Source organism: Streptomyces sp. NPDC045967 (genome assembly GCF_056430495.1).
Genome location: NZ_JBWKLE010000011.1, coordinates 1 through 57,671 on the forward strand (window position 1 = coordinate 1; position 57,671 = coordinate 57,671).

Below are 57,671 nucleotides of genomic sequence, written 5' to 3' on the forward strand. Positions count from 1 at the left end.
TCAACGTTCACCAACACGAACAACCCCCCCTAACCCCCCCCCCCCCAACGCGGGAGCCCCCCCCCCCCCTCTTTCCCCCCCCCCCTCCGGCGTACGCGGTGGTGCGGGGTCAGTCGCTGACCTTCTTGGCCGAACCGAAGGCGACGAATGCGCCGATCGCGAGGAAGAGGAAGGACATGGCGTCCATGTTCTCCTTCCAGAGGTCGTTCAGGCCGCCGATGCCCACCTCGCTGATGACGTCGCCCACGCCGGCCTTGCCGAAGTCGGCCAGGACGAGCGCGATGAAGAAGAGCTGGCCGAGGTAGACGGCGCCGAGCGAGAGGACGGCGGCGACCACCGGCAGGACGGGGTTGCGTCCGCCGACCTTGCCGGCGGCGAGGCCGACGAGGAGGCCGACACCGGCCGCGGCGTAGCCGATCTCGCGGTCGATCGCGTTCATGATGCCGCCGTAGGCGCCGGCCGCGACCAGGGCCGCGACGACGGCGGCGACGATGCCGAGGCCGAGGTTGCCGCTACGGGCCGGGGCCGGGGCGGCCGGGGGCACGGGGTAGGAGGCGGGCGCCGGAGGCTGGACGTTCTGGCTCATTGGGAAATCCCCCCCAGGGATTCGGGCATGCGAACGCCCGGAGGGCGTAAGTGCGAGATAAGTGACGCCGCAGGCTAGCAGGCCGCACGGACATCCGTGAGGGGGAATTTCCGGGTCACAGGCGGTGGGCGGCGCCGACCGGGCTGGCGCCTCGGGTGTCCAGGAGCAGCTGGGCCTTCACCGCGAGGCCCTGCAGGTCGTAGGTGCGGTGGTGCTGGAGCAGGATCGTCAGGTCCGCGTTGGCGGCGGCCTCGTACAGGGACTCGGCCCGGGGGACCGGCTGGTCCCTGACCCGCCAGCCCTGGATGAACGGGTCGTGATAGCTGACCAGCGCCCCCAGGTCGAGCAGGCGGCTGGCGATCTCGCGCGCCGGGGAGCCCTCCTGGTCGGCGAGGTCGGGCTTGTAGGTGACGCCGAGGAGCAGGACGCGGGCGCCGCGGGCGGACTTCCCGTGTTCGTTGAGCAGGGTGGCGGACCGCTGGATGACGTACTGCGGCATCCGGTTGTTGATCTCCTGCGCCAGGCCGACCATGCGCAGGGGGTGACCGGGGGTGCGGGTGGTGTGGGGGAGGTAGTTGGGGTCGAGGGGGACGCCGTGGCCGCCGACCCCGGGGCCGGGGCGGAAGGCCTGGAATCCGTAGGGCTTTGTCTCGGCGCAGCGGATGACGTCCCAGAGGTCCACGCCGAGGTCGTGGCAGAGCACCGCCATCTCGTTCATGAGGGCGATGTTGACGTGCCGGTAGTTGGTCTCCAGGAGCTGCACCGTCTCGGCTTCGCGCAGGCCGCGGGCCCGGACCACCTTCTCGGTGAGGCGGGCGTAGAAGGCGTGCGCGGACTCCGTGCAGGCGGGGGTGAGGCCGCCGATCACCTTGGGGGTGTTGGAGATGCCGTGCGTGCGGTTGCCCGGGTCGTGGCGGCTGGGGGAGTAGGCCAGGTGGAAGTCCCGGCCGGCCCGCAGGCCGGAGCCCTCCTCGAGGACGGGGCGCAGGTAGTCCTCGGTGACGCCCGGGTGGACGGCGGATTCGAGGATCACGGTGGTGTGGGGGCGCAGCCGGGCGGCGAGCGCGCGCCCCGCCTCCCCGATGGCGGACAGGTCCAGTGCGCGGTCGGCGCCGAGCTGGGTGGGGGCGCAGATGACGGCGGTGCGGACCCGCCCGAGTTCGGCGGGGTTGGTGGTGACCCGGAAGCCGGCCGCCGACATGCGGCGGATCTCGGCGGCGGTGAGGGTGGAGTCCGTGACCGGACCGCTGTCGTAGCCGACCGTCTCGATCCCGGCGGCCACGGCCGCCTGGGCGAGGGGGAGGCCGAGATGGCCGAGTCCGATGACGGCGAGGTCTGCGGGCATGGGGGTGCCGTCCCTTCCCTGACATGAGGGGGATGCGCGCGCAAGCCCTGTGGACGTACAGGGACCCCAGGGAGCTGGCGCAATGTCAGACTAGGCGTATATATGACAGATATGTCGCATTCTGAGGTGGTGGTCGCCGTTGTGTTGTCCACAGGCGGTGGCCGATGTGGGTGCGGGCGGTCAGAATCATGAAACGGGGAATGTGAGCGGGATCACCCGCGCGACGCGGGGAACAACCGCACCAACGGGAGGCAGCCGTGAGGACAGCGACACTGGGACCGGCGCAGCGCGCCGAGGCCCTCGCCCGGATGGCCGAGCGGGAGCTGGACGTACTGGTGGTGGGCGCGGGCGTGGTCGGCGCCGGCACCGCCCTCGACGCGGTGACCAGAGGGCTGTCCACCGGCCTGGTGGAGGCGCGTGACTGGGCGTCGGGCACCTCCAGCCGGTCGAGCAAGCTCATCCACGGCGGCCTGCGCTATCTGGAGATGCTCGACTTCGCCCTGGTGCGGGAGGCGCTGAAGGAGCGCGGCCTGCTGCTGGAGCGGCTCGCGCCGCACCTGGTGAAGCCGGTGCCGTTCCTCTACCCCTTGCGGCACAAGGGCTGGGAGCGGTGGTACGCGGGCTCCGGCGTCGCGCTGTACGACGCGATGTCCGTCTCCAGCGGACACGGGCGGGGGTTGCCGGTCCACCGGCACCTCTCGCGCAAGCGCGCGCTGCGGGTGGCCCCGGCGCTGCGCAAGGACGCGCTGGTGGGCGCGCTGCAGTACTACGACGCCCAGATGGACGACGCGCGGTACGTGGCGACGCTGGTGCGGACGGCCTCGGCGTACGGGGCGCACTGCGCCAACCGGGCGAGGGTGGTCGGCTTCCTCCGCGAGGGCGAACGGGTGGTCGGCGCACGCGTCCAGGACGTGGAGGCGGGCGGGGAGTACGAGATCCGCGCCAAGCAGGTGGTGAACGCGACCGGGGTCTGGACGGACGACACCCAGGCGCTGATCGGGGAGCGCGGGCAGTTCCACGTACGGGCGTCGAAGGGCATCCACCTGGTGGTGCCGAAGGACCGGATCCATTCGAGCACCGGGTTGATCCTGCGGACCGAGAAGTCGGTGCTGTTCGTCATCCCCTGGGGCCGGCACTGGATCGTGGGCACCACCGACACCGACTGGGACCTGGACAAGACCCACCCGGCGGCGTCGAGCGCGGACATCGACTACCTGCTGGAGCACGTGAACTCGGTTCTGGCGGTGCCCCTGACGCGGGACGACGTGCAGGGGGTGTACGCGGGCCTGCGGCCGCTGCTGGCCGGGGAGTCGGACGCGACGAGCAAGCTGTCGCGCGAGCACACGGTGGCGCATCCGGTGCCCGGGCTGGTGGTGGTGGCGGGCGGCAAGTACACGACGTACCGGGTCATGGCCAAGGACGCGGTCGACGAGGCGGTGCACGCGCTGGACGTGCGGGTGGCGGAGTGCGTGACGGAGGACGTGCCGCTGGTGGGCGCGGAGGGGTACCGGGCGCTGTGGAACGCACGGGCCAGGACGGCGGCCCGGACGGGGCTTCACGTGGCGCGCGTGGAGCACCTGTTGAACCGGTTCGGCTCGCTCATGGAGGAACTGCTGGACCTGATCGCCGCCGATCCGGGGCTGGGTGAGCCGGTGACCGGGGCGGACGACTACCTGCGGGCGGAGATCGTGTATGCCGCCTCGCACGAAGGGGCGCGCCACCTGGACGACGTGCTGACGCGGCGGACGCGCATCTCGATCGAGACCTTCGACCGGGGGACGCGGTCGGCGCGGGAGTGCGCCGAGTTGATGGCGCCGGTGCTGGGGTGGGACAAGCAGCAGATCGAGAAAGAAGTGGAGCACTACGAGAAGCGGGTCCAGGCGGAGCGGGAGTCGCAGCGTCAGCCGGACGACCTGACGGCGGACGCGGCGCGGCTGGGGGCGCCCGACATCGTTCCGTTGTAACTCCGCGATGCGGAAGGGGGAACCGCGGACCCGGGGCTCCCGTCCGTTGCGGAGTGAGGAACAATGAAGGTTCTGCCGGGGCGGGTTACGCGGACCCCGGACGCCAGGTCGCTCGGCCGCCGGGTTGGTCGGTCGCCGGGGCAGGCGGAGCAGCGGCACGATCGCAGAGGGGACGCATGTCGAAGCCGGAGCACGGGGCGCCTGCGGCGAAGCCCGAAGAGGTGGGGGCCGCGGCTCCCGCCGCGTCGGCCGAGGCCGCGCCCGCCGAGGGCGCGGAGCCCGCGGCTGCGAAGCCGGGGTTGGCGAAGCCGGAGCCTGACGGGGCGGAGCCCGGGGCGAAGGCGGAGGCCGAGTCGGCGAAGCCGGGAGCCGGGCCGGAGGGATCGGGAGCCGAGCCGGGGCCGGAGGACGCGAAGCCCGGGCCTGTGGACGCGAAGCCCGGGCCTGTGGACGCGACGCCGGAGTCCGGGGACGCCAAGCCCGGGACCGGGGGCGCGAAGCCGGAGCCGGAGGACGCGAAGCCGAAGCCTGTGGACGCGAAGCCGGAGCCCGCGGCCGGGGTCGAGCCTGCGGGCGCCGCGCCCGCGGTGAAGGCGGAGGTCCCGGTTGCGCCCGCCAAGACCGGGACGGGCAAGCCGGTCAACCCCGTGGAGAAGGCCGATGCCGTGGCCGCCGAGGTCAAGGCGCGCGCCGAGGCCGCCAAGGCGGCGGGCGACGGGCAGGACAGAGGGCGGCTGCTCGCCGGGCGCTACCGGCTCGGCACCGTCCTCGGCAAGGGCGGAATGGGCACCGTCTGGCGGGCCCAGGACGAGACCCTGGGCCGGACGGTCGCCGTCAAGGAGCTCCGCTTCGGCAGCGGTGTCGACGAGGACGAGAAGCGGCGCCTCATCACCCGTACCCTCCGCGAAGCCAAGGCCATTGCCCGGATCCGCAGCGGCGGAGCCGTCACCGTCTACGACGTCGTCGACGAGGACGCCCGGCCCTGGATCGTCATGGAGCTCATCGAGGGCCCCTCGCTCGCCGAGTTCATCCGGGAGAACGGCGCCCTCACCCCGCGCCGTGCCGCCGAGGTCGGTCTCGCGGTGCTCGACGTGCTGCGCGCCGCCCACGGACAGGGCATCCTGCACCGGGACGTCAAGCCGTCCAACGTGCTCATCGCCGCCACCGGCCGTGTCGTCCTCACCGACTTCGGCATCGCACAGGTCGAGGGCGACCCCTCCGTCACCTCCACCGGCATGCTCGTCGGCGCCCCCTCCTACATCTCGCCCGAGCGCGCCCGGGGGCACAAGCCCGGTCCGCCCGCCGACATGTGGTCGCTCGGCGGCCTGCTGTACGCCGCGGTCGAGGGCGTGCCGCCGTACGACAAGGGCTCCGCCCTCGCCACCCTCACCGCCGTCATGACCGAGCCGGTGGACCCGCCCAAGAACGCCGGCCCGCTGACCGAGGTCATCTACGGCCTGCTCGCCAAGGACCCGGCCCAGCGTCTGGACGACGCACGGGCACGGGCCATGCTGACCGCCGTCGTCAACGCCCCCGAGCCCCAGCCGGCCCCGGTGGCGGCTCCGCCCGCCGAGGAGACCCGCCAGATATCCCTGGTGGACGCCCAGGAGGCCGCCGAGAAGGCCACCGAGGCGAAGGCGGCCGAGAAGGCGGCCGAGAAGGCGGCGAAGAAGGAACGCGAGCGCAAGGAGCGCGAGCAGCGCGAACGGGCTCGCGCCGCGCTGAAGTCCGCCCGCAAGGCGGCGGCGGCCGCGGCGGCCACGACGGCCGCCACGGCTGCGGAACCGCCGGCGGACAAGCCCGCGAACGGGTCATCCGCGAAGACGGCCCCGGTGGCCGCCCCGCTCACCGACGTCATGCCGCGCCGCACCATCGCGCTCGCCCTGGCCGCCGTGGTCGTGGTGCTCGCGGTGGTCGGCTCCCTCATCGCCTACGCCGTCTCCGGTGACGACACCGACGGCCGCAAGGACGAGGGCAAGGGCAAGAACAACCCGTCGGCGTCCGCGAGCCAGTCGCCGGGCGGCGCCGGGCAGAGCCCCCAGCCCTCGGCCAAGCCCGAGGAGCCCGGCGCCGGTACGGACGGCGGCAACGCCACGCCCGGCGGCCAGGGCCAGCAGAGCCCGGGCACCGGCCAGAGCCAGGGGCAGGGTCAGGGGCAGGGCGCCCAGCCCGGCGGCGGGGGCAGTGGCGTGCCCGCCGGGTACGCGATGGTGACGGAGCCCGGGTTCCACTTCTCGATGGCGATGCCCGAGGGCTTCCACCAGACATCCGTGGCGGGCGCCAACTCCGGCGGGATATACAGCCGTGACGGCGGCTTCCCCCGGATCCAGGTCGACTACAACGCCAACCCGGGCGACGACGCCCGCTTGGCCTGGACCAGGCTGGCCCCCGCCGTGGCGGGCAGCAGCACGGGGTACCGCCTGATCGGGATCAACTCGACGAGTTACCGCAACTACCCCACCGTCGCCGACTGGGAGTTCGAGAGGGAGCAGGGCGGCATCCGCGTCCGCGTGCTCAACCGCGGCTTCAAGATGGACGCGACGCACGGCTACGCCATCATGATCAGCTGCCCCGCGGACCAGTGGGACGGCCCCGAGTGCACGCAGATGCGCAATACGGCGTTCGAGACCTTCCAGCCGCTCGGCTGACCTCGGGACGCGGGCGGCCCCGTGGACGTATCGTGTCAGCGGGGCCGCGGGGGTGCCCCCAGTACGCGGGGGAGGCGATGTGGAGGACTACGCGGGCCGGATCCTGGCCCACCGCTACCGTCTGCCGCTGCCGCCGACGGACGAGTACGAACTGGTCGAGACCCGTGCCTTCGACACCCGCAGCGGGCAGGAAGTCCTGGTCCGGCAGGTGCCGTTGCCGGAAGTGGTGGACGCCGAGCTGCTCGACGGGCACCGGTCCGTCCCGGCGGCCGGGCAGCGCGCCGCGGGTGACCTGCCGGCCGTGCGGCGCGCCATCGAGGCGGCGCAGGCCGCGGCCGCCGTCCCGGACCACCCCCGGCTGGACCAGGTCTTCGACGTGTTCGCCGAGGGCGGGTCGCTGTGGATCGTGAGCGAACTGGTGCCGGCCAGGCCGCTGGCGGCGCTGATCGCCGACGAGCCGCTGACCCCCTACCGCGCCGCCGAGGTGGCCTCGGACGTACTGACCGCGCTGCGGGTGCTCCACGCGCACGGCTGGACCCACCGCAACATCACCGTGCGGACGGTGCTGGTCTGCGATGACGGGCGGGTCGTGCTCACGGGCCTCGCGGCCGGCGCCGCGGAAGAAGCGCTGTGCGGCTACGACCCCGTCCCCGGCGGTGACGCGTCCGACGGGGGTACGGGGTGGGGCGGGGCGGTGGCTCCGCCCGTCACCGCGCCGGATTCCCCGGGCGCCCCGGCCGGGTCGGCACCGGAGCCGCCCGCGGGCGGGTACGCGCCCCTGGTGGCCCCGGGCTATGACACCGGGCCGCGGTACAGCGACCACATCACCCCCGGGCGCCCGGAGGACCGGCCCGAGCTCAAGGCCGCCGCGCGGGCCGGGGCCATCGCCGCCTACCGGGCGGGCGCGCGGGCGGCCGCCGCCAAAGTCGGCGAGCAGCGCCCATCCGATCCCGTCGTCGTGCCGGAGCCCAGGCCGCAGGGATCGACCCTGCCGCAGGGGTACTCGTACCCGTACGGGGGTCCGGAGGCGGCCGCCGCGCCCTGGCACGGCGCGACCCCCCGCCACCCGGCCCTCGGCCCTCCGGAGCCGGAGCCCCACGAGGAGCAAGGCCAGGAACAGGGCCAGGAACAGGGCCAGGAGCCCGGGTACGAGCACGAGCCGGAGCAGGAGCACGGCTACGGGTACGGGCGGAGGCGAGGCCAGGAGCCGGGCCCGGCCCAGGCGCCGGAGGTGTCCGGACTCCCCGCCCGGCTCGCGCTGCCGCAGGGCTACCACCAGGCCGACGCCCACGGACGCGCCCCCGTCCCGGCCCCGTCGCCGCTCCCGCCGTCCCCGCCCGCCCCGCCCGCCCCGCGGACCGGCACCGGCACCGGGACCGGCACCGGGACCGGCGCCGGCGCAGCGGACGGCTGGTCCGGCCCGCGGACCGGGCTCGACGCCGAGCGGGCGCGCCAGACGCGGATGGCCGTCGTCGGCGCCGTCACCGAGCGGTGGGCCCCCGAGCAGGCCGGCTCCGCCGCCGGGCCCTGGCAGCTGGCGGCGCCCGTCGGCCCGGCCACCGACCTCTGGGCGCTCGGCGCGCTGCTGTACCGGGCCGTCCAGGGGCACGCCCCCTACCCCGAGGAGTCCGTCGCCGAGCTCGTGGAGCTGGTCCGCGCGGAGCCCCCGGCCTTCGCCGAGGAGTGCGGCGCGCTCCGGCCGGTCGTCGAATCGCTGCTGCGCCAGGACCCGACCGAGCGCCCCGACTTCGAGGAGCTGCGCGGCTGGCTGCGCTCACTCGTACGGTCCGCCCCCGAGCCCGACGCGGGCCTGACCATGCTCCCGATGCCCGATCCGGACCCCGCGCGGCTGCCCGTCGTACGCCGTCGCGGCGACCTCCACGGGCGGCACCGCAACCCCGCGGCCCCCCGCCGGCCCCGCGCCCTGGGCCGGAGCCTGCTCCTCGGCATCCTGGTCCTGCTCGCCGGGGCCGTGGCGTACGCGATGCTGTTCATGCCGCGCTCCGCCGACCCGCAGGGCCCCGGCGGCGCCGTGCGGACCCCGTCCGGGCCGAGCCCCTCCCAGCTCCCCACCGCGACGCCCGAGTCCAGGCCCGCCCCGCAGACGACCGCACCGCCCCCGGCGGCGACGCCGGCGGCGCCCGCCCCGGCCGGGTACACCACCCAGCAGGACCCGGAGCACTTCGAGATCGTGGTCCCCGACGGCTGGGAGCGCCGGGGCATCAACGAGGCCGGCCAGGTCCGCTACACCAGCGGCCCCTTCACGCTGACCGTGGTGCCGGGCCGGGACAAGGTGGAGGGCAATCCGGATCCGGCGGCGTACCAGAAGGACAGGGAGCAGGAGCTGACGCCCTACCGCACCTCCACCTGGTCCACGGTGGGCGACGTGAAGACCACCAAGGTGGGCCAGCAACTGCGCGCCACGGGCCGCTACACGTGGATCGACGGCACCGGACGCAACGTCTTCGCCCGCAACTTCGTCGTCGCGCTCGGCGGCAGTTACCACGTGGTCATGGTCACCGGGCCGGAGGACGAGCAGGGCAAGGTGACCGAGGTCTTCGAGAAGGCGACGGCCAGTTACCGGCCGGGCGGTTGAACCGGGCCTGACGGGCGGTCAGTACGGCGATTGCGTCACAGTGCGGGCTTTGGGCGCCCGCGCGGTTCCGACACCGGCCGCGGGCTCCGTAATCTGGCCTGAAGTGCGGAGAGCGGCGGGGTTTCGTGGAACAGCAGACAGGTGGGGGCGCCGTGCTCGCGGGCCGGTACCGGCTCATCGAGCCGATCGGCCGGGGCGGCATGGGCAAGGTGTGGCGCGCGCACGACGAGCTGCTGCACCGGACCGTCGCCGTCAAGGAACTGACGGCCGGTCTGTACGTCGCCCAGGCCGACCGGGACGTCCTGCACGCCCGGACGCAGAAGGAGGCCCGGGCCGCGGCCCGGATCCAGCATCCGGCGGTCGTCACCGTGCACGACGTGCTGGAGCACGACGCCCGGCCGTGGATCGTCATGGAGTACGTCGACGGCCCCTCCCTCGCGGACGCGGCCAAGGCCGCCGGGCGCATCGAGCCCCGCGAGGCGGCCAGGATCGGGCTGCACGTGCTGGGCGCGCTGCGCGCCGCGCACGCGGTCGGGGTCCTGCACCGCGACGTGAAGCCGGGCAACGTCCTGCTGGCCAAGGACGGCCGGGTGCTGCTGACCGACTTCGGGATCGCGGCGATCGAGGGGGACTCCTCCATCACGCGCACCGGCGAGATCGTCGGCTCCATCGACTACCTGGCCCCCGAGCGGGTGACCGGGGGGACCCCGGGCACGGCCTCCGACCTGTGGTCGCTGGGCGCCACCCTGTACACGGCGGTGGAGGCCCGCTCTCCGTTCCGCCGGACCTCGCCCATCTCCAGCCTCCAGGCGGTGGTGAACGACGATCCGCCGGCCCTGAAGCAGGCCGGCGCGCTGGCGCCGGTCATCACGGCACTGCTGCAGAAGGACCCGGCCGAGCGGCCCACCGCCGCGGAGGCGGAGCGGATGCTGCTCGAGGCGATGGAGGGCCGGGAGCCGAAGGCGGCGCAGGCCTACGTGCCCACGCGCGCGGTGACGCCGGAGGAACTCGCTCCGGCGCAGGAGCGGCACGGGGAGCCGGCCCCGCCCCGGGACCCCGCCCGGACGGCCCCGCTGCCGGAGTCCGCGGCGAGCGGGCCGGCGTCCGCGCCGCCCACCGCTTCGACCTCCTCCACCCCGGCACCCGCCTCCGACGGGTCGGCGCGGGGCCGGCTCAAGCGCGCCGCCGCCGTGGCGCTGGTGGCGGCGCTGCTCGGTGGCGGCGGGGTGTTCGGGGTGCTGAAGTACACGGGCGACGACACCTCGGGGGGCGGCTCGGACAAGAACGTCAGCACCCGCGACCAGCCCGTGGAGGCCACCCCGCCGGCGGGCTTCACCAAGGTCACCGACCCGACCGGTTTCACCCTCTTCGTCCCGGAGGGCTGGACGCGCCAGGTGAACGGCGACCAGATCGACTACACCCCGGACAACGGGAACCACTTCATCCGGATCGCCGCCGACTCCACCCCGGACTACGACAACCCGTACGAGCACCTGCTCGACCTGGAGAAGCAGGTGCGCAAGCGTACGGACTACAAGAAGCAGTGGCTCAGCCAGAACACCTTCCGGGACAGCACCCGGTCCGCGCTCTGGGACTTCACCTGGACGGAGAAGGTGAACTTCCCCGGGCCCCGCAGGGCCATCGAGCAGATGTACATCGCTCCCGACGGCACCGAGTACGCGGTCTACATGTCGAGCCCCGTCGCCGACTGGGCCGCCACCCGCCAGCAGTTCGACGTCGTCCTCAGCGGCTGGGAGCCGCCCGCGCGGACCTCCTGAAACGGCTCGTCGAGGGCCGATCCCGTCATCCTGCCAGCGATCGCTGGCGGAAATGGCAAAATCCGGTTACCCACGGGTACCCAAAGCCTGCCGGGCGCAATACGCTCACCGCCATGACGGACTCGCAGGCCCCGGCCCCCCTCCGCACCGCACCGGAACCCACCAACCCGGTCGCCCCGGCCCCGGCGGGTGCCCGCACCGCCGCCGACGTGGTGACCCCCGACCTGGTCGTCCGCCTCACCCGCGGGGTGATCGGCTCCGGCCGCACCGCCAACCACACCCCCTTCACCGGGGACCGGCTGGCGGAGCTCCCCGAGGCCACCCCCGAGGACGTGGCGGAGGCCTTCGCACGGGCCCGCGCCGCCCAGCCCGCCTGGGCCGCCGTCCCCGTCCGCGAGCGGGCCGCCGTCCTGCTGCGCTTCCACGACCTGGTGCTCGCCCGGCAGGCCGAGGTCCTCGACCTCATCCAGCTGGAGACCGGCAAGGCGCGCCTGCACGCCCACGAAGAGGTCCAGGCGGTCGCCATCGCCGCCCGCCACTACGGCCGCAAGGCCCCCGCCTACCTGCGCCCCAAGGGACACACGGGCGCCATGCCCACCCTCACCAAGGTCACCGAGCTGCGCCAGCCGCGCGGGGTCGTCGGCCAGATAGCCCCCTGGAACTATCCGCTCGAGCTCTCCGTCGGTGACGCCCTGCCCGCCTTCGTCGCGGGCAACGCCCTCGTCATGAAGCCCGACACCGAGACCGCGCTGACCGCCCTGTGGGCCCGCGCCCTGCTCATCGAGGCCGGACTGCCCGCCGCGGTGTTCCAGGTCGTCCTCGGTGAGGGCCCCGTCGTCGGCCCCGAGGTCGTCCGGCACGCCGACTACGTGTCCTTCACCGGCTCCACCCGCACCGGCCGCGAGGTCGCCCAGGGCGCGGCCGCCCGGCTCGTCGGCGTCTCCCTCGAACTGGGCGGCAAGAACGCCATGCTCGTCCTGCACGACGCCGACGTCGAGAAAGCCGCCGCGGGCGCCGTCCGCGCCTGCTTCTCCTCCGCCGGGCAGCTGTGCATCTCCATCGAGCGGCTCTACGTGCACGCCTCGATCGCCGACGAGTTCCTCGCCCGCTTCGCCGCCCGTACGAAGGCGATGCGCCTGGGCAGTTCACTCGCCTACGGCGCCGACATGGGCTCCCTGGCCGGCGAGCGCCAGCTGGAGGCCGTACGGCGGCACGTGGACGAGGCCGTCGCCAAGGGCGCCACCCTCGTCGCGGGCGGCACCGCCCGCCCCGACATCGGCCCGCTCTTCTACGAGCCGACCATCCTCGACGGCGTCGAGGCGCCGATGGCCGTGTGCGGGGAGGAGACCTTCGGCCCGGTCGTCTCCGTCTACCGCTTCACCGACGAGGACCAGGTCATCGCCGAGGCCAACGGCACCGCCTACGGCCTGAACTCCAGCGTCTGGACCAAGGACGCCCGCCGGGGCCACGCCGTCGCCGCCCGCCTGCGCACCGGCACCGTCAACATCAACGAGGGGTATGCCCCCGCATACGGCAGCGCCAAGGCGCCCATGGGCGGCATGAAGGACTCCGGCCTCGGCCGCCGCCACGGCTCCGAGGGCATCCTCAAGTACACCGAGGCCCAGACCGTCGCCCACCAGCGGCTGCTCCCGATGGGGCCGTCGCTGGGCATGGACGACGAGAAGTACGCGGCGTTCATGACCCGCAGCCTCCAGATCATGAAGGCACTCCGATTCCGCTGAACGGAACTCCGCTAGGGGGCAGACCTGTGTCTGAGCCGTACGACTACGACGTCATCGTCATCGGATCCGGCTTCGGGGGGTCCGTCTCCGCCCTGCGCCTCACCGAGAAGGGCTACCGGGTGGGCGTCCTGGAGGCCGGGCGCCGCTTCACCCGCGACAGCCTGCCCCGGACCAGCTGGGACCTGCGCAACTACCTGTGGGCGCCGGCCCTCGGGCTGTACGGGATCCAGCGCATCCACCTGCTCGGCAACGTGATGGTGCTCGCCGGCGCCGGCGTGGGCGGCGGCTCCCTCAACTACGCCAACACGCTCTACGTGCCCCCCGCCGCCTTCTTCGAGGACCGGCAGTGGGCGGGGATCACCGACTGGCGGGACGAGCTGGCCCCCTACTACGACCAGGCCAGGCGCATGCTCGGCGTGCGCCTGAACCCGACCGTGACCCCCTCCGACGTCCACCTCAAGGCCGTCGCCGCGAGGATGGGCGTGGCCGACTCCTTCCACATGGCCCCGGTCGGCGTCTTCTTCGGCGACGGCGCCGACGCCGAAGGGCAGGCCAGGGTCCGGCCCGGGGAGGAGGTCGCCGACCCCTACTTCGGCGGCGCCGGCCCGGCCCGCAGGGCCTGCACCGAGTGCGGGGAGTGCATGACCGGCTGCCGGCACGGCGCGAAGAACACCCTGAACGAGAACTACCTGCACCTCGCCGAGCGCGCCGGGGCCGTCATCCACCCCATGACCACGGTCACCGCGCTCAGCGAGCACCCCGAGGGCGGCCACCGGGTCCGCACGGTCCCCACCGACGCCCGCCGCAAGGGCGTCGCGAAGGTGCTGCGCGCCCGGTACGTGGTCGTCGCGGCGGGCACGTACGGCACCCAGACCCTGCTGCACACGATGAAGGACCGCGGCGAGCTCCCCGGGATCTCGGACCGGCTCGGCGAACTGACCCGGACCAACTCCGAGGGCCTCGTCGGCGCGCAGACCGACGACCGCCGCTACCGCAAACGGCACGGCGCCGGGTCCGGCCCGGCGCGGCGGGCCGACTTCACCCGGGGCGTGGCCATCACCTCCTCGGTGCACCCCGACGCCGACACCCACATCGAGCCGGTCCGCTACGGCAAGGGCTCCAACGCCATGGGGTTCCTGACCATCCTGCAGGTCCCCTACAGCAGGCACCGGGTGCGCGCCTGGTTCGCGCGCACCGCGCGGCACCCGCTGCAGCTGGCCCGCTCGCTGTCCAACCGGCGCTGGTCGGAGCGGACCATCATCGGCCTGGTCATGCAGTCGCTGGACAACTCGCTGACCACCTACCGCAAGCCGAAGGGCATCGGGAAGGGGCTGCTCACCGCCCGGCAGGGCCACGGCGCCCCCAACCCGGTCCAGATCGCCGAGGCCACCCGCGCCGCGACGCTGCTCGCCGAGGAGATCAACGGCTTCGCCGGCAGCAACGTCGGCGAACTGATGGGCACCCCGCTGACCGCGCACTTCCTCGGCGGGTGCCCGATCGGCGCCTCGGCGGAGGAGGGCGTGGTGGATCCGTACCACCGGCTCTACGGGCACCCGGGGATCTCGGTGGTGGACGGCTCGGCGGTCTCCGCGAACCTCGGTGTGAACCCGTCGCTGACGATCACGGCGCAGGCGGAGCGGGCGATGTCGTTCTGGCCGAACAAGGGGGAGCGGGACCGGCGGCCGGAGCAGGGAGCGGCCTACGTCCGGCTCGCGGCGGTGGAACCGGTCCGTCCGGCGGTTCCCGAGAAGGCGTTCGGCGCTCTGCGGCTGCCGTTCCTCGCCGTCCCCGAGATCCCGCCGAAGGTCGCGGACCAGGTCTGACGACCGGGCCGGTACCGCGCTCCCCCTCCGAGCGCGGTACCCACCGCGGTACATGAGTGACAGACGGTCGCCATGGATGGTTGTACCGGAACACGGCGGCCCGGGCTGTGGTGTCGGTCACACAGCGAATGTGCAGATGCGACCGGAGGGGTCTGCCGAACGCCGAACGGCCGGCCCCGGGCGTCCCCCGGGCCGGCCGTTCTTCATGGGGTGACCGGGCTGCTGTCCCCTGCCGTCCGGTCACGCGGGGAGCGAGGTCCCACGACGCACGCCCCACGGGGAGTGCGCCTCATCGCTCCTGCGGAGCCACGCGTGGTGGTGCGGTCCCGCGCCTGGCTGACGCGGACAACCTCACCAACGAAGGGCTCCGGGGCCGGTCACGCTCCGGACGGGTGACGAACAGCCGTCAGACGCGGCCCCGGCACAGCTCCAGCAGCGTCATGGCCAGCGCGGTGCCGGGCCTGCCGAGGGCGTCGCTCCAGTGCGCGAGGACCTCCATCTCCCGGGACAGGTGCACCCGGCGCCCGCCGGAGGAGATCCGCGCCTCCTGGACGACCGTGGAAACGGCCATGCGCTCCTGGATCAGCCCGATGATCCGGTCGTCGAGGGCGTCGATGCGGGCGCGGGAGTCGGCGATGAGCTGCTCGGGGGTGGCGGTGAGCTGCTCGGGGGTGGCGGTGATCGCGGTCATGTCTTCGTCTCCTGTCGGATGGGGTCCGCCGGACCGGCAGAACGCCGAAGCGCCCCGGTCCTGTCGGACCGGGGCGCTCTGGGAAGTTCAGCGGCTCAGGCGAGCATCACGAAGACCCATGGCGACCGGACCGGCCGGTGCCATAGGTAAAGAGGAAGCTCAGCTGCTTGCGCACGGAAGGATTATTGCGCCGCGCCGCCGCCCCGGCCAAGCCGGTTCGGATGGTGAGACGAAGAGGGGGGCGGCTCCCCCGTTAGAATCGACAAAACAGCCACCTCTTCCGCCGGAAGGCCGCCCCGTGCCAGAAGCACCCTCCGCCGCCCACGACAGCGCCCCGGACACGGTTCTCGTCGTCGACTTCGGCGCGCAGTACGCCCAGCTCATCGCCCGCCGCGTCCGCGAGGCACGGGTCTACAGCGAGATCGTGCCGAGCTCGATGCCCGTCGACGAGATGCTGGCCAAGGACCCCAAGGCGATCATCCTCTCCGGCGGCCCGTCCTCCGTCTACGAGGAGGGCGCCCCGCAGCTCGACCCCTCCCTGTTCGAGGCCGGGGTGCCGGTCTTCGGCATGTGCTACGGCTTCCAGCTGATGGCCACCGCGCTCGGCGGCAGGGTCGACAACACGGGCGCCCGCGAGTACGGCCGCACCCCGCTGGCCGTCTCCAAGACCGGGTCCACCCTCTTCGAGGGCACCCCCGCGCAGCAGCCGGTGTGGATGTCCCACGGCGACGCCTGCTCCGCCGCCCCCGAGGGCTTCACGGTCACCGCCTCGACGGACGTGGTCCCGGTCGCGGCCTTCGAGAACGACGAGAAGAAGCTCTACGGCGTGCAGTACCACCCCGAGGTGATGCACTCCACGCACGGCCAGCAGGTCCTGGAGCACTTCCTCTACCGGGGCGCCGGCCTCTCCCCGACCTGGACCACCGGCAACATCGTCGAGGAGCAGGTCGCGGCCATCCGCGAGCAGGTCGGCGACAAGCGCGCCATCTGCGGCCTGTCCGGCGGCGTGGACTCCGCGGTGGCCGCCGCCCTGGTGCAGAAGGCCATCGGCTCCCAGCTGACCTGCGTATACGTCGACCACGGCCTGATGCGCAAGGGTGAGACCGAGCAGGTCGAGAAGGACTTCGTCGCCGCCACCGGCGTGCAGCTGAAGGTCGTCGACGCGCAGGAGCGTTTCCTGAACGCGCTGGCCGGCGTCTCCGACCCGGAGACCAAGCGCAAGATCATCGGCCGCGAGTTCATCCGCGTCTTCGAGCAGGCGCAGGCGGAGATCATCGCCGAGGGCGGCGCGGACGTGGCCTTCCTGGTGCAGGGCACGCTGTACCCGGACGTGGTGGAGTCCGGCGGCGGCACCGGCACCGCGAACATCAAGTCCCACCACAACGTGGGCGGGCTCCCCGACGACATCGAGTTCGAGCTCGTCGAGCCGCTGCGCCAGCTGTTCAAGGACGAGGTCCGGATGGTCGGCCAGGAGCTGGGCCTGCCGGACGAGATCGTCCACCGCCAGCCCTTCCCCGGCCCCGGCCTCGGCATCCGCATCGTCGGCGAGGTCACCAAGGAGCGTCTGGACCTGCTGCGCGAGGCCGACGCCATCGCCCGCCAGGAGCTCACCGCGGCCGGCCTGGACCGCGACATCTGGCAGTGCCCCGTCGTCCTGCTGGCCGACGTCCGCAGCGTCGGCGTCCAGGGTGACGGCCGCACCTACGGACACCCGATCGTGCTGCGCCCCGTCTCCTCCGAGGACGCGATGACCGCGGACTGGACGCGCATGCCGTACGACGTGCTCGCGCGGATCTCCACCCGCATCACCAACGAGGTCCCGGAAGTGAACCGGGTGGTCCTCGACTGCACGAGCAAGCCGCCGGGCACCATCGAGTGGGAGTAGTCCCCCCGCCCCTCACGCACCGCCGACGAAGCCGCCGCTCCCTCCCGAGCGGCGGCTCCGCCGTTTCCGCGCCCTGTTCGCCTCCGCTTCCTCTGGCCACTTCACGGGGACGCCGGTACCTTGCGCCGCGACCGCGACCGCGACCGCGACCCGCGGCCCGCGCCCCCGAGCCGTCGGAGGAGGCCCCATGCCGGACCAGCCCCTGCCCGTCCCCGTGGAACGGCTCGGCTTCGAGATGCCGCCCGTGCACGCCGACCCGGCCGACGAGCGGGCGCACCGCAAGGAGCGGCTCGCCGGAGCGCTGCGCCTGCTGGGCCGGCTCGGCTACGAGGACGGGGTGTCCGGGCACGTCAGCGCGCGGGACCCGGAGTTCGAGGACTGCTACTGGGTCAACCCCTTCGGCCGGGCCTTCGCCACGCTGACCGGGGCCGACCTGCTGCTGGTCGACGGCGAGGGGCGGGTCCTGCGCGGGGAGCGCCGGGTCAACGAGCTGGCCTTCGCCGTGCACGCCGCCGTGCACCGGATGCGCCCCGAGGTGGTGGCCGTCGTGCGCACCCAGGCCCCCTACGGCCGGGCGCTGGCCGTGCTCGGCGAGCTGCTGGCCCCGATCTCCCAGGAAGCCTGCGCCTTCTACGAGGACCACGCACTGCTGGACGAGTTCACCGGAGCCGAGGACGCGGGCCGCATCGGGCGCGCGCTGGGCCCGTACAAGGCGCTGGTCCTGCGCAACCGGGGGCTGCTGACCGTCGGGGGCTCGGTGGACGCCGCCGTCTGGTGGTTCATCGCCGCGGAGCGGGCCGCGCAGGTGCAGCTGATCGCGCGGGCCGCCGGGAAACCGGTGCTCATCGACCACCACGGCGCGCTCGCCACCCGGGAGCGGTTCGGGTCCGATCTGGCCGCCTGGGTGAACTACCAGCCGCTGCGCCGGCAGGGGGACACGCCGGTGGCGTCAACATCATGAACCGTTAATCACCTGCTCTGACATCGTGCGCAATCCGGAGCACTGCCGCAGTGGTGCACAATTCGCTGGCATCGCACCGTAGTTCAGAGAGGCGGCACGCACGTGGCTGTCCAAGAGATGTCCCGGGGTACTCACGCCGCGGCCTGCGCATGTGACGACTGCGCACGGGAAGGGCACCGCCGCGCCGTGGCGGCCTTCCTGGAGAAGCGTGACGAGTTCGCCGCCGGACAGGGGCTGCCCGCCGCCGTGGCCCACTCCCTGGGAGCGTCCCGGCAGTGGGTCTCCGACGAGCTGACCCTGTCGGCGCGCACCGTCGCCGACCGGGGCCGGGAGGCCGGGAACTCCTGGCTGTACCTGTTCTCGCGGCGGGCCGTGCTCGCCGTGTGGATCGCCGCCGGGATGCTGCTCCTGGTCCAGGTCGGCACCGCGCTCGGCACCGGTTGGTCCACCGCCCGCACCGCCGCGCTGCTCGCGGCCCTGCTCCTGGCCGGGCTGCTCACCGTCGCGGCCCGCGCCCAGTCGGTGCGCGGCGGACTGCTGGCCCCGCTGGTCGGCGAGGACAACCGGCTGTCCACCTCCAAGACCGTGCCGAGCGCCTGGGTGATGCTGACGGCCTTCGCCGCGCTGCTGCCCGCGCTGCGGCTGGCGGCCTCGGCGCCCGGCCCGGAACGGCAGGCCCTCTTCGAGGGATTCGCCCTGGACCGGGCGCTGCCCCTGCTGGCGGTGGTCTCGCTGACCTCGGTGGTCGCCGTGGTGGTGCGCCGGGTCGTCGCCGTACGGATCATGGGCCAGCGCCTGCAGAAACTGCCGGCCGACCGGCCGCGCGGGGTCGACCTGCTGACGGACGACGCGGGGCGGGGCAGCTTCCCGGACGCGCAGTACGTGCTGGTCTCCACGGTGGTGCTGGCCTACGCGGCGGTGTCGCTGGCCCGCTTCCCGGACCGGCTGCCGCAGCTGCCCTGGGCGCTGGCCCTGCTGGTGGCGCTGTCGGCCGCGGTGTACCTCGCGGCCAAGTACGCGGAGGGCACCCGCCCGCTGGTGCTCTCGGTGGTGCGCAGACGGGAGCCCGGGGACCTGGACGCGGCCGTCCGGCCCGGGGACGACATCGAGATCCGGGGCGTGGGCTTCGTGCCGCCCGGGGCGCAGACGCCGGAGATGCTGGCCCGGCTGGTGGTCCGGGTCGGGCCGGTGCACGTGCACGTGCCGCTGGTCCCGGTGCCGGGCGGGTTCACCAACCCCTCCGACACCGTGCTGACGGTCCCGGTCCCGGCCGAGGTGGAACCGGGCCGGACCGACATCCAGGTGGTGACCGCCGCCGGGGTGGAATCCAACCGCTGCGTCATCGACGTCGCCGAGTGATCGGGGTACACATGTCGCGTGACCCGAACTGATGTCTCGACAGACGCACCCGTAGCCGCCCCGCTGAAGGACCGCGCGGCCCGCTACGCACTGCTGCCCCTGCGGATCTTCCTCGGCGTGACCTTCGTCTACGCGGGCCTGGACAAGCTGACCGACTCCGCGTTCCTCTCCGCCGACGGCGCCGGCTCCATCGGCGAGCTGATGAGGGGGGTGCGCGACACCTCCGCGGTCCCCGCCCTCGTCGACACGGCCCTGCGGGCCCCCGTCGGCTTCGCCGTCGCCCTGGCCGTCGGGGAGATCCTCGTCGGCCTGGCGACGCTCGCCGGCCTGCTGACCCGGTTCGCGGCCGCCGGCGGAGCCCTGATCGCGCTCAGCCTGTGGCTCACCGTGTCCTGGGCGGTGACGCCGTACTACTACGGCAACGACCTGGCCTACCTGATGGCCTGGACCCCGCTGATCATCGCCGGGGCGCCCTACTGGTCCCTGGACTCGCTGATCGGCTCGCGCCGCTCGCTCCGGTCGCGCCGGTCCCGCCGTACGGCGTAGGTCACCATCCCGGTCAGGGCGGCGAGGGACAGCCCGCCCACCGTGAGCGGGACGACCAGGAACCAGGGCAGGTCGGCCTCGCCGCTGCTGTCCAGCAGGTACAGCACGCCCGCGACCAGCAGGGCCAGCCCCGCGATGAGCCGCCCCGGCTGGAACTCATGACGCCGCACGGGCCACCTCCACCTGTCCCACACCCGCGTCCAGGTGCAGCTCGATCGTCCCGCCCGCCTCGGTGCCGGCCGCGGGCGGCAAGGTCGCCTCGCGGTGCTCGCCGCCGCCCCGGATCCGTACGTCCTCGCTGGTGTCGCCGGGCATCTGGATGTCACCCCATCGGATGGTCACATCGGCCTCGGCGGTCACCTCGCGCGGCACGATCACCTTCAGCCGCCCCGCGTCCACGGAGGCCCGCACGGCCAGTGTGGTGCCCTTGGGCACGTCCAGCCGGCTCAGGTCCAAGGTGGCGAGGCCGGTCCCCGCCTCGTACCCGGGCCGCACGTCGGCCACCGCGGCCGGACGCCAGGTGGTCTCCCGCCAGTCCGTGCCGATCTCCCGCGGGAGTACGGCGGCCACCGCGAGCAGCCCCGACGTCAGCACGGCCAGCACGATCGTGCCGAAACCGGTGCGCCCCAGCAGGGAACTGACGGCAAGACCGAGGCCGAAGACGACGAGTGCGGCGGCCAGTCCGCTCTGCAGGGCCTCGCCCAGCGCATGTCCCCGCCAGTGGGCGCCCGTCGTGGCGACCGCGGCGAGCAGCGCCAGGACGAAGACCCGGCCGCCGATGCCACCGCGCGGGCGGGCCACCGCGGCCGGCTTCCCCGCGGCCCTCACCGGCGCCGCGCCCCGCTCCTGCGGAACGGCCGTGTCGGCCGGCCCCCACAGGTATCCGCTCGCACCGACCGGGCCGGTGGTGCCGTCCTTGACCAGCGGGTCCCGCCACCAGGACGGGCCGCCGGGGGCGGGCGGCGCCTGCGTCTCCGGCGGTGCCTTCGTCTCCTGCGGAGCGGGTGCCTCGGCCGGCACCGGGCCCGCGGCCCGCCGCCGCAACGACCAGTACGAGGCTCCCCCCAGCGCCAGGACGACCAGCACCGAGAACAGCGCGAGCACACCGTTGTCCAGCATCGACAGGAACAGCGCGCAGCCGACCAGCGCGGCGAACACCGCGGTGAGGGTGGCGCCCTCCACGCGGCCGGTCAGCAACTTCTTCGCCTCGCTGTCCTCCTCCCCGTCCTGGGGCAGGAGCAGCCAGGCGAAGCCGTAGAAGATCAGGCCGACGCCGCCGCTGACGGCGAGGACGCCCAGCACGATCCGGAAGACCACCGGGTCCAGGTCGAAGTACCGGCCCAGCCCCCCGCACACGCCCGCCAGGACCTTGTCGCGCCTGCTGCGGCGCAGCGCGGGCCGGATGCCAAGGGGCCGGGGGAGCGGCCCGGACTCCGGCGGGGCGTCGTGTACTTCGGTCATGCCTCCATGGTGACGGGCCGCGGCGGGCCGCGGCACCGGGTGCGACCCTGGCACAACCCTGATATCCCCCGGGGGGAACCGGGGGTCTGCCCTGATGCCGGGGGGCTCGCGCGCGTGTGACCCTTGGGGACATGCCCGCAGTCGCCCCTCCCCGTACCCCGCACGCCCCGGACACCGACGAGGCGCCGCAGCGCAAGCTCTACCGCAGCGCCGACGGCCGGATGCTCGGCGGCGTCGCACGCGGGCTCGCCGGGCACCTCGGGCTGCCGGTGATCTGGGTGCGGCTGGCCTTCCTCGGCCTGTTCATGTGGGGTGACGGCCTCGGCGTGCTGCTGTACGCCGCCTTCTGGGTCTTCGTACCGCTGGGCATCGGGGGCCGCAGCGGGCACCGCTCCTACTTCGACACGCTGCCCGACGGCACCCGCCGCCTGCGCAAACCCGACAAAGGGCAGATCAGCGCCCTGATCGCGCTGTGCATCGGCGCCGGCATCTTCATCTCCCAGGTGCAGGTGGGCGGCGCCTCCGGCCGGTACGTGTGGCCGACGCTGCTGGTCGGGGCCGGGGTGGTCCTCGTGTGGCGGCAGGCCGACAACGCCCGCCGGGCCCACTGGACCGAGGCCGCCGGACGGCACGGACGGCTGCTCCAGGCGGCGCGGGCCCTGGCCGGGGTGGCCCTGGTCGGCGTCGGCCTCACCGTCTTCATCGTCGTACGGGGCTCCGCGGCGCAGCTCGGCAACGTGCTCACCGCCACCCTCGCCGTCCTCGTCGGCATCGCGCTGCTCGCCGGCCCCTGGCTGATCCGGATGACCCAGGACCTCTCCGAGGAGCGGCTGATGCGCATCCGCGCCCAGGAGCGCGCCGAGGTCGCCGCCCACGTGCACGACTCGGTGCTGCACACCCTCACCCTGATCCAGCGGGGCGCCGAGGACGCGGGCGAGGTGCGCCGCCTCGCGCGGGCCCAGGAGCGGGAGCTGCGGAACTGGCTGTACAAGCCCGAGGGCACCGGCAAGGACGAAGCCGAGGAAGCGGCCACCCTGGCGGAGGCCGTGAAGAAGACCGCCGCCGAGGTGGAGGACCACCACGGCGTCCCCATCGAGGTCGTCGTCGTCGGCGACTGCCCCCTCGACGAGCGGCTGGCGGCGCAGGTCCAGGCCGCGCGCGAGGCGATGGTCAACGCCGCCAAGTACGGTGGCGACGGAGGGCCGGTCCAGGTCTACGCGGAGGTGGAGGGCCAGACGGTCTTCGTGTCCGTACGGGACCGGGGGCCGGGCTTCGACATCGACGCGGTACCGGACGACCGCATGGGCGTACGAGAATCGATCATCGGCCGGATGCAGCGCAACGGCGGGACCGCACGGTTGCGGTCGGCGCCCGACGGCGGCACGGAAGTCGAGCTGGAGATGGAGAGGGCGGCGAACACAGGATGACCGAGGACAACGCGGTGACCCAGACCGGCAGGAGGGTCCGGGTGGTGCTCGTCGACGACCACCGGATGTTCCGCACCGGCGTGCAGGCTGAGATCGGCGAGACCGCGCGGACCGGGGTCGAGGTCGTCGGCGAGGCCGCCGACGTGGACCAGGCCGTCACCGTCATCACCGCGACCCGGCCGGAGGTCGTCCTGCTCGACGTGCACCTGCCCGGGGGCGGCGGGGTGGAGGTACTGCGGCGCTGCGCCCCGCTGATGGCGGCGGCCGAGAACCAGGTGCGGTTCCTGGCTTTGTCGGTGTCGGACGCGGCGGAGGACGTCATCGGCGTCATCCGCGGCGGCGCGCGCGGCTACGTCACCAAGACCATCACCGGGACCGACCTGGTGGAATCGATCTTCCGGGTGCAGGAGGGGGACGCGGTGTTCTCGCCGCGGCTGGCGGGCTTCGTGCTCGACGCCTTCGCCTCCACGGACGCACCGCCCGTCGACGAGGACCTGGACCGGCTGACCCAGCGCGAGCGCGAGGTGCTGCGGCTCATCGCGCGCGGTTACGCGTACAAGGAGATCGCCAAGCAGCTCTTCATCTCGGTCAAGACGGTGGAGTCGCACGTCTCGGCGGTCCTGCGCAAGCTCCAGCTCTCGAACCGGCACGAGCTGACCCGCTGGGCGACGGCCCGCCGACTGGTGTAGCGCAGGGGCTCTGCAGGGGCTCTGCCGTCCCCGATGTGATCCATACCGCAGGCCGCGCAGGCAACCGGGGTGGCCCGCCGGGCCCTCTACGTCCCCGTGATGAGCCTGACGGGGACCCCCCTCTTCGCGACGGTGGTCGCCCTGACCGTGATCGCCGTCGTCCTGCCGCTGATCGTGTGGAGCAAGGTGCGCGGCCCCGCCGTCGCACGCGTGGCGACACGCGCCCTGATGGTGGTGTTCGCGCAGGTCACCGCTATCGCGCTGGTGTTCGTCGGGATCAACCGGGACATGAACTTCTACGCCTCCTGGGGCGATCTCCTCGGCACCGGGACGTATGTGACCGCCGCCCCCGACCTCGGTCCCGACGGGCTCGGCGGGAAGAAGGCCGAGGCCGCCCCGAAGGTGAAGCAGGCGTTCCAGCCCGTCGAGGGCCTCGGCGGACGCGTGCAGAAGACCGAGTTGGACGGCAAGGTCTCGGGGGTGAGGGGCGACGTCATGGTGTGGCTGCCGCCCCAGTACGACGACCCGGCGTACAAGGACAAGAAGTTCCCCGTGGTCGAGCTGATCCCGGGCATTCCGGGCACGGGCAAGTCCTGGTTCCAGGGCCTCAAGGCGCACGAGGTGCTGGAGCCGCTCATGAAGAGCGGCAAGGTGCAGCCCTTCATCCTGGTCTCGCCGCGCGCCATGCTGCTGGGCAACGCCGACACCGGCTGCGCGAACCTGCCCGGCAAGGTCAACGCCGACAGCTGGTTCAGCGTCGACGTCCGCAAGATGGTCGTCGACAACTTCCGGGTCTCGGAGGAGGCCCGGAGCTGGGGCGTGGCCGGGTACTCGGCCGGGGCCTACTGCGCCGCCAAGCTGGCGATCGCCCACCCCGACCGCTACAGCGCGGCCGTCTCCCTGTCCGGTTACAACGACCCCGGCCAGGAGCCCTCCTCGCTGGTCGCCCAGGATCCGGAACTGCGCCGCACGCACAACCTGAAGCACGTGCTGCAGTCGGCGCCCACACCGCCGGCGGTGTCACTGTGGATGTCGGGGGCCGAGCACGACGGATACCTGTCGGGCACGGACCTCAAGGCCCTCGCGAAGAGCCCCACCACGGTCCACGCCGAGAAGGTGACGGGCGGGCACAACCTCGACTCGTGGTCGAAGCAGCTGCCGCAGACCTTCGACTGGCTGAGTCGGACGGTCAAGGCGCCGTAGGGCCGGTGCCGCGGCGGCCGCGGCCGCGTGGCTATGCGGGGCGGGAGGCGCCCGCCCAGGGCATCGAGTCGATCGGGGCCACCCGGACCGTCGACCCGGGGCGCGGGGCGTGGATCATCTGGCCGCCGCCGATGTACAGGCCGACGTGCGTGACCCCGGAGTAGAAGAACACCAGGTCGCCGGGGGCCAGCTGATCGCGGGAGACGCGCCTGCCCGCGTTGATCTGGGTGTAGGTGGTGCGGGGGAGGGACACCCCGGCCGAGCGCCAGGCCGCCTGGGTCAGCCCCGAGCAGTCGAAGGAACCCGGGCCCGTCGCACCCCACACGTACGGCTTGCCGATCGCCCCGTGCGCGAAGGCCACGGCACGGGCCGCCCGCGAGCCGTCCGAGGGGGGCGGGGGCGCGGACTGCGGGCGCGCGGCGGGGGCCGCGCCGGCCGAGCGCGCCTCGTACGCCGCCCGCTGCTCGGCGGTCAGCTTCGCCAGCAGCCGCTTCGCGGTGGCCAGCCTGCCCTCGATCGCGGCCTTGTGCCCGGCGAGCTCGTCCCGCCGCGTGCGCAGGTCGGCGAGCCGTCCGGCGGCCTGCTCGCGCAGCTTGCCGACCTCGTCGAGGTGGCGGCGTACGGAATTGATCCCGGCGGCGTTGCGGTCTCCGGCGCGGGAGATGAACGACGCCTGGGCGAGGTACTCCTGCGGGTCGGCCGCCAGGGCGAGCTGCACGGCGGTCCCGAGGGCCCCCGTGCGGTACTGGCCGGCGGCGAGCGAACCGAGCGTGCCGCGGGCGGCGTTGAGCTGGTCGGTCCTGCGGGCGGTCTCCTCGCGCAGGCCGGTCAGCGCGCGCTCGGCCTCGTCGGCCTTCTCCTTCGCCCCGTTGTACCGCTCGGTCGCGGCCTCGGCCTCCTCGTAGAGCCGGTCGACCTCCGCCTCGACCTGTGCGGCCGTGGCGCGGGGGTCGGCCTGGGAGGTGCCTTCGAAGGCGGTGGCGGTGGCAGCGCCCGCGAGGGCGAGGGTCGCGGCGGTCCGTACGGTGCCGCCGGAGAGCGGGCGCTGCCTGGGCTTTCGATGACTGGCCACGCGGGCCTCACGTCCTTCCTTTTGCCGGTGCCGGGCAGGAGGACGCTAGACCCGCAGGTAACGGGCGGATGACGAGATGATCGCAAGTGCCCTGATGCGACCGGGGTTGGCCGACGGGGACCGAAGGGGATCAGTGCCAGAGGACGGCGATGAAGATATTGACCACGGTCAGACCGCCCACGGCGCCGAACAGCGCCTTGTCCACCCGCTCCTCGTCCCGCTTGACGTAGACGAGGGCGAGGATCACGAAGAGGATCGCCAGCTTCACGCCGATCTTGACGTTGTCGACCGCCGAGCCGTCCATCTCGTTGAAGCCGACCAGCAGCACGCCGGTGACGAGCATGGTGAGTGCGCCGTGCAGCATGGCGGGCACGAAGCGGGCGGTGCCCGCGCCCATCGCCTTCATCTGGGTGAGGAAGCCACCGAGCAGCGAGGCGATCCCGATGATGTGCAGGCCGACGAAGACATTGATCAGTACGTCCATGGCGACGAGCGTACGGGCGGCCGGCCGGGGTCCGGAGGGCGGGTGCCGGGCGGGAAACGGTGGGGGCGGAGGTGCCGGGCGGGGGAGCGGGGGCTCGGGGGTTCGGCCGGGGGTCGGGGCGGCCCGGATTCCGGCGCGGCCCGGATTCCGGCGCGGCCCGGATTCTGGCGCGGCCCGGATTCTGGCGCGGCCCGGACTCCGGCGCGGCCCGGATTCCGGTGCGGCGGCGACCGTACGTGATCTTCGTATGATCCGTCCCGGTCCGTACGACTTCTGCGTACAGTGGGCGCATGGCCGCCGACGAGCTCCACCACCCCGACGCCACCCGGCTCGAACTGGTCGAGGTGCTGGCGGCCCTCGGTCATCCCGCCCGGCTCGAGATCGTCCGGACCCTGGCCGGCGCCGGGGCCGAGGTCTTCTGCGGGGCCGTGGCCACCGGACTCCCGCGCTCCACCGTCACCCACCACCTGCGCACGCTGCGCGAGGCCGGGGTGATCCGCCAGCGTCCCGACGGCCGCAAGCTCTTCCTGACCCTGCGCCGCGAGGACCTGGAGCAGCGCTTCCCGGGACTGCTGGCCCTGGCCGTCGGCGATTTTCCGGGCCCGGGACCGGCTGTCGGTCCCGCCCCCTAGACTCGGAATGCGATGAGCAGCCTCTTTGACGACAGTTTCCTGGCGGACCTCACCCCCTCCGACGAGGTCCCGCCGCCGCCCGAGGAACACGCCGCCCCGGAGCCGGTGGCGGACGACCTCTTCGGCGGCCGGTTCGACGTACCCCTGACCGGGGACGCGTACTACCGCGACGGCGCCCCCAAGCCCGTCATCGACCCGGCGGCGCTCCTGGACGGGCTGAACGAGCAGCAGGCGGCGGCCGTGGTGCACGCGGGCTCGCCGCTGCTCATCGTCGCCGGTGCGGGTTCCGGGAAGACCCGCGTGCTGACCCACCGCATCGGGCACCTGCTGTCCGCGCGCAAGGTCCACCCCGGCCAGATCCTGGCGATCACCTTCACCAACAAGGCCGCCGGGGAGATGAAGGAGCGGGTGGAGAGCCTGGTCGGCCCGCGCGCCAACGCCATGTGGGTCTCCACCTTCCACAGCGCGTGCGTCCGGATCCTGCGCCGCGAGTCGAAGCGCCTCGGGTTCACCTCCTCGTTCTCGATCTACGACGCGGCCGACTCGAAGCGCCTGATGGCGCTCGTCTGCCGCGACCTGGACCTGGACCCGAAGAAGTTCCCGCCCAAGGCGTTCAACGCCAAGATCTCGAACCTGAAGAACGAGCTGATCGACGAGGAGGCCTTCGCCGACCAGGCGGCTGGGACGGACTCCGGGGGAGGGTTCGAGAAGACGCTCGCCCAGGCGTACGCGATGTACCAGGGGCGGCTGCGCGAGGCCAACGCGCTCGACTTCGACGACATCATCATGACCACCGTCCACCTGCTCCAGGCGTTCCCCGACGTCGCCGAGCACTACCGGCGCCGCTTCCGCCACGTGCTGGTGGACGAGTACCAGGACACCAACCACGCCCAGTACACCCTCGTGCGCGAGCTCGTCGGCACCGGCTACCCGGACCTGCCCCCCGCCGAGCTGTGCGTGGTGGGTGACGCCGACCAGTCCATCTACGCCTTCCGCGGCGCGACCATCCGCAACATCCTCCAGTTCGAAGAGGACTACAAGGACGCGACGACGATCCTGCTGGAGCAGAACTACCGCTCCACGCAGACGATCCTGTCCGCCGCCAACGCGGTCATCGAGCGCAACGAGAACCGCCGCGCGAAGAACCTGTGGACCCAGGCCGGCACCGGCGCGGTCATCACCGGCTACGTCGCGGACACCGAGCACGACGAGGCGCAGTTCGTCGCCGACGAGATCGACCGGCTGACGGACGCGGGCTCCGCCAAGGCGGGCGACGTCGCGATCTTCTACCGGACGAACGCGCAGTCGCGTGTGTTCGAGGAGATCTTCATCCGGGTCGGACTGCCCTACAAGGTCGTCGGCGGCGTCCGCTTCTACGAGCGCAAGGAGGTCCGCGACGTCCTGGCGTACCTGCGCGTCCTCGCCAACCCCGAGGACAACGTCCCCCTCCGCCGGATCCTGAACGTGCCCAAGCGCGGTATCGGCGACCGCGCCGAGGCGATGATCGACGCGCTCGCGATGCGCGAGAAGATCACCTTCCCGCAGGCGCTGCGGCGTGTGGACGAGGCCTTCGGCATGGCCGCGCGCTCCACGAACGCGGTCAAGCGCTTCAACGTCCTGATGGAGGAACTGCGCACCATCGTCGACTCGGGCGCCGGGCCCGCGGTGGTGCTGGAGGCGGTCCTGGAGCGTACGGGCTACCTGGCCGAACTCCAGGCCTCGACCGACCCGCAGGACGAGACGCGGATCGAGAACCTCCAGGAACTGGCGGCGGTGGCGCTGGAGTTCGAGCAGGCGCGGGAGACCGCGGCGGCCGAGGCCGCCGAGGCCGGAGCGCCGGCCCCCGGATCGGGCACCCTGGCGGAGTTCCTGGAGCAGGTCGCGCTCGTCGCCGACTCCGACCAGATCCCCGACGAGGACACCGAGGGCACCGGCGTCATCACCCTCATGACCCTGCACACCGCCAAGGGCCTGGAGTTCCCGGTGGTCTTCCTGACCGGCATGGAGGACGGGGTCTTCCCGCACATGCGGTCGCTGGGCCAGACGAAGGAGCTGGAGGAGGAGCGCCGCCTCGCCTACGTGGGCATCACCCGGGCGCGCGAGCGGCTCTACCTGACGCGGTCCTCGATGCGCAGCGCCTGGGGGACGCCTTCGTACAATCCGCCGTCGCGGTTCCTCGAGGAGATCCCGGCGGAGTACCTGCAGTGGAAGCGCACGGGTGCGGCCCAGAAGCCGGCGGGCCCGATCCGCGGCTCGGGCGGAGGCGCGGGCGGGAGGACTTCGTTCGGCACCTCGCCGGAGGCGTTCCTGTCCTCGTCGCGCACGAAGTCCGGACCGTCCGGATTCGCGACGCGCCGGGCGTCCGACAAGCCGGTGATCGCGCTGATGGTCGGGGACCGGGTGACGCACGACCAGTTCGGACTCGGGACGGTCATGGAGGTCAAGGGAGCGGGCGCGGACGCGCAGGCGACCATCGACTTCGGCGACGACAAGCCGAAGCGGCTGCTGCTGCGCTACGCGCCGGTGCAGAAGCTGTAGGACGCCCGGCTGCGGTGGGGCCGGGCGCGGGGCGGGCCGTGGCCGGCGCGGCTTCGGTCCCGGCGCACGCCCATCGGCTCGCTGCCGAGGCGGCTGCCCGGGGCGGGCCGCCGAGGTAGGCGGCCCGAGGCGGGCGGCCGAGGGGCGGCCCGAGGCGGGCGGCTAGGTCGGGTTCAGGCCGTGGCTGCGGAGCCAGGCCAGGGGGTCGATCGCCGAGCCGCCGCCGGGCCGTACCTCGAAGTGGAGGTGCGGGCCGGTGGAGTTGCCGGAGTTGCCGGAGTACGCGATGACCTCACCGGCCTTGACCTTGCCGCCGCGGATCTTGGTGCTGCTGAGGTGGCAGTACCAGGTCTCGGTTCCGTCGGGCGCGGTCACTATCGCCATGTTCCCGTAGGCGCTGTTGTACTGGGTGCGCACGGTGCCGTCGGTGGCGGCCATGACCGGGGTGCCGTAGCCGACGGGGAAGTCGATGCCGGTGTGCACGGACATCCACATGCCGCCGGACTGGCCGAAGTTGGCACTGAGGCCGTGCTGTGCGACGGGGACGGCGAACTTGGGGCGGGCCGCTTCCTTGGCCGCGGCCTCCTCCGCCTTCCTCTTCTTCTCCTCTTCCTGGCGCTGGCGCAGGTCGATGCGCTCCTGCGTGCGGCTCGCGCGGTCCGCGAAGTCGCCGGCGTCGGCGCTGAGCGCGGCCAGTTGGGTGTCGAGCTTGGTGTTCGCCGCGACGGGCTTCACCGAGGCCGGATCGGGCGCGGCCATCGTGGTGGTGTCCTCGGACGTCTTCTCCGTGCCGGCCAGTCCACCGACGGAGGCGGCCGCGACACCCGCGACGCCCATCACGCAGGCGGAGGGCACGGCCACGGTCAGCAGGGCGGAACGCTTCGCCGGGGTCCGCCGGCGACTGCTGCCGCTGCCGCTGCCGCTCGTCTTGGCGCCGGCTTTGGCGCCGCCCTTGGTGCCGGTGCCGGTGCCGGTGCCGTTCTTCGCCGCGGTCCGGCGCGCGGCGCGCGCCCCGGCGGGGGCGGTGACGGGCATGGCCTGGGTGGGGAGGTCGTGGACCGTCGGCACCTCGGCCGCGTCGTCTGCCGCGTCGTCGGTGACGGGTTCGAAGACGGCGGTCTCCTGATACGTCTCGACGGTCTCCTGGGACGGGATGTGGATGTCGTAGGCGGCGTAGTCCGCCACGGCCGTGGCCGTCTCGTACGTGTACTCCTGCGGCGCGTACTCCTGCTGCTGCGCGGGCTGGTACTCGTACGGGGTCTCGGTCTGGGGCTGGCTCTGCGCCTCGGTGACCGTGTTCCAGGCGGTGGCGTCGTAGGCCCCCGTCTCGGTTCCGTAGCCGGGCATCGCCCAGTGGCCGGTCTGCTCGGCTGAGGTGTCGTAGCCGAAGGAGACGGCGGGCTGATAGTCGGCGTAACCGGAGTGATCCGTGCCGGTCGTGTTCCACGCACCGGTGTCGCTGCCCCAGCTCCCGCCCTGGGCCGGGATCGTGGACATGTAGGCGTCCTGGCCCTGGCCCTGACCCTGGCCGTCTTGGGAGACCCATGCCGTGGTGTCGTACGCGCCGGTGTCATAAGAGCCGTATGCCGCGTAGTTGACCCCCTGGCCCTGCGTTTCATAGGAAACGTAGGTCGAGTCACCAGCGAAAGTGGTGGTGGCAAGGCCGTCATACCCGGAATCCGGGAACTGGCCCGGCGAGGGGCGGTCGTTCACCAACTTCTCTTTCGCCTCGGCAGCGGGGGCCTGGGTGGCCGGGGAACCAGGGGTTCACCGGAGGAGAGCAGTGGCGTGACTGTACCCGGCGGTTACTGGCAACGACAATCTTCCGCGACCTCCGTTGTCAGCGGAACCGGGCATTCAGCCCTCTTTCGGTCGCGCAAAGACGCACCCTTGGCCTTGAGTTCGAAATCCGTTCGACTCCGCGCCGGTTGTCGTCTAGGCGACGGCTGCGGTTCCCGGGGCCGCCGCCGGGGCCGGTCCGAGACCGTCGAGGACGCGGCGGATGGCCGCGATGACGGTCGGGTGGACGGCCAGGGCAAGGTGTCCCACCCCGGTGACCTGCACGTTCTCCGCGCGGAGGTCCGGGTGGTCCAGGCAGGCCGTCCCGACGGGGGTCATCACGGCGTCGAACTCGCTCCAGAAGGCCACACACCGGGTGGCGCACCCCGGCGTCGGCGCGGCCAGTTCGTTCAGTACGTCGGAGCCGGGGCGCATCTGCCGCATGAGCGGGTGCGCGTCCAGGAACGGGGCGATCCGGGTGCCGGAGTGCGGAGTGCCGAGGGTGACCAGGGTCCGGACGCGGGCGTCGCCGCCGAGCCGCTGCACGTAGTACCGGCCGACGAGACCGCCCAGGCTGTGTCCCACCAGGTCGACCTGCTCCTGACCCGTGCGCTCGCACAGTTCCTCGACGCGCCGGGCGAGGAGGCGGGCGGCGTCGCGCAGGTCGCGGGTGAGGGGCGAGTAGTTGTGCGCCTCCACGTGGCGCAGGCCGTCCGCCGCGAGCGCGCGGCGCAGCAGGACGAAGACGGAGCGGTTGTCGGTGAACCCGTGGAGCAGCAGGACGGGCGGGCGTGTCGCGGGCAGGTCGGCGGCGGCCTTCTCCTGCCACACCCCGGTGGGGTACAGGAAGAGGTGTCCGCCCAGAACGACCAGCTCGAGGGCGCCGGCCCTCAGGGCGGCACCCGAGGCGGGAATCGACACCGGTATGGACAGCCCCATGGACGGCTCCCCTCGACCCCTGCGGGCCGTGGCCAGGGGACGGCTGGTCGGGCGCCACCGTGCCGTCGGCTGTCGGCACGGTGACGCAATGTCGTCCCACGTGTGATTTCCCCCTCCCGGTCCACCGCGAAACGGCGGCGTGCGCGATGCTGTACTTAACGTTCGTTCACTCGGGAGGCAGTGCGATGGGTGTGACCGGTCCGATCCGTGTGGTGGTGGCCAAGCCGGGTCTCGACGGCCACGACCGCGGCGCGAAGGTGATCGCGCGGGCGCTGCGTGACGCGGGCATGGAGGTCATCTACACCGGCCTCCACCAGACCCCCGAGCAGATCGTGGACACCGCCATCCAGGAGGACGCCGACGCGATCGGCCTGTCGATCCTGTCCGGCGCCCACAACACGCTGTTCGCGCGCGTCCTGGACCTCCTGGCGGAGCGCGAGGCGCAGGACATCAAGGTCTTCGGCGGCGGCATCATCCCGGAGGACGACATCGCCCCCCTCAAGGACAAGGGCGTGGCCGCGATCTTCACGCCGGGCGCGACGACGACATCCATCGTCGACTGGGTCCGCACAAACGTTCGCCAGTAGCCCCCCGGCGGTGCCCGGCTCCGGTTCCTGTCCAGCCGGGCAGGAGCGGGAGCCCTGTCCCCGCCGGCCCCCAGCCGCACGCCGCCGGAGCACGCCGCCCGTCCGGGCCCCTGCCCGGCCGGGCACGAACCGAAGCCGGGCCCGGCCCCCAGCCACACGCTGGGGCACCCCGGCCCTCCAGGCCATGGCCGGCCGGGCACGAGCCGAAGCCGGGCCCGGCCCCCAGCCACACGCTGGGGCACCCCGGCCCTCCAGGCCCCTGGTCGGCTGGGCACGAGCCGAAGCCCCGGCCCGCCAGTGACACGCTGGGGCGCGCCCGCCCGTCCGGGCCCCTGCCCGGCCGGGCACGAGCCGAAGCCGGACCCGGCCCCCAGCCACACGCTCGGGCACCCCGGCCCCGCAGGCCCCTGGCCGGCTGGGCACTAGCCGAAGCCCCGGCCCGGCCCCCCAGTGACACGCCGGGTACGGCAGTCCCCTGGCCTTCCGGCTGGCAAGCCGCAACGGCCGGGGCACAGGCCAAGCCTGCCCGCGTCGCTCTGGGACCCGCCATCAAAGCCGCGACGGCCGGGGGCACAGGCCGGGTCTGCCCCGGGGGCCTACCGCCCGGTAGCGCGCGACGGCGGCCCCCTGCCGCTGCAGGCCGCCTGGCCCCGCCCACCGCCCCGGCGCGTGCCCGGCCCCTGCCGCCCCCCGAAGGCGCGTCCATGGGTCGGGCGTGGCCTGACCCCGTCGGCTTGCCCGCCTGCCATCGCGCGGCGTCGGCCGCCGGATCCTCCGCTGCGGCCACCGGGCCCGCCCACCACCTCGGCGCGCGCCGCGAGTCGGCCCCTGCCGCCCCTGCAACCGCGTGTATAACCCAAGCGTGGCCTGACCCCGTCCTGCCTGCCTGCAATCGCGCGGCGGCTGCCCAGCCCCTACCGCTGCGGGCCACCGGGCCCCACGCCGGAACGCGCAGCCCTGCCGACCGACGGCGGCCCAGGGGTGACCTGAGCCCGTCGGTCGGGTGGCCCAGGCTTGGCCTGAGGCCCCCCCCGCACCGCGCGGCGGCGTTGGGCCCTGGCGGGTGGGGCACCGGGCCTCGCCCGTTCCTGGAACGCGGCACCTGAGTACGCAGCCCTGCCGGCTCCTCGGCTCCTCGGCCTGGCGACCGGCAGGCCGCGAGCGTCGGAGCAGAGGCCCGGCCTGAGCCCCTCGATCTGCCCGCCCGCTCGGCCGCCGCATGCCACCCAGACCACCGGCCCGTGAGGCGCAGGCCGCGAATGCCCGGAGTGGCGGCGGCGCAGGAGCCCGCCCGCTTCGGGCCGCCTGGTCGGCGTCAGAGGCGAGCCCCGGTTGTTTGGTCGCCCGGCAGGGGCCTGCGGGGCGGTGGGGGGCCGGGTGGGTCAGGGCGGGGTGAGTTCGCTGAGCATGGTGGCGCGGAGGCGGAGGGTGGCCGTCAGGCGTTGGAAGGCTTCCGACCAGTACGCGGCGGCGCCGGGCGTGGCATCGGGCGGCTCCTCCGCCCCGGCGGCCACCGCCTCCAGCCGACCGGCCTCCGCAGGATCGAGGCAGCGCTCCGCCAGGCCCATCACCCCGCTGAAGCTCCACGGGTAACTGCCCGCCTCACGGGCCGAGTCCAGCGCGTCCACCACGGCCCGCCCCAGCACCCCCGCCCACGGCACCATGCACACCCCGAGCAGCTGGAACGCCTCCGAGAGGCCGTGGGCCCGTATGAACCCGGCGACCCACTCCGCCCGTTCGCCGTCGGGCAGGGTCTCCAGGAGCTTGGCGCGCTCCGCGAACGACGCCGTGCCCGGCCCCGCCGCGGGCGGCGCGGACGCCTCCCCCAGCAACGCCCGCGACCACCGCGCGTCGCGCTGACGCACCGCCGCCCGGCACCACGCCGCGTGCAGCTCCTCCCGCCAGGACTCACCCTCGGCCACCGGCAGCGCCACGATCTGCGCCGGGCTCAGCCCCCCGAACCGCTCGGACCAGCAGGACAGCGGCGCCGCCTCCACCAACTGCCCCAGCCACCATGCCCGTTCCCCCCGGCCGGCCGGCGGGTTCCTGACCACCCCGTCCCGCAGCATCCCCGCATCACACTCCGCCGGCGGATCAACCCCCTCCGGGCCCACACAAGCCAGGGCGCGCTCCGCCATCCGCCCCGCCAGCGCCGATCCCGGCAGTGCCGACAGCAGCTCGGCGGCAGTCGCGCGGACGTTGCGGCTGCGGTCGCCGAGGGCCGCCTCCAGGAACGGCTCGTCGCCCTGCGACAACCCGACCCGCAGCGAATCGAGGAACATCAGCCGGTCCTCGGCCCGCTCGGTGCTCCAGGTCGTCGCCAGCAGCCTGGTCGCGGCCGCCGGGTCGTGGGCCCTTACGGCGCCCAGCAGCGCCACCCGCTCCGCGAACAGCCCCTCCTGCCAGAGCCGGTCCACCCCGGCCCGGTCGGTCATCTCCGGCAGTTCCCCGGCTCCGCCGGTCCCCCCGCGCAGGGCGAACCGCCAGTCCGGGTTCAGCTTCGCCAGCCACAGCCCCCGTGCCCCGGCCAGGGCCAACGCCTGCGCCCGCAGGTCCGTACGGGCCCGCGCCGCGTCCAGCAGCGCGGGGACGAGCGCCGCCGGTGCCCGGTAGCCGTGCCGGCCCGCCGCCGCCAGCCACTGCGGCAGCAGTTCGGTCAGATCCGGGGCGCCGCCGCGCCGCCCGCCGGTGCCCGCCCCCGTCCGGCCGGCCAGCAGCTGCGCGAGCCGCTGCCGGGCCGCGGCCGGCGGCGCCGGACGCGGGTCGTGCGGCGCCGGATCCGGGCGCGTCTCCGCTCGGGCCGGCCGCAGCCCGGCCCGGCGCCGCACGGTGTGCGCGGCCGCCGCGTCCAGCAGGGCCTCCGGCGAACCGGCCGGGCCCCCGCCCCGGCGCCGGTCGGTGCCCAGCAGTGCCGCCCCGACCAGCTCCTCCCACTCCCCGTACTCCTCGTCGCTCCTGCCCCTTGCCACTGGACCCCTCCCTCGACTCTCGTCCCTCGACTCTCGTCCGTCGTCACTGCCGCGCTCCGGTCCCGCCCCCTCCGCGGGACCGGAGCAGTCGATGCCCCGTTCCATCAGTCGGTCAGTCGGTCAGCCGGTCAATCGGTCAGCCGGCCAGTTGGTCAATTCGTCCATGGGTCGATTGGTCTGTCGGTCATGCGGTTGCCCCGTTCGCGAGTTGCGCCCCTGCCGCACCGCGCTCAGCTGGCGTGGTTGTCGTCCATGCAAGCCCCCCGGCCTCTCGTCGCCCCACGACGGCGCCCCCGCGCCGCCGCGTCCTTCCTCGCCCGCGCCGCCCCTTCCAGACGGCACAGGTGTCCCCAGGCCCCTACCGATTTCCGTTGTCCTGCGCTGCTCCGCGACGCCCCCGCCCGGTCAGGCCAGCGGCACCGCCTCCGGCGCATCCGGCTGCCAGGCCGTCAGCGGGGTGAAGCCGCGGTGGCCGCATTCCCCGAACACCGTCACCGGGCGCCCGCCCGACAACGCGGCCAGCTGCCACAGGCCGCCGCGCGGACGGCTGCCCGCCCCCGTGACGGGCACCGGCAGGGCGGAGTCACCCTCCGCGTCCGCCAGCTGCCAGCCGAGCTCGCCCGGTATGGGGATGACCGGACCAAGCACCACCGGCCAGGACTCCAGCCACGGGTCCTCCCGCAGCGCCGCCCCGTACGCCTCCAGAGCGGCGCCCGTGCCCACCCCCGCCGGTACCGCCGCGCAGGGCACGGCTGCCGAGGGGCTGTTCCCGAGATCTGCCCGCAGCCCCGCGGAGCCGGGCCGGAAGCGGACGTCCGCCTCCAGTACCAGCCCGACCGGCAGGGCCAGACCCGGCGGCCGCCCGGGCGGTCCGAAGTCCAGCACCAGGGCCGGCCGTCCGCTCGCCAGCCCGCGCAGCCATATCCGGCGGGTGGTGAGCCGGCCGTCCGCGGACACCGAGTCGTACTGGGCCAGCACCAGCCAGCGGTCCCGTACGGCCTCCCCCTCCCCGGAGGCCGGCAGTCCCACTCGGCTGCGGACGGTCGCGGCCAGCTCTGCGGGCAGGGCCGACACACCCAGCCAGGCCCGGTCCAGCAGGTGCAGCAGCGCCGCCTCCTCCAGCATCCTGGCGGGCCAGCCGGGGCCGCAACTGGGTATCGTGCCCAACTCCCGCACCCGCCCCGCCAGTCCGGGAGCTTGCGCGTCGACCATCCGGGCGGCCGTCTCCTCCCACCCCGCGTAACCCGCCTGCTCCTGCCCGGCGAGGCCGCCGCGCAGCAGGTCCGCCAACCGCTGCTCCAGCTCGGTGACGCCCGCGCCGATCCGCGCCGCCCGCCGCTCGGCCCGCCGCCGCGCCCCCTCCTCGTCCGCCGGTCGGCCCGCCGGGGCGGGCTGCCGCCCGGCCTTCGCCGCGCGCTCCGCCAGCCACCGCGCGGCCCATTCCGGTGCTTCCCCCGCTTCGCCCACCCCCTCCGCGGACCAGAGCAGCAGCAGGCCCAGTGCGTGCTTGCACGGGAACTTGCGGCTCGGACAGGAGCAGTCGTACGCCGGTCCCGCCAGGTCCACGACCGTGCGGTAGGGCTTGCTGCCGCTGCCCTTGCACAACCCCCAGACAGAACCGGAAGCGGAACCTCCGATCTGTGACCACGGCCCCGCCCCGCCGAGTCTGCCGCCCGCCGTGCGTGAGGCATCGTCAGGAGCCAGAGCCAGTACCTGTTCCGCCGTCCAGCGGACCCCCTGCTGAGTCATGTGAACCACCGTACGGACCCTCACTGACAATCGCTCTGACCAGCAACAACGCTGTCCTCAAGGGTCGTTGTCAGTGGCATGGTGCACCGTGGTCAACAGCAGTCGGAAGCGGCTGCGGAGCCTTGGAGGGGGACCATGACGACGACGGGGAACGACCGCCGGGCGCAGGCGCTGCGACCGCATGCCGAAGACGCCTTCGCACACGAACTGAAAGCCTTGGCCACCGCGGACGACCGACCCCGCCCGGCCCGCTGGAAGCTCTCCCCGTGGGCCGTGGCCACCTACCTGCTCGGGGGCACGCTCGCGGACGGCACGGTGATCACGCCCAAGTACATCGGGCCGCGCCGCATCGTCGAAGTCGCCGTCACCACGCTGGCCACCGACCGGGCCCTGCTCCTCCTCGGCGTCCCCGGCACCGCCAAGACCTGGGTCTCCGAACACCTCGCCGCCGCCGTCAGCGGAGACTCCACCCTCCTCGTCCAGGGCACCGCCGGCACGCCGGAGGAAGCCATCCGGTACGGCTGGAACTACGCCCGGCTCCTCGCCCACGGCCCCAGCCGGGAAGCACTCGTCCCCAGCCCCGTCATGCGGGCCATGGCCGACGGCATGACCGCCCGCGTCGAGGAGCTGACCCGCATCCCCGCCGACGTGCAGGACACGCTCATCACCGTGCTGTCCGAGAAGACCCTCCCGATACCGGAGCTCGGCGAAGAGGTGCAGGCCGTGGGCGGCTTCAACCTCATCGCCACCGCCAACGACCGCGACCGCGGGGTCAACGAGCTCTCCAGCGCGCTGCGCCGCCGCTTCAACACCGTCGTCCTGCCCCTGCCCGCCACCGCCGACGCCGAGGTCGACATCGTCGCCCGCCGCGTCGACCAGATGGGCCGCGCCCTCGATCTGCCGGCCGTGCCCGAGGGCCTGGAGGAGATCCGGCGCGTCGTCACCGTCTTCCGCGAGCTGCGCGCCGGCGTCACCGACGACGGCCGGACGAAGGTGAAGTCGCCCAGCGGCACCCTGTCCACCGCCGAGGCCATCTCCGTCGTCACCGGTGGCCTGGCCCTGGCCGCCCACTTCGGGGACGGCGTCCTGCGCCCCTCCGACGTGGCCGCGGGCATCCTCGGGGCCGTCGTCCGCGACCCGGCCGCCGACAAGGTGGTCTGGCAGGAGTACCTGGAGGCCGTGATCCGCGAGCGGGACGGCTGGAAGGACTTCTACCGGGCCTGCCGGGAGGTGACGCAATGAGCCCGCTGCTGCTGGGCGTTCGGCACCACGGGCCCGGCTCGGCCCGCGCCGTGCGCGCCGCCCTGGACGCGGCCCGGCCGCCGGCCGTGCTCATCGAGGGACCGCCCGAGGGGGATGCGCTGCTCGCGCTCGCCGCCGATCCCGGTATGCGGCCCCCCGTGGCGCTGCTCGCGCACGCCGCGGACGATCCGGGCCGGGCCGCGTTCTGGCCGATGGCCGACTTCTCCCCGGAGTGGATCGCGATCCGCTGGGCCCAGGAGGCGGCCGTGCCCGTGCGGTTCATCGACCTGCCGGCCGCCCACACGCTGGCCCGCCCGGAGGACGGGGAGCGGGAGGGCCGGGAGGGGACCGGCGGCGCGCAGTCCGATGATGTCCGGGTGGACCCCCTCGCGGCGCTCGCGCAGACCGCCGGGTATGACGACCCGGAGCGCTGGTGGGAGGACGTGGTCGAGCACCGGGGCACCGGGACCGTGCCGGACCCGCTGGCCGCGTTCGAGGCGCTCGGTGAGGCCATGGGCGCCCTGCGCGAGGCGTACGGCGATGGCGGCCACCCCCGCGACCCCGTGCGCGAGGCGTACATGCGCCAGCGGATGCGGGCCGCCCGCAGGGAGTTCGGCGAGGCGTACGCCGTGGTGTGCGGGGCCTGGCACGTCCCGGCGCTGGGGGCGAAGACCACCGCGGCCGCCGACAAGGCGCTGCTCACCGGTCTGCCCAAGGTGAAGGTGGAGACGACCTGGGTGCCGTGGACCCACCGCAGGCTGGCCCGGGCCGGCGGATACGGCGCCGGCATCACCTCGCCCGGCTGGTACGCCCACCTCTTCGCGGCCCGGGACCGGCCCGTCGAGCGGTGGTTGACCAAGGTCGCCGGGCTGCTCCGGGAAGAGGACCGGCAGGTCTCCCCGGCGCACGTCATCGAGGCGGTCCGGCTGGCCGAGACGCTGGCCGCGATGCGCGGAAGACCGCTGCCCGGACTGACCGAGACCCTGGAGGCGGTCCGGGCGGTGATGTGCGACGGATCCGATGTTCCGCTCGCGCTGATCGAGGACCGGCTCGTCGTCGGGGACGTGCTGGGGGAGGTCCCGGACACGGCGCCCGTCGTACCGCTCCAGCGCGACCTCACGCGGAGGCAGCGCTCGCTGCGGCTCAAGCCCGAGGCGCAGGAGCGCGAGCTGGAGCTCGACCTGCGCAAGGACACCGACGCCGCCAAGTCACTGCTGCTGCACCGGTTGCGGCTGCTCGGCATCGACTGGGGCATACCGACCGCCTCGCGGGGCAGCACCGGCACCTTCCGGGAGACCTGGCGGCTCCGCTGGGAACCGGAGTTGTCGGTGCGGGTCGCGGAGGCCGGGATCTGGGGCACGACCGTCCTCGCGGCGGCCACCGCCAAGGCGGAGGCGGCCGCGGCCGGGGCCGGGGAGTTGGGCGAGGTCACCGCGCTGGCCGAGCGGTGCCTGCTCGCCGGGCTGTCCGAGGCGCTGCCCGCCGTCCTGCGGGCACTCGCGGACCGGGCCGCGCTGGACACCGATGTGGCACGGCTCGCCAAGGCCCTGCCCGCGCTCGCCCGTTCCCTGCGGTACGGGGACGTCCGCGGTACCGACGCGGAGGCGCTCGGCACGGTGGCGGCCGGGCTCGCCGAGCGGATATGCGTGGCGCTGCCGTCCGCCTGCTCGGCCGGTCTGGACGCCGGGGCGGCGGCAGAGCTGCGCGGCCACGTGGACGGGGTGCACGGGGCGGTCGGGCTGCTGGCGGACGCGCAGGAGGGGCTGCGCGAGCGCTGGTCGGCGGTGCTGCGGTCACTGGCCGGCCGGGAGTCCGTGCCGGGGCTGATACGCGGCTGCGCGGCCCGGCTGCTGCTCGACGACGGACGGCTGCCGGCCGGGGAGACGGCCCGGCTGATGGGACTCGCGCTGTCACCGGCGGCGGACCCGGCCGACGCGGCGGGCTGGATCGAGGGCTTCGCGGGCGGCGGTTCGGGCGGCGGGACCTTGCTGGTCCACGACGAGCGGCTGCTGGGCCTGATCGACAACTGGCTGACGGGGGTGCCCGAGCGGGCGTTCACCGACGTGCTGCCGTTGCTGCGGCGCACGTTCGGCGCGTACGAGCCGGGCGTGAGGCGGACCCTGGGCGAGCTGGTCCGGCGGGGCCCGGGCGGTCAAGGTCCGCGCCCCGGCGCGGGCACGGCCCCCGAGGGCTTCGCGCCGCAGCTGGACCCGGCCCGGGCGGACGCGGTGGTGGACCTCGTCCGCATGCTCCTGGCCGGGCCGCCGTGCGGGGGATCGCAGGCGGCCTGAGCGGGCGGGGCCCGGAGGTACGGGCCAGGGCAGTGAGGGGTGCCCCACCGGGGCGGAAGGGAGAGCAGGCGGCAGTCGGAGGTGGGCAGTGAGCAGGGAGGGGTGGCCGGCGGCAGGGATCGGTGGCCGGGGCTCGGATCGCGGACAGGGGGACGGAAGATGAGCGGTACGGAGAACGACACCGGCGGGGAGCGGCTGCGGCGGTGGCGCATGGTGCTCGGCGGGGGAGAGGCCGACGGTACGGGCCACGTCCCGGCCGGGCGGGACGCGGCGATGGATGCCGCCCTGGACGCGCTGTACGGAGGGGGTCGTGCGGGCGGCCCGCGCAGGGGTTCGGGGGCGCGGTCGGGCGGGCTCGGCGGGTCCGCGCCGAACGTGGCGCGCTGGCTCGGGGACATCCGAACCTACTTCCCCAGCCCGGTGGTCCAGGTCATGCAGCGCGACGCCATCGAGCGGCTGGGCCTGTCCGCGCTGTTGCTGGAGCCGGAGATGCTGGAGGCTGTCGAGCCCGACGTGCACCTCGTCGGCACCTTGCTCTCCTTGAACAAGGCGATGCCCGACACCACCAAGGAGACGGCCCGCGCCGTGGTCCGCAAGGTGGTCGAGCAGGTGGAGAAGCGGCTGGCGAACCGCACCCGGGCCACGCTCACCGGCGCCCTGGACCGCTCGGCGCGCACCAGCCGCCCCCGCCACCAGGACATCGACTGGAACCGCACGATCCGGGCCAACTTGAAGAACTACCTGCCCGAATACCGCACGGTCGTCCCCGAACGGCTGATCGGATACGGCCGGGCGGCGCAATCGGTGAAGAAGGAGGTGATCCTCTGCATCGACCAGTCGGGTTCGATGGCGGCCTCGGTCGTCTACGCCTCCGTCTTCGGTGCCGTCCTCGCCTCCGTGCGCGCGCTCGCCACCCGGCTCGTCGTCTTCGACACCGCCGTCGTCGACCTCACCGACCAGCTCGACGACCCGGTCGACGTCCTCTTCGGCACCCAGCTCGGCGGTGGCACCGACATCAACCGGGCGCTCGCCTACTGCCAGTCCAGGATCACCCGGCCCGCCGACACCGTCGTCGTCCTGATCAGCGATCTTCACGAGGGCGGCATACGCGCCGAGATGCTCGGGCGGGTCGCGGCGATGAAGGCGTCCGGGGTCGAGTTCGTCACCCTCCTGGCCCTGTCCGACGAGGGCGCCCCGGCCTACGACCGCGAGCACGCCGCCGCCCTCGCGTCGCTGGGCGCGCCCGCCTTCGCCTGCACCCCCGACCTGTTCCCGGAGGTGATGGCCGCGGCGCTCGAGAAGCGGCCCCTGCCCGTGCCCTGAAAGGGGCCCGGAAGCCCGGCGGGGAATGGGCCGATCGCACGAAGTTCCAGCTCAACCATGAGGCGATCTGTGACAGGTATCACCGCTCAGGTGTGATCTGTGATTTAGGGACCTACGGCCCACGGGGATAACCTGCGGGACGGACATGCCGCGTCCACGGTCACCGTGTGCGCCTTCCTTGTGACAGCGCCGTCACGTTGCCCTCCGCGGCACGCCCACGCAGATAGCAGACAACCGCGAATCACTGCGAATCTTTGAAAAGACAAGGGACGGACGCGCGTGGACCTGTTCGAGTACCAGGCGAGGGACCTCTTCGCCAAGCACGGTGTACCGGTGCTGGCCGGTGAAGTCATCGACACGCCTGAGGCGGCTCGCGAGGCCACCGAGCGGCTGGGCGGCAAGTCGGTCGTCAAGGCGCAGGTGAAGGTCGGCGGCCGCGGCAAGGCCGGCGGCGTGAAGCTGGCCGCCACCCCGGACGAGGCAGTCGCCCGGGCGACGGACATCCTCGGCATGGACATCAAGGGCCACACGGTCCACAAGGTGATGATCGCCGAGACGGCCCCCGAGATCCTCGAGGAGTACTACGTCTCGTACCTCCTCGACCGGACCAACCGCACGTTCCTCGCCATGGCGTCGGTCGCCGGCGGCATGGACATCGAGCAGGTCGCCGAGGAGACCCCGGAGAAGCTCGCCAAGGTCCCGGTGAACGCCAACGAGGGCGTGACCATCGACAAGGCCCGCGAGATCGTGGCCCTGGCGAAGTTCCCGGCCGAGGTCGCCGAGAAGGTCGCCGAGGTCCTCGTGACCCTGTGGGACACCTTCATCGCCGAGGACGCCCTCCTGGTCGAGGTCAACCCGCTCGCGAAGGTCGCCTCCGGCGACGTCATCGCGCTCGACGGCAAGGTCTCGCTCGACGAGAACGCCGAGTTCCGCCAGCCGGGCCACGAGGAGTTCGTGGACCACGCCGCCGCGAACCCGCTCGAGGCCGCCGCCAAGGCGAAGAACCTCAACTACGTCAAGCTCGACGGTGAGGTCGGCATCATCGGCAACGGCGCGGGTCTCGTCATGAGCACCCTCGACGTCGTCGCCTACGCCGGCGAGAACCACGGCGGCGTCAAGCCCGCCAACTTCCTGGACATCGGCGGTGGCGCCTCCGCCGCCGTCATGGCCAACGGTCTCGAGATCATCCTCGGCGACCCGGACGTCAAGTCCGTCTTCGTCAACGTCTTCGGCGGCATCACCGCCTGCGACGAGGTCGCCAACGGCATCGTCCAGGCGCTGCAGCTGCTCGAGGACAAGGGCGAGGCGGTCACCAAGCCGCTCGTCGTCCGTCTCGACGGCAACAACGCCGAGCTGGGTCGCAAGATCCTTTCGGACGCCAACCACCCGCTGGTCCAGCGCGTGGACACCATGGACGGCGCGGCCGACAAGGCCGCCGAGCTCGCGGCTGCGAAGTAAGGGCAGAGGTCACAGACTCACATGGCTATCTTCCTCAACAAGGACAGCAAGGTCATCGTCCAGGGCATGACCGGTGCCACGGGCATGAAGCACACCAAGCTGATGCTGGCTGACGGCACCAACATCGTCGGCGGCGTGAACCCGCGCAAGGCCGGCACCACCGTCGACTTCGACGGCACCGAGGTCCCGGTCTTCGGCTCCGTCGCCGAGGCGATGGAGAAGACGGGCGCCAACGTCTCCGTCCTCTTCGTCCCGCCGGCCTTCGCCAAGGCCGCCGTCGTCGAGGCCATCGACGCCGAGATCCCGCTGGCCGTCGTCATCACCGAGGGCATCGCGGTGCACGACTCCGCCGCCTTCTGGGCGTACGCGACCGCCAAGGGCAACAAGACGCGGATCATCGGCCCGAACTGCCCGGGTCTGATCACCCCCGGCCAGTCCAACGCCGGCATCATCCCGGGCGACATCACCAAGCCCGGCAAGATCGGTCTCGTGTCCAAGTCCGGCACGCTGACCTACCAGATGATGTACGAGCTCCGCGACATCGGCTTCACCTCCGCCGTCGGCATCGGTGGCGACCCGGTCATCGGCACCACGCACATCGACGCGCTGGAGGCCTTCGAGGCCGACCCGGAGACCGAGCTGATCGTCATGATCGGTGAGATCGGCGGCGACGCCGAGGAGCGTGCGGCGGACTTCATCGCCAAGAACGTCACCAAGCCGGTCGTCGGCTACGTCGCGGGCTTCACCGCCCCCGAGGGCAAGACCATGGGCCACGCCGGCGCCATCGTCTCCGGCTCCTCCGGCACCGCGCAGGCCAAGAAGGAGGCCCTCGAGGCCGCGGGCGTCAAGGTCGGCAAGACGCCGACCGAGACGGCCAAGCTGGCGCGCGAGATCCTGAACGCCGCCCAGTAGGCGCGTACCGGTGTATCCGGTCGTCCGCCGACGCGGACGCACGGATAGGCGGTAGGCGTGCAAGGGCGTGGCCCGCATCCCCTCGGGGGCGCGGGCCACGCCCTTTTTCCGTGCTGTCGGCTTCCGTGTCGTCGACCGTCAGGCGCTCATCCGATCGCCGGGCTGATCCGCGCCGGCCCCGCGGCCGGGTCGGCGTGCAGCTTGTCGTGGAGCAGCCTGCTCTGCTCGGTGAGTTGCGGGGGTCCGCTGAGCGGGGGCACGCCGGTGACGCTCTCGCCGGGCGCCCGCGGGGGCTCGTAGTGCGTGGGCGCCGTCGCGGCCGTGTAGGCGGTCGCGGCGGCGATCACCGCGGTGAGGCTGAGGGTCGCGCGGGTCCACTGCCGGGTGCGGCGCTCGCCGTGACCGCGTACGGCGGCGGCCGGGCGCGGCTCGAGCTCCACCGCGGGCCGCAGCGAGTCGAACAGGTCGCGCAGCAGCGCGGACTGCTTCTCGGGCGGTACGTCGGCGAGCTCGGGGATCCGGTCGGCGAGGTCGGCGTGCGCGTGGAGGAGGCGGTTCCCGGTGGCAGGGGTGCTGGCCTCCGTCTCGGCGGCGGTGTCGGGGAGGTCCAGGCCGACGCCGTCGTAGAGCAGGACCGTCCGGCGGTGGATCGTCGGCAGGGCGAGCATCGCGTCGAGAAGGCTCCGGTCGACGGGCTCGACCGGAGGCTTGTCCGGGTGGCGGTGGGCGCGCCGGAAGCGGTGCCAGGGGGAGAGGGCGTACTCGTACGCGGCCGCGCGCACCCAGCCCACCGGGTCCGGGTCGGCGGCCACCTCCGGCCACTGGGCCCATGCCTGGCGGAACGCCCGATCCACCGCCTCCAGGGCGAGGCGGCGACGGCCGGTGAGCAGGTAGGTCTGGCGGGCGAGGTCGTGGGCGGCCCGTGCGTACAGGGCGTCGAAGGCATCGGCCGGCTGCCGTGTCCCTGCGGTGGGCTCGGGGGTGGGGTCGGCCGGGGGCTCGGGCGCCGCGGCTGCCGCCGGCTCGGTTCCGGGTGCGGACTCGGCGGCTTGGGCTTCCGCTTCGGCCTGGTGGGCGGTTACGGCGGCTGCGGCTGCGGCTGCGGCTTCCGCTTCTGGCTCGGGTGGCGTGGCGGGGCCGGCCGGGGTGCCGGTTGCGCCGGGGCCGACCGGGGTGTCGCCGGAGGTGGGCGTCGGCGCGGCCGCTGCCTTCGGGGTCGGGGCGGTGGCTGCCGGTGGGGTGGATCGGGTGGCCGGAGTGGTCGGGGCGGCGGGGTTCGCCGGGGTGGCCGGCTTGGCCGAGGTGGCGGGTGTGGCAGCGGTGGCTTGGCTGGCCGAGGGCGCCGGGCGCGCAGGGTCGGCCGTGTTCGCGGGGACGACGGGGGGCCCCGGGGTGACTGGCGTCGCCGGTGGCGTCCGCGTGGCAAGGGTGGCAGGGGTGGCAGGGGTGACTTGGGTGGCGGAGGGCGCCCGGTCAGCAGGGCCGGTTGTGTTCGCCGGGGTCGCCGGGGTGACCGGGGATGCTGATACGGCCTGCGTGGTAGGGGTGGCGGGGCTGGGTGGTGCGCCCGGGGTGCCCGAGGGTGCCGAGGGGGGCTGCGTGGCGGGGGTGGCCGAACTGGTTCGGGTGGCGGCCGTTGGTGAGGTTCCCTGGTGGGCCCGGGTGATGCGGTCGGCGTGTGCGGCCGGGGTCGACGAGGTGGTCCGCGGAGCCTGGCCGGTTGTGGGCGAGCTCGGCGCGGGGCCCTGGTGGGCCTCGGTGGTCGGGTCGGCGTGCCGGGCGGGGGTGAGCGGGCTGGGCCGTGGGGCCGGCGTCGGCGAAGTGGTCCGCTCGGCCGGGAGGCCGGGGCCGGCCGGGTGGGCCGTGGCCGCCGGGGTGGTGCGGGTGGCCGGCGTCGCCGGATCGGCCCCGGGAGCCGCCGGGGCAGGCGTGGCGGGGACGGCCCCGGTCGCCGGGGTCGTCGGGGTCTTCTTGGAGGGGGTTGCGTCCGTTCGGCGGGTCGGGCCGGGTGAGGCGTGCGCGGGCGCCGTACCGGCTGCGGGATCCGGTGCGGCCGGACGGGGGGCGAGGCCCGCCAGGAAGGTCGCGTACAGATCGTGTTTGCGGCCGCGGGGGTGGGTGCGGCCCGATTCCCAGGAGCGGACCGTACTCGGGGTGACGCCCACGGCCGACGCGACCTGTTCGACCGTCAGCTCAGCGGCGACGCGCAGTCTTCGGCGCTCTTTCGGGGCGGGCAGGCCCTCGACGCGTTGTGTCATGCCACACTCCCCGCGACCCGGCAGCCCTGGGCGAAAAAGTACATAAGCGTATATTGAGCGACACCACGGGCATTCGCCTGTTACCCGCTCATAGCGCGTGTCGTTGGCACCATGGCGGGGTGACCCAAGTGACCGAACGCGGGACCCCGTTGTCCGTGGCCCCGCGAGCCGCCGGGCGGCGCCGCTCCCCGGCCGCGGCCGCCTGCGTGATGGGCGGCGCCGTGGCTGCCGGACTCGGGCTCGGCTTCCTCGCCGTGCTCGTCATCGTGCTGTGGATCAGCTCTCCCTATCCCGACAGCGGCCCTGGCGGGGCCCTGCACCTCGCCGCCGGGCTGTGGCTGCTCGCCCACGGGACGGAGCTCGTGCGCTACGAGACCCTGTCCGGCGTCCCGGCGCCCGTCGGCGTGACACCGCTGCTGCTCGTCGCGCTGCCCGTGCTGCTGATGCGGCGGGCCGCCCGGCTGGGGGGCACCTCCGAGGAGGACGGGGAGGAGGTGCTGCCGGCCAGCGCCGTCTTCTCGGCCGTGCTCTGCGGCTATCTGGCCGTCGGGGCGCTGGCCACGGTGTACGCGGCGGGCGGGCCCATGCCGGCGGATCCGATCAGCGCGGCCTGGCACGTCCCGCTGGTCGCCGTGCTGGCCGCCGCGGGCGGGGTGTGGGCGGTACGGGGCCGACGGGCGGGGTCGTTGCCGGAGTGGGTGCCAGGGGGCGTGCGGAGGGCCGTCGCACGCCCTCGGTACGCGGTCGCGCTCCGGGCCGGCGTGGGCGGGGCGCTCGTCCTCCTGGGCGGTGGGGCGCTGCTCGTCGGCGGCTCGCTCGCGTGGCACGGTGCGGAGGTGCAGGAATCCTTCCTGTCGCTGACCGGCGTGTGGTCGGGCCGCTTCGCGGTGCTGCTGCTCGCGGTCGCGTTGATTCCGAACGCCATGGTCTGGGGGGCGGCGTACGGTCTCGGGCCCGGGTTCGCGCTGGGTGCCGGGGTGACCGCCACGCCGTTCGGGTTCGTGGGTTCGCCCGCGCTGCCCCGGTTCCCGCTGCTGGCGGCGCTCCCTCCCGAGGGGCCCGGTACGCCGCTGACCTGGGCGGCAGCGGGGGTACCGGTGGTGGCGGGGCTGGCGGTGGGATGGTTCGCGGTGCGGCGGGCGCGGGAGGTTTCCTACGGGGAGACCGCGTTGACGGCGGCGTTGGGCGCGCTGGTGTGCGGGCTGGCCATGGCCGGCCTGGCGGCGGCTTCGGCGGGGCCCATGGGGTCGCGTGCGCTGGCCGACTTCGGGCCGGTGTGGTGGGCCGTGGGGGTGGCGGCCTCCGCGTGGACGCTGGCGCTGGCGGTGCCGGTGGCGCTGGGGGTGCATGCGTGGCGGAACCGGCCGGGGGTGGTCGGGGGCGAGGGTGACGGTGACGGGGACGGCTGGCACGACAGCGGGGACGGCTGGCACGACAGCGGGGTACGGGAGCTGCGGTGGGCGGCGCTGCGGCAGGCGGGGGGTGGCTTGGTCCCGAGCATGGCGGCGGAGCCGGGCCTGCCGGTGGCGGCTGTGCCGGTGTCGGCCCCGGCCCTTGCTCCGACCCATGGCCCAGGCCCGGCCCCGGCCCCGGCCCTTGCTCCGACCCATGGCCCAGGCCCGGCCCCGGCCCTTGGCCCAGGCTCGGCCTCGACCCATGGCCCAGGCTCGGCCCCGGTCCCTGTCCTTGGCTCGGCCCCGGCCCCGGCCCTTGGCTCGGCCCTGGCCCCTGTCTTTGCGCCGGCCCCTGCCCTCGGCCCGGGCCCGGGCCCGGCACGGCCGGTTCGGAAGGTGGCTGTGATGCCGAGTCTGCGGCTGGATCTGCTGCCGCCGAAGCCGGATGTGCCGTTGCCGGGGCTGGCCGGGGCGCGGGTGCTGGCCCGCCGCAAGCCGTCGGCGTAGCCCTGCCGGGGAGCGGCGGCTCCAGCACCGGGGCCCTGCGCCCGGTCCCCGCGCCTCGATCGCCGGCGGGGCTTCGGTGTCGGGGGCTCCGCCCCCGTGCCCCCGCGCCTCAATCGCCGGCGGGGCTGGATGTGGCCCGCTGGGCCGAGATGTGCCGGGGGCTGTGTGGTCTGACTGGTGGTGTGGGGGCGCGTGGGCCGGGCTTCGGTGTCGGGGGCTCCGCCCCCGTGCCCCCGCGCCTCAATCGCCGGCGAGGCTGGATCGGCCCGGCGGAGCTGGATGTGACCGGCGGGGCTGGACTGGCACGGCCGGGTCGGAGTGTGTCGGCCCGACCAGGTGACCGGCCCCGTCCAGGTGGCATTTTCACCCCGTGCGGGTCCGAGCCCTCCGGTCTATTGGCGGACCTTCAGGACGTCGCCCAAGGCGTTGTCCGGGAGGAGGGAGTTGCACTGGAGTTCCGCGGTGTTCGTCAGGGCGTCTTCGCGGCAGACGTAGAAGTCCTTGTACGCCAGCTGCACCGCGTACGAGCTCAGGGCCAGCAGGATGGCCAGCGTGGCCGTGACCAGGCCGCTGACCGCCGCCGTGCGCTGCGGGCGGGCCGCTTCGCCGAGGGCTGCCAGGCCGCCGCCCCCACCGGCACCGCCCCGTCCGGCCTCACCGGAGTCCGGGTTCGGGTTCGGGTTCGAGCCCGGGGCGGGGGTCGCCGGGCGGCCGCGGAGGGCGCTGATGCCCCAGTACAGGGCCAGCGCTCCCAGCAGGAGTCCCACCGAGGGGATGCCGAAGATCCCGAAGAAGAAGCCCCACATGCCGGCCAGCAGCGCGTAGCGGGCGCGGCGCTGGATGGGGTCGGTCGGGTCCCAGCGCGCCGGGCCTCCCCGGCCGCCGCCGTCCCCCTTCGGGTCCTGCCCGCCGCCCCCGGGGCCACCGTCGGAGCCGTCGGCGCCGCGGCGCGGCTGCCAGGGCTGGTCGGGCCGGCCTTCCGGGGGAGCCGCGAAGGGGTTGTCGTCGGTGGGGGAGTCGGGCTGGCGGCGGTCCGGCATCGGGTGTGGTTCTTCCCCTGTGTCATGGACGTCAGGGCGACGTCGCGGCGGGAGGCCAGGTCGGTGAGGCCTGTGTGCGGCTTGTAAGCCAGACGCTACCGCCCGGCCGTCACCCCGTCCCTCGGGGGCCGTCCGGTGTGCCGGTATCGTTGCAGGCGGTCGGTGGCTTCGTATGGTCCCCCGTATATCGGTACCCCGAAGTTTCGTATGACCACACAAAGACGAACACCGCATTCCCGTGAGAAAGGGCCTCCCCATGGCCGCCTCCCGCCTGGTCGTGCTGGTCTCCGGCTCCGGCACCAACCTCCAGGCCCTGCTCGATGCCATCGACGCCCATCCCGGCGGCCGCGAGGGCTTCGGCGCCGAAGTCGTCGCCGTGGGGGCCGACCGGGAGAACATCGCCGGTCTGGAGCGGGCGCGGAAGGCGGGGATCCCCACCTTCGTCTGCTCGGTCAAGGAGTACGGCAGCCGCGCGGAGTGGGACACCGCGCTCACCGAGGCGACCGACGCCCACGCGCCCGACCTCGTGGTCTCCGCCGGTTTCATGAAGATCGTGGGGAAGGCGTTCATCGATCGCTTCGGCGGCCGGTTCGTCAACACCCATCCCGCCCTCCTCCCCGCCTTCCCCGGCGCCCACGGCGTACGGGACGCGCTTGCCTACGGCGCGAAGGTCACCGGCTGCACCGTCCACTTCGTGGACGCCGGCGTGGACACCGGTCCGATCATCGCCCAGGGTGTCGTCGAGATCCGGGACGAGGACGACGAAGCCGCTCTCCATGAGCGCATCAAGGAAGTCGAGCGCCAGCTGCTCGTCGACGTCGTGGGGCGCCTGGCCCGGCACGGCTACCGCATTGAGGGACGAAAGGTAACAATCCAGTGACCGCCGTAGAGACCGCAGAGAGCAACGACCCGACCACGACCCGGCGGCCGATCCGGCGTGCGCTCGTCAGCGTCTACGATAAGACGGGACTGGAGGAGCTGGCCCGCGGACTGCACGAGGCGGGCGTCGCGCTGGTCTCCACCGGCTCCACGGCCTCGAAGATCGCCGCGGCCGGCGTGCCGGTCACCAAGGTCGAGGAGCTCACCGGTTTCCCCGAGTGCCTCGACGGGCGCGTCAAGACGCTGCACCCGCGCGTGCACGCCGGCATCCTCGCCGACCTCCGCCTGGAGGACCACCGGACCCAGCTCGCCGAGCTGGGCGTGGAGCCCTTCGACCTGGTGATCGTCAACCTCTACCCCTTCCTGGCCACCGTCCAGTCGGGCGCCACCCCGGACGAGTGCGTGGAGCAGATCGACATCGGCGGCCCGTCGATGGTCCGCGCCGCCGCCAAGAACCACCCCTCGGTGGCCGTCGTCACCAGCCCGGCCCGCTACGCCGACGTGATCGCCGCCGCCCAGGGCGGCGGCTTCGACCTCGCCGCCCGCAAGCGGCTGGCGGCCGAGGCCTTCCAGCACACGGCCGCCTACGACGTGGCCGTCGCCTCCTGGTTCACGAATGCGTACGCCCCGGAGCCGGAAGCTGTGCTGCCCGAGTTCCTGGCCGGCGCCTGGGAGCGCAAGTCGACCCTGCGCTACGGCGAGAACCCGCACCAGGCCGCGGCGCTGTACACGGACGGCCGGCCGGGCGGGCTCGCCAACGCCGAGCAGCTGCACGGCAAGGAGATGTCCTTCAACAACTACGTGGACACCGAGGCCGCCCGCCGGGCCGCCTACGACCACGACGAGCCCTGCGTCGCGATCATCAAGCACGCCAACCCGTGCGGCATCGCGGTGGGCGCCGACGTGGCCGCCGCCCACCGCAAGGCGCACGCCTGCGACCCGCTGTCGGCCTTCGGCGGCGTCATCGCCGTGAACCGCCCGGTGACCGTGGAGCTCGCCGAGCAGGTCGCGGAGATCTTCACCGAGGTCATCGCGGCCCCCGGCTACGAGGACGGCGCCGTCGAGATCCTCGCCAAGAAGAAGAACATCCGCGTCCTGAAGGTGGACGGCACCCCGCACCAGCCGGGTGACCTCAAGCCGATCTCCGGCGGCGCGCTGCTCCAGCAGTCGGACCTCTTCCAGGCGGAGGGCGACGACCCCGCCCACTGGACCCTCGCCACCGGCGACGCGCTGTCCGGCGAGGAGCTCGCCGAGCTCGCCTTCGCGTGGAAGGCCTGCCGGGCCGTCAAGTCCAACGCCATCCTGCTGGCGAAGGACGGGGCCTCCGTCGGTGTCGGCATGGGCCAGGTCAACCGCGTCGACTCCGCGAAGCTCGCGGTCGAGCGGGCGGGCGCCGAGCGCGCGCAGGGCTCGTACGCCGCCTCCGACGCCTTCTTCCCCTTCCCCGACGGGCTGGAGATCCTCACGGCCGCCGGGATCAAGGCCGTGGTCCAGCCGGGCGGTTCGGTCCGCGACGAGCAGGTCGTCGAGGCGGCGCGGAAGGCCGGCGTGACGATGTACTTCACCGGCACCCGGCACTTCTTCCACTGAGCCGGCCACCCGCTGACGCCGACCCGTTGACGCCGACCCGCTGAGGTCCGCCGCACCGGCCGGCGAGAACGCCGAAGGCCGCGACCCGCACGTGCGGGTCGCGGCCTTCGCCATGAGGCCCCATGAGGGCCGTGAGGCCCCCTGGGGGCCTCACGGGGGTCAGAAGCGCGGGCGCTTGAACCAGGCGGCGCCGGGGGCGCTGACCATCGCGGCCAGGATCAAGCCGCCGATGGCCAGGCTGATGACGCCGGCCGCGGGGCCGCCGCCCTCGGAGGCGCTGTTGGTGAAGTTGGCGAGGCCGCCCAGGATGGACAGCGCGCCGTAGACGATCGTCGTGATGCGCACGCCGTTGCCGCCCTTGGCGAACTTCGCGCCGAGGATGATGGCCAGCACGCCCAGGACGAGGACGAAGAGTCCGACGGCGATCACGACGCCGCCGACCACGTCACCGGCGGCACTGCTGTCCGTGGTCGACAGCGCCGCACCGCCGAGCAGCGCGAGGAGGCCGACGATGATCTGGAGGCCGCCCACGACGAAGAGCAGGACGCGCGCGGTCTTGACCAGACCCGGCATCTGCTGGGGCGCGCCCGGGTAACCACCGGGGCCGCCGGGGTAGGCCGGGTAGCCCTGGGGGGCCTGCTGCTGCGGGTAGGCGTAGCCGCCCTGCGGCGGGACGCCCTGGGGCGCCTGCTGCGGGTAGCCGTAGCCGGGCTGGCCCTGCGGGGCCTGGGGCTGCTGGCCGTAGGGGTTGTTCGGGTCGCCGAAGCTCATCTGGGGTGTTCCTCCGTGGAAGTGCGGGGACGCACGGCACGCACGGAGGAAAGCTGTGTGTTCTACGGTCCGCCCCCCGGCACTGCCCGCGGCACTCTTTTGCCGTCATCGTCGTCCGCCCGGACCGGACTTGTCCAGCCGGGCGTCCCGGGCCCTCGGACTTGTTGTGCAAGTGCAATGAACTCCGCGAACCCGGCGGGCGCGCGACGGGGCCTTGACTGGAACCGGGGGCACTCCATCCGGGAGGATGGTGCCATGACCGCCCAGATTCTCGATGGCAAGGCCACCGCAGCCGCGATCAAGTCCGAACTGACCGCCCGTGTGGCGGCCCTGAAGGCACGGGGCATCACCCCGGGCCTCGGCACCCTGCTGGTCGGCGACGACCCGGGCAGCCGCTGGTACGTCAACGGCAAGCACAAGGACTGCGCCGAGGTCGGCATCGCCTCCATCCAGCGCGAACTGCCCGCGACGGCGAGTCAGGAGGACATCGAGGCGGTCGTACGGGAACTCAACGCCGACCCGGGGTGCACCGGTTACATCGTCCAACTGCCGCTTCCCAAGGGCATCGACACCAACCGGGTCCTGGAGCTGATGGATCCGCTGAAGGACGCCGACGGCCTGCACCCGATGTCGCTCGGCCGGCTGGTGCTGAACGAGCCCGGCCCGCTGCCCTGCACCCCGTACGGAATCGTCGAACTGCTGCGCCACCACGGCGTCGGGATCGACGGCGCGCACGTCGTCGTCCTCGGCCGGGGCATCACCGTCGGCCGCTCGATCGGCCTGCTGCTCACCCGCAAGTCCGAGAACGCCACCGTGACGCTCTGCCACACCGGTACGCGCGACCTCTCCGGGCTGCTGCGCCAGGCGGACATCGTCGTCGCCGCGGCCGGTGTCCCGCACCTGGTCAAGCCGGAGGACGTGAAGCCGGGCGCGGCCGTGCTCGACGTGGGCGTCAGCCGCGACGGGAGCGGAAAGATCGTCGGCGACGTCGACCCCGCCGTCGCGGAGGTCGCGGCCTGGATCTCCCCGAACCCCGGCGGCGTCGGCCCGATGACCCGGGCGCAGTTGCTCGTCAACGTCGTCGAGGCCGCGGAGCGGAGCACCAGTGCGGGCTGAGCGGGACGGGGAGCGCGCGGCGCCCGCCGCCGACGCCTCCCGGTCCCGGCGCTTCCCCTCCGTCACCCGGGACACCGCCCGCCCCGAGGGCAGCGGCAGGGCCGTACCGGGAGCGGTGTCCACGCCCGCACGCCAGTGGCCGATGCTCAGCGTGCTCACCGCGACCGCGGCGGGGCTGCTCGTCACGGCGGTGGGGCATCCCCGGATCGGCTGCCTGGTGATCGGCGTGGCGCTGATCGCGGCCTCGGTGCTGCGGCGCGTCCTGCCGTCGGTCGGGATGCTCGCGGTGCGCTCCCGCTTCACGGACATGGTCACGTACGGGCTGCTGGGCGTGGCCATCACGCTGCTCGCGCTGGTGATAGGGCCCAAGCCGGTGCTGGACATCCCGTTCCTGGAGACGGCGGTCCGCTTCACCGTCCGCTGACCGCCGGGCGCGCCGCCGGGTCGAACGGGCCCCCGGGGCCCCGGCGGCGCCAGGGTCCGATAGCCTGACCGCGGATGTCTCTTCACGTCAAGATTTACTGGGGAGCGGCGTCCTCCAGCACATGGGGCGGGGACGCCCCACCGCCAGCTGTCTAACGGAGAAGGCCATGACCCGCACTCCCGTGAATGTCACCGTCACCGGCGCCGCCGGCCAGATCGGCTACGCGCTGCTCTTCCGCATCGCCTCCGGCCACCTGCTCGGCGCGGACGTGCCGGTCAAGCTCCGCCTCCTGGAGATCCCCCAGGGCATGAAGGCCGCCGAGGGCACCGCCATGGAGCTCGACGACTGCGCTTTCCCGCTGCTCAAGGGCATCGACATCTTCGACGACCCGAACCAGGGCTTCGAGGGTGCCAACGTCGCGCTGCTCGTCGGCGCCCGCCCGCGCACCGCGGGCATGGAGCGCGGCGACCTGCTGTCCGCCAACGGCGGCATCTTCAAGCCGCAGGGCAAGGCCATCAACGACCACGCCGCGGACGACATCAAGGTCCTGGTCGTGGGCAACCCGGCCAACACCAACGCGCTCATCGCGCAGGCCGCCGCCCCGGACGTACCGGCCGAGCGCTTCACCGCGATGACCCGCCTGGACCACAACCGCGCGATCTCGCAGCTGGCCGCCAAGACCGGCGCCGCCGTCTCCGACATCAAGCGCCTCACCATCTGGGGCAACCACTCCGCGACCCAGTACCCGGACATCTTCCACGCGGAGATCGCCGGCAAGAACGCCGCCGAGGTCGTCAGCGACGAGGCGTGGCTCGCCGACACCTTCATCCCGACCGTCGCCAAGCGCGGTGCGGCGATCATCGAGGCCCGCGGCGCGTCCTCGGCCGCCTCGGCCGCCAACGCCGCCATCGACCACGTGCACACCTGGGTCAACGGCACCGCCGCGGGCGACTGGACCTCCATGGGCATCCCGTCGGACGGCTCCTACGGCGTCCCGGAGGGCATCATCTCCTCCTTCCCCGTCACCACCAAGGACGGCGCGTACGAGATCGTCCAGGGCCTGGACATCAACGAGTTCTCCCGCGCCCGCATCGACGCCTCCGTCGCGGAGCTCGTCGAGGAGCGCGACGCGGTCCGCCAGCTCGGCCTGATCTGAGCGGCGGCACTCCACCGGCGAACACCCTGAAAGGCCCCGGCGCCCTTTGCGCCGGGGCCTTTTGGCGCGATCCGCCCTGTCCGGGCGGCGCCCGGCCCCGTACGGTTTCCCTCCACACCTGAGGGGGGACTCGGTGAGTGGCACCAACCCGGACGGCAGAACGCCCGTCCACCCGTCTCAGTCGGAGGCGGGACGGCTGCTGTGCGCCGGCGTCTACCTCGACTCCGCCTACCGCGACCGGGTGATCGAGGAGCTGTACGTCCACGAGGAGCGCTTCGTCGCGCCCTCCTACGGCTTCGACGCGGCGCGCGTCCTGGCCCACGCCCTGCGCGCCCGGCACATGGAGATCGCCTGGGCGGCGGCGGTGGTCGCGGTCTGGGCGTTCGGCCTGCTGCTCCTCCAGACCTTCACCCTGTTCCTGATCGTCCCGGGGCTCCTGCTCGGCGGCGCCGGCCAGATCAGACGTCGCCGGGAGCGGACCGGCCGCGGCAGCCGGATCGTCGAGTACCTGCTGCGCGGCTACGCCCTGTGGATGCTCGGCAACGTTCTGTGGGGGGTCGTCGCCGGGTTCGCCGACCGCGGCATGGAGCCGCTGCGCTTCGGGGACGCCGACCGGTTCTTCCCCTTCCTCGGTGACGTGATCGCGAGCAACCCGCTCGGCTTCCTCCTGGAGTGGCCGCGGATGGGGCGGTTCTACGGGGAGGCCTACTCCTGGGTCGCCGTACTGGTCTTCCTGCTGCTCACGACCGTCGCCGGACTCCAGCGGGGCTACCTGGCGCGGGCCTTGCACCTCACGCTGGACCGGGAGGGCTACGCGGCCGGGGCGGGCGACCTGGTGGTGACGGGCCGGCGCTTCGGGCGGGCCCGCGCGCGGATCCAGCGGAGCCAGCACGCGCCGCTGGTCCTGTACGACGTGCGCAACCCGTTCTGCGGCGCGGGCCGGGCGCACCGGCCGTGGCAGCTGACCGTGGAACTGAGCCCGCGCGGCGACGGCGAGGCCGAGGAACTGGACAACGCGCGGATCGTGGACCGGATCCGGCCACGTCTGGAGGCGTTGCGCGTGCCGTCGCCGCACGGTTCGCCGGAGGCGGAGGCCGCCGTGCTGGACCGGCTGCGGGAGCTCGTCATCGACGAGTGCGTGTTCCTGCCGGCCGAGGGGCTGCCCGACGTCGACTCCGCGGACCTGTCGGCGGAGGCGTTCGCCGAGCACCGGGCGGCCGCCATCGAGGAGGGCGGCGAGCGCCGCCGGCACTTCCTGCGCGTGCGGATCGGGGGCTGGGACGAGAACCTCGTCGTCACCGTCTTCATCCGCGTGCACACGCAGGGCGGCATGCTGATGCTGGAAGTGGCGCCGCACGTGCTGCTGCCCGTCCGGCCGGATTTCCAGCGGGCCGACGACACCGTCCAGCGGCAGCGGCGCGGCACCGCCCTCCCCAAGGTCGTCTGGGCGGTCGTCAACGGCGCGGGCGCCCTCGGGCCGGCGCTGCTGGCGCTGCTGCGCGCGGTCCGCATCCCGTGGCGGATGGCCACGGCGGGGCACGGCGTCGCCATCCCGGCCGGACCGGCCGTGTCCGTACGCGAACTCGCCGCGCAGAGTGACGCGTCGCTCTTCCAGCTGATGGACCTGGACCGGTACCTGAAGACGGTGCAGGAGCGGATCGTCGGCGGGGTGGCCGTGGCCCTGCACGAGGCGGGTTGGCACACCAGGGAGTTCGCGGAGCGGGCCGTCAACGTGGCCGAGGGCGCGGTCTTCATCCAATCGGTGAACAACAGCGCGTTCGGCATCGGCGGGCAGAGCCGCAACAGCGTCAGCAACCACCGGGGTCCGGACCGGGACGGAGACGGTGACGGTGACCG

The 57,671-nt window shown here is 73.6% G+C and carries 42 protein-coding genes (1 of these 42 running past the window's edge); 28 read left to right on the top strand and 14 right to left on the bottom strand.

Going from position 1 to position 57,671, the window contains the following annotated elements; genetic code table 11:
- Positions 1–109: 109 nt before the first annotated feature.
- Complete coding sequence (locus AC07FY_RS21140) at positions 110–586, bottom strand: hypothetical protein (RefSeq protein WP_479008373.1); 477 nt, start codon at positions 584–586, stop codon at positions 110–112.
- 115 nt (positions 587–701) lie between these two features.
- Positions 702–1,931 (bottom strand): nucleotide sugar dehydrogenase, encoded by a 1,230-nt coding sequence (locus AC07FY_RS21145; protein WP_479008375.1) that lies wholly within the window; start codon positions 1,929–1,931, stop codon positions 702–704.
- A 257-nt stretch (positions 1,932–2,188) separates the two neighbouring features.
- On the opposite strand from AC07FY_RS21145, the gene AC07FY_RS21150 reads away from it, so the two are divergent.
- From AC07FY_RS21150 to AC07FY_RS21175, 6 genes are all read left to right on the top strand, one after another.
- A complete protein-coding gene (locus tag AC07FY_RS21150; RefSeq protein ID WP_479008377.1) occupies positions 2,189–3,895 on the top strand; it encodes a glycerol-3-phosphate dehydrogenase/oxidase in 1,707 nt (568 codons plus the stop codon).
- A 176-nt stretch (positions 3,896–4,071) separates the two neighbouring features.
- The gene (locus tag AC07FY_RS21155; protein ID WP_479008379.1) at positions 4,072–6,543 is read left to right on the top strand and encodes a serine/threonine-protein kinase; all 2,472 of its coding nucleotides are present in this window, start codon (positions 4,072–4,074) and stop codon (positions 6,541–6,543) included.
- Positions 6,544–6,622: 79 nt separating this feature from the next.
- Positions 6,623–9,139 (top strand): protein kinase, encoded by a 2,517-nt coding sequence (locus AC07FY_RS21160; protein ID WP_479008381.1) that lies wholly within the window; start codon positions 6,623–6,625, stop codon positions 9,137–9,139.
- A 125-nt stretch (positions 9,140–9,264) separates the two neighbouring features.
- On the top strand, positions 9,265–10,917 hold the full coding sequence (locus tag AC07FY_RS21165; RefSeq protein ID WP_479008383.1) for a serine/threonine-protein kinase: 1,653 nt from the start codon (positions 9,265–9,267) through the stop codon (positions 10,915–10,917).
- Positions 10,918–11,030: 113 nt separating this feature from the next.
- Positions 11,031–12,659: a succinic semialdehyde dehydrogenase gene (locus AC07FY_RS21170; protein WP_479008384.1), complete on the top strand. Its 1,629-nt coding sequence runs from the start codon at positions 11,031–11,033 to the stop codon at positions 12,657–12,659.
- Positions 12,660–12,685: 26 nt separating this feature from the next.
- The gene (locus AC07FY_RS21175; RefSeq protein ID WP_479008386.1) at positions 12,686–14,482 is read left to right on the top strand and encodes a GMC oxidoreductase; all 1,797 of its coding nucleotides are present in this window, start codon (positions 12,686–12,688) and stop codon (positions 14,480–14,482) included.
- Positions 14,483–14,888: 406 nt separating this feature from the next.
- Here AC07FY_RS21175 and AC07FY_RS21180 read toward each other — a convergent pair whose 3' ends face one another.
- Positions 14,889–15,173 carry a chorismate mutase gene (locus tag AC07FY_RS21180; protein ID WP_479008388.1) on the bottom strand — a complete coding sequence of 95 codons (285 nt, stop codon included), beginning with the start codon at positions 15,171–15,173 and terminating at the stop codon, positions 14,889–14,891.
- Positions 15,174–15,471: 298 nt separating this feature from the next.
- Between AC07FY_RS21180 and guaA the strand changes: the two genes are divergently transcribed.
- From guaA to AC07FY_RS21200, 4 genes are all read left to right on the top strand, one after another.
- On the top strand, positions 15,472–17,058 hold the full coding sequence (gene guaA / locus AC07FY_RS21185; RefSeq protein ID WP_479008390.1) for a glutamine-hydrolyzing GMP synthase: 1,587 nt from the start codon (positions 15,472–15,474) through the stop codon (positions 17,056–17,058).
- 187 nt (positions 17,059–17,245) lie between these two features.
- The gene (locus tag AC07FY_RS21190) at positions 17,246–18,019 is read left to right on the top strand and encodes a class II aldolase/adducin family protein (RefSeq protein ID WP_479008392.1); all 774 of its coding nucleotides are present in this window, start codon (positions 17,246–17,248) and stop codon (positions 18,017–18,019) included.
- Between the two features lie 102 nt (positions 18,020–18,121).
- A complete protein-coding gene (locus tag AC07FY_RS21195; protein WP_479008394.1) occupies positions 18,122–19,378 on the top strand; it encodes a hypothetical protein in 1,257 nt (418 codons plus the stop codon).
- Positions 19,379–19,396: 18 nt separating this feature from the next.
- Positions 19,397–19,924 (top strand): DoxX family protein, encoded by a 528-nt coding sequence (locus AC07FY_RS21200; protein ID WP_479008396.1) that lies wholly within the window; start codon positions 19,397–19,399, stop codon positions 19,922–19,924.
- Here the strand turns inward: AC07FY_RS21200 and AC07FY_RS21205 are convergent.
- Together AC07FY_RS21205 and AC07FY_RS21210 are read right to left on the bottom strand one after the other, a co-directional pair.
- Positions 19,852–20,094, bottom strand: coding sequence for a hypothetical protein (locus AC07FY_RS21205; RefSeq protein ID WP_479008398.1), 243 nt, complete (start codon positions 20,092–20,094; stop codon positions 19,852–19,854). The two genes, AC07FY_RS21200 and AC07FY_RS21205, sit on opposite strands and share 73 nt — an antisense overlap.
- A complete protein-coding gene (locus AC07FY_RS21210) occupies positions 20,081–21,385 on the bottom strand; it encodes a PspC domain-containing protein (RefSeq protein ID WP_479008400.1) in 1,305 nt (434 codons plus the stop codon). Before AC07FY_RS21210 ends, AC07FY_RS21205 begins: the two co-directional genes overlap by 14 nt.
- Before the next feature lie 131 nt (positions 21,386–21,516).
- Here AC07FY_RS21210 and AC07FY_RS21215 point away from each other — a divergent pair, with 131 nt between their 5' ends.
- The 3 genes from AC07FY_RS21215 to AC07FY_RS21225 all read left to right on the top strand — a co-directional run bounded on the left by AC07FY_RS21215 (position 21,517) and on the right by AC07FY_RS21225 (position 24,704).
- Positions 21,517–22,812, top strand: a complete 1,296-nt coding sequence (locus AC07FY_RS21215) for an ATP-binding protein (RefSeq protein ID WP_479008402.1) — start codon at positions 21,517–21,519, stop codon at positions 22,810–22,812.
- Positions 22,809–23,501: a LuxR C-terminal-related transcriptional regulator gene (locus AC07FY_RS21220; protein WP_479008404.1), complete on the top strand. Its 693-nt coding sequence runs from the start codon at positions 22,809–22,811 to the stop codon at positions 23,499–23,501. The genes AC07FY_RS21215 and AC07FY_RS21220 overlap by 4 nt, the downstream gene beginning before the upstream one ends.
- 99 nt (positions 23,502–23,600) lie before the next feature.
- The gene (locus tag AC07FY_RS21225; RefSeq protein ID WP_479008406.1) at positions 23,601–24,704 is read left to right on the top strand and encodes an alpha/beta hydrolase; all 1,104 of its coding nucleotides are present in this window, start codon (positions 23,601–23,603) and stop codon (positions 24,702–24,704) included.
- Between the two features lie 31 nt (positions 24,705–24,735).
- Here the strand turns inward: AC07FY_RS21225 and AC07FY_RS21230 are convergent, their stop codons facing one another.
- Together AC07FY_RS21230 and AC07FY_RS21235 are read right to left on the bottom strand one after the other, a co-directional pair.
- The gene (locus tag AC07FY_RS21230; protein WP_479008408.1) at positions 24,736–25,776 is read right to left on the bottom strand and encodes a C40 family peptidase; all 1,041 of its coding nucleotides are present in this window, start codon (positions 25,774–25,776) and stop codon (positions 24,736–24,738) included.
- A gap of 130 nt (positions 25,777–25,906) precedes the next feature.
- Entirely contained in the window at positions 25,907–26,260 is a 354-nt protein-coding gene (locus tag AC07FY_RS21235; RefSeq protein ID WP_479008410.1) for a hypothetical protein, read from the bottom strand.
- Positions 26,261–26,550: 290 nt separating this feature from the next.
- Between AC07FY_RS21235 and AC07FY_RS21240 the strand changes: the two genes are divergently transcribed.
- Both AC07FY_RS21240 and pcrA read left to right on the top strand, forming a co-directional pair.
- Positions 26,551–26,892: an ArsR/SmtB family transcription factor gene (locus tag AC07FY_RS21240; protein WP_479008412.1), complete on the top strand. Its 342-nt coding sequence runs from the start codon at positions 26,551–26,553 to the stop codon at positions 26,890–26,892.
- 12 nt (positions 26,893–26,904) lie between these two features.
- Positions 26,905–29,430, top strand: a complete 2,526-nt coding sequence (gene pcrA / locus AC07FY_RS21245; protein WP_479008414.1) for a DNA helicase PcrA — start codon at positions 26,905–26,907, stop codon at positions 29,428–29,430.
- A gap of 162 nt (positions 29,431–29,592) precedes the next feature.
- Here pcrA and AC07FY_RS21250 read toward each other — a convergent pair whose 3' ends face one another.
- Positions 29,593–31,143 (bottom strand): M23 family metallopeptidase, encoded by a 1,551-nt coding sequence (locus AC07FY_RS21250; protein WP_479008416.1) that lies wholly within the window; start codon positions 31,141–31,143, stop codon positions 29,593–29,595.
- Between the two features lie 222 nt (positions 31,144–31,365).
- A complete protein-coding gene (locus AC07FY_RS21255) occupies positions 31,366–32,148 on the bottom strand; it encodes an esterase/lipase family protein (protein WP_479008418.1) in 783 nt (260 codons plus the stop codon).
- Between the two features lie 185 nt (positions 32,149–32,333).
- Between AC07FY_RS21255 and AC07FY_RS21260 the strand changes: the two genes are divergently transcribed.
- On the top strand, positions 32,334–32,735 hold the full coding sequence (locus tag AC07FY_RS21260; RefSeq protein WP_479008420.1) for a cobalamin B12-binding domain-containing protein: 402 nt from the start codon (positions 32,334–32,336) through the stop codon (positions 32,733–32,735).
- A 1,382-nt stretch (positions 32,736–34,117) separates the two neighbouring features.
- Here the strand turns inward: AC07FY_RS21260 and AC07FY_RS21265 are convergent.
- Positions 34,118–35,809 (bottom strand): DUF5691 domain-containing protein, encoded by a 1,692-nt coding sequence (locus AC07FY_RS21265; protein ID WP_479008422.1) that lies wholly within the window; start codon positions 35,807–35,809, stop codon positions 34,118–34,120.
- A 300-nt stretch (positions 35,810–36,109) separates the two neighbouring features.
- The gene (locus tag AC07FY_RS21270) at positions 36,110–37,453 is read right to left on the bottom strand and encodes an SWIM zinc finger family protein (protein WP_479008424.1); all 1,344 of its coding nucleotides are present in this window, start codon (positions 37,451–37,453) and stop codon (positions 36,110–36,112) included.
- A gap of 135 nt (positions 37,454–37,588) precedes the next feature.
- On the opposite strand from AC07FY_RS21270, the gene AC07FY_RS21275 reads away from it, so the two are divergent.
- The 5 genes from AC07FY_RS21275 to sucD all read left to right on the top strand — a co-directional run bounded on the left by AC07FY_RS21275 (position 37,589) and on the right by sucD (position 44,679).
- Positions 37,589–38,695, top strand: coding sequence for an ATP-binding protein (locus AC07FY_RS21275; RefSeq protein WP_479008426.1), 1,107 nt, complete (start codon positions 37,589–37,591; stop codon positions 38,693–38,695).
- The gene (locus AC07FY_RS21280; RefSeq protein ID WP_479008428.1) at positions 38,692–40,986 is read left to right on the top strand and encodes a DUF5682 family protein; all 2,295 of its coding nucleotides are present in this window, start codon (positions 38,692–38,694) and stop codon (positions 40,984–40,986) included. Before AC07FY_RS21275 ends, AC07FY_RS21280 begins: the two co-directional genes overlap by 4 nt.
- A 159-nt stretch (positions 40,987–41,145) precedes the next feature.
- Entirely contained in the window at positions 41,146–42,309 is a 1,164-nt protein-coding gene (locus tag AC07FY_RS21285; protein WP_479008430.1) for a vWA domain-containing protein, read from the top strand.
- 279 nt (positions 42,310–42,588) lie between these two features.
- Positions 42,589–43,767 carry an ADP-forming succinate--CoA ligase subunit beta gene (gene sucC, locus AC07FY_RS21290; protein WP_479008432.1) on the top strand — a complete coding sequence of 393 codons (1,179 nt, stop codon included), beginning with the start codon at positions 42,589–42,591 and terminating at the stop codon, positions 43,765–43,767.
- A gap of 21 nt (positions 43,768–43,788) precedes the next feature.
- On the top strand, positions 43,789–44,679 hold the full coding sequence (gene sucD / locus AC07FY_RS21295) for a succinate--CoA ligase subunit alpha (protein ID WP_030710487.1): 891 nt from the start codon (positions 43,789–43,791) through the stop codon (positions 44,677–44,679).
- Between the two features lie 146 nt (positions 44,680–44,825).
- On the opposite strand, the gene AC07FY_RS21300 is transcribed toward sucD, so the two are convergent.
- On the bottom strand, positions 44,826–46,937 hold the full coding sequence (locus AC07FY_RS21300) for a helix-turn-helix domain-containing protein (RefSeq protein ID WP_479008434.1): 2,112 nt from the start codon (positions 46,935–46,937) through the stop codon (positions 44,826–44,828).
- A gap of 119 nt (positions 46,938–47,056) precedes the next feature.
- On the opposite strand from AC07FY_RS21300, the gene AC07FY_RS21305 reads away from it, so the two are divergent.
- Entirely contained in the window at positions 47,057–48,838 is a 1,782-nt protein-coding gene (locus AC07FY_RS21305) for a cell division protein PerM (protein WP_479008436.1), read from the top strand.
- A gap of 392 nt (positions 48,839–49,230) precedes the next feature.
- Here AC07FY_RS21305 and AC07FY_RS21310 read toward each other — a convergent pair whose 3' ends face one another.
- Positions 49,231–49,878 carry a hypothetical protein gene (locus AC07FY_RS21310; RefSeq protein ID WP_479008438.1) on the bottom strand — a complete coding sequence of 216 codons (648 nt, stop codon included), beginning with the start codon at positions 49,876–49,878 and terminating at the stop codon, positions 49,231–49,233.
- Between the two features lie 256 nt (positions 49,879–50,134).
- Here AC07FY_RS21310 and purN point away from each other — a divergent pair, with 256 nt between their 5' ends.
- A complete protein-coding gene (purN, locus tag AC07FY_RS21315; protein ID WP_479008440.1) occupies positions 50,135–50,758 on the top strand; it encodes a phosphoribosylglycinamide formyltransferase in 624 nt (207 codons plus the stop codon).
- Positions 50,755–52,347, top strand: coding sequence for a bifunctional phosphoribosylaminoimidazolecarboxamide formyltransferase/IMP cyclohydrolase (gene purH / locus AC07FY_RS21320; protein WP_479008441.1), 1,593 nt, complete (start codon positions 50,755–50,757; stop codon positions 52,345–52,347). Before purN ends, purH begins: the two co-directional genes overlap by 4 nt.
- A gap of 159 nt (positions 52,348–52,506) precedes the next feature.
- On the opposite strand, the gene AC07FY_RS21325 is transcribed toward purH, so the two are convergent.
- Positions 52,507–53,118 carry a hypothetical protein gene (locus AC07FY_RS21325; RefSeq protein ID WP_479008443.1) on the bottom strand — a complete coding sequence of 204 codons (612 nt, stop codon included), beginning with the start codon at positions 53,116–53,118 and terminating at the stop codon, positions 52,507–52,509.
- Between the two features lie 255 nt (positions 53,119–53,373).
- Here AC07FY_RS21325 and AC07FY_RS21330 point away from each other — a divergent pair, with 255 nt between their 5' ends.
- The 4 genes from AC07FY_RS21330 to AC07FY_RS21345 form a co-directional block, all read left to right on the top strand.
- Positions 53,374–54,234 carry a bifunctional methylenetetrahydrofolate dehydrogenase/methenyltetrahydrofolate cyclohydrolase gene (locus AC07FY_RS21330; protein ID WP_479008445.1) on the top strand — a complete coding sequence of 287 codons (861 nt, stop codon included), beginning with the start codon at positions 53,374–53,376 and terminating at the stop codon, positions 54,232–54,234.
- Positions 54,224–54,658 carry a DUF3017 domain-containing protein gene (locus AC07FY_RS21335; protein ID WP_479008447.1) on the top strand — a complete coding sequence of 145 codons (435 nt, stop codon included), beginning with the start codon at positions 54,224–54,226 and terminating at the stop codon, positions 54,656–54,658. The genes AC07FY_RS21330 and AC07FY_RS21335 overlap by 11 nt, the downstream gene beginning before the upstream one ends.
- A gap of 166 nt (positions 54,659–54,824) precedes the next feature.
- Entirely contained in the window at positions 54,825–55,814 is a 990-nt protein-coding gene (locus AC07FY_RS21340; protein WP_479008449.1) for a malate dehydrogenase, read from the top strand.
- A 133-nt stretch (positions 55,815–55,947) separates the two neighbouring features.
- Positions 55,948–57,671, top strand: the 5' portion of a protein-coding gene (locus AC07FY_RS21345; RefSeq protein ID WP_479008451.1) for a hypothetical protein. 85 nt of this gene lie beyond the right edge of the window; the window shows 1,724 of its 1,809 coding nt (coding positions 1–1,724); its start codon is at positions 55,948–55,950; its stop codon lies off the right edge, out of view.

Coding starts and splice junctions, on each gene's coding strand:
- AC07FY_RS21225 (WP_479008406.1), top strand. CDS start 23,601: ATGAGCCTGACGGGGACCCCCCTCTTCGCGACGGTGGTCGCCCTGACC.
- AC07FY_RS21240 (WP_479008412.1), top strand. CDS start 26,551: ATGGCCGCCGACGAGCTCCACCACCCCGACGCCACCCGGCTCGAACTG.
- AC07FY_RS21155 (WP_479008379.1), top strand. CDS start 4,072: ATGTCGAAGCCGGAGCACGGGGCGCCTGCGGCGAAGCCCGAAGAGGTG.
- AC07FY_RS21190 (WP_479008392.1), top strand. CDS start 17,246: ATGCCGGACCAGCCCCTGCCCGTCCCCGTGGAACGGCTCGGCTTCGAG.
- AC07FY_RS21325 (WP_479008443.1), bottom strand. CDS start 53,118: ATGAGCTTCGGCGACCCGAACAACCCCTACGGCCAGCAGCCCCAGGCC.
- AC07FY_RS21260 (WP_479008420.1), top strand. CDS start 32,334: ATGGGTGTGACCGGTCCGATCCGTGTGGTGGTGGCCAAGCCGGGTCTC.
- AC07FY_RS21145 (WP_479008375.1), bottom strand. CDS start 1,931: ATGCCCGCAGACCTCGCCGTCATCGGACTCGGCCATCTCGGCCTCCCC.
- AC07FY_RS21210 (WP_479008400.1), bottom strand. CDS start 21,385: ATGACCGAAGTACACGACGCCCCGCCGGAGTCCGGGCCGCTCCCCCGG.
- AC07FY_RS21220 (WP_479008404.1), top strand. CDS start 22,809: ATGACCGAGGACAACGCGGTGACCCAGACCGGCAGGAGGGTCCGGGTG.
- AC07FY_RS21255 (WP_479008418.1), bottom strand. CDS start 32,148: ATGGGGCTGTCCATACCGGTGTCGATTCCCGCCTCGGGTGCCGCCCTG.
- AC07FY_RS21265 (WP_479008422.1), bottom strand. CDS start 35,809: ATGGAACGGGGCATCGACTGCTCCGGTCCCGCGGAGGGGGCGGGACCG.
- AC07FY_RS21170 (WP_479008384.1), top strand. CDS start 11,031: ATGACGGACTCGCAGGCCCCGGCCCCCCTCCGCACCGCACCGGAACCC.
- AC07FY_RS21140 (WP_479008373.1), bottom strand. CDS start 586: ATGAGCCAGAACGTCCAGCCTCCGGCGCCCGCCTCCTACCCCGTGCCC.
- AC07FY_RS21330 (WP_479008445.1), top strand. CDS start 53,374: ATGACCGCCCAGATTCTCGATGGCAAGGCCACCGCAGCCGCGATCAAG.
- AC07FY_RS21215 (WP_479008402.1), top strand. CDS start 21,517: ATGCCCGCAGTCGCCCCTCCCCGTACCCCGCACGCCCCGGACACCGAC.
- AC07FY_RS21285 (WP_479008430.1), top strand. CDS start 41,146: ATGAGCGGTACGGAGAACGACACCGGCGGGGAGCGGCTGCGGCGGTGG.
- AC07FY_RS21340 (WP_479008449.1), top strand. CDS start 54,825: ATGACCCGCACTCCCGTGAATGTCACCGTCACCGGCGCCGCCGGCCAG.
- AC07FY_RS21310 (WP_479008438.1), bottom strand. CDS start 49,878: ATGCCGGACCGCCGCCAGCCCGACTCCCCCACCGACGACAACCCCTTC.
- pcrA (WP_479008414.1), top strand. CDS start 26,905: ATGAGCAGCCTCTTTGACGACAGTTTCCTGGCGGACCTCACCCCCTCC.
- AC07FY_RS21235 (WP_479008410.1), bottom strand. CDS start 26,260: ATGGACGTACTGATCAATGTCTTCGTCGGCCTGCACATCATCGGGATC.
- sucD (WP_030710487.1), top strand. CDS start 43,789: ATGGCTATCTTCCTCAACAAGGACAGCAAGGTCATCGTCCAGGGCATG.
- AC07FY_RS21270 (WP_479008424.1), bottom strand. CDS start 37,453: ATGACTCAGCAGGGGGTCCGCTGGACGGCGGAACAGGTACTGGCTCTG.
- purN (WP_479008440.1), top strand. CDS start 50,135: ATGGCCGCCTCCCGCCTGGTCGTGCTGGTCTCCGGCTCCGGCACCAAC.
- AC07FY_RS21180 (WP_479008388.1), bottom strand. CDS start 15,173: ATGACCGCGATCACCGCCACCCCCGAGCAGCTCACCGCCACCCCCGAG.
- AC07FY_RS21300 (WP_479008434.1), bottom strand. CDS start 46,937: ATGACACAACGCGTCGAGGGCCTGCCCGCCCCGAAAGAGCGCCGAAGA.
- AC07FY_RS21275 (WP_479008426.1), top strand. CDS start 37,589: ATGACGACGACGGGGAACGACCGCCGGGCGCAGGCGCTGCGACCGCAT.
- AC07FY_RS21280 (WP_479008428.1), top strand. CDS start 38,692: ATGAGCCCGCTGCTGCTGGGCGTTCGGCACCACGGGCCCGGCTCGGCC.